This is a genomic window from Paraburkholderia sp. J63 (assembly GCF_905220245.1).
Taxonomy (GTDB): Bacteria; Pseudomonadota; Gammaproteobacteria; order Burkholderiales; family Burkholderiaceae; genus Paraburkholderia.
This window is the reverse complement of sequence record NZ_CAJMZF010000052.1, coordinates 1-52,187: the sequence shown is the minus strand read 5'-3', so window position 1 is coordinate 52,187 and position 52,187 is coordinate 1. Positions and strand designations below refer to the sequence as shown.

Annotated in this window: 50 protein-coding genes; 22 read left to right on the top strand and 28 right to left on the bottom strand. The window is 65.6% G+C overall.

Annotated features, from left to right (window positions below; translation table 11 throughout):
* Positions 1-106: 106 nt before the first annotated feature.
* Entirely contained in the window at positions 107-1,309 is a 1,203-nt protein-coding gene (pcaF, locus tag U5775_RS34170) for a 3-oxoadipyl-CoA thiolase (RefSeq protein ID WP_322062548.1), read from the bottom strand.
* A 426-nt stretch (positions 1,310-1,735) separates the two neighbouring features.
* Here pcaF and U5775_RS34165 point away from each other — a divergent pair, with 426 nt between their 5' ends.
* From U5775_RS34165 to U5775_RS34150, 4 genes are all read left to right on the top strand, one after another.
* Positions 1,736-2,557: an integrase family protein gene (locus U5775_RS34165; RefSeq protein ID WP_322062547.1), complete on the top strand. Its 822-nt coding sequence runs from the start codon at positions 1,736-1,738 to the stop codon at positions 2,555-2,557.
* Positions 2,558-2,741: 184 nt separating this feature from the next.
* A complete protein-coding gene (locus tag U5775_RS34160; RefSeq protein WP_322062546.1) occupies positions 2,742-3,227 on the top strand; it encodes an Hcp family type VI secretion system effector in 486 nt (161 codons plus the stop codon).
* A 2-nt stretch (positions 3,228-3,229) separates the two neighbouring features.
* Positions 3,230-3,748, top strand: a complete 519-nt coding sequence (locus U5775_RS34155; RefSeq protein ID WP_322062545.1) for a DUF2778 domain-containing protein — start codon at positions 3,230-3,232, stop codon at positions 3,746-3,748.
* A 73-nt stretch (positions 3,749-3,821) separates the two neighbouring features.
* The gene (locus tag U5775_RS34150) at positions 3,822-4,007 is read left to right on the top strand and encodes a hypothetical protein (protein ID WP_322062544.1); all 186 of its coding nucleotides are present in this window, start codon (positions 3,822-3,824) and stop codon (positions 4,005-4,007) included.
* Positions 4,008-4,612: 605 nt separating this feature from the next.
* On the opposite strand, the gene cyoD is transcribed toward U5775_RS34150, so the two are convergent.
* Genes cyoD through cyoA form a run of 4 tightly spaced genes read right to left on the bottom strand, consistent with a single transcriptional unit; the run spans position 4,613 to position 8,451 of the window.
* Positions 4,613-4,933: a cytochrome o ubiquinol oxidase subunit IV gene (cyoD, locus tag U5775_RS34145; protein ID WP_322062543.1), complete on the bottom strand. Its 321-nt coding sequence runs from the start codon at positions 4,931-4,933 to the stop codon at positions 4,613-4,615.
* Complete coding sequence (gene cyoC, locus U5775_RS34140; protein WP_322062542.1) at positions 4,934-5,545, bottom strand: cytochrome o ubiquinol oxidase subunit III; 612 nt, start codon at positions 5,543-5,545, stop codon at positions 4,934-4,936.
* Between the two features lie 3 nt (positions 5,546-5,548).
* Positions 5,549-7,552, bottom strand: coding sequence for a cytochrome o ubiquinol oxidase subunit I (gene cyoB, locus U5775_RS34135; RefSeq protein WP_322062541.1), 2,004 nt, complete (start codon positions 7,550-7,552; stop codon positions 5,549-5,551).
* A 5-nt stretch (positions 7,553-7,557) separates the two neighbouring features.
* Positions 7,558-8,451 (bottom strand): ubiquinol oxidase subunit II, encoded by an 894-nt coding sequence (gene cyoA, locus U5775_RS34130; protein ID WP_322062540.1) that lies wholly within the window; start codon positions 8,449-8,451, stop codon positions 7,558-7,560.
* A gap of 607 nt (positions 8,452-9,058) precedes the next feature.
* On the opposite strand from cyoA, the gene U5775_RS34125 reads away from it, so the two are divergent.
* Positions 9,059-9,883 (top strand): IclR family transcriptional regulator, encoded by an 825-nt coding sequence (locus U5775_RS34125; protein ID WP_415913718.1) that lies wholly within the window; start codon positions 9,059-9,061, stop codon positions 9,881-9,883.
* Positions 9,884-9,943: 60 nt separating this feature from the next.
* Here the strand turns inward: U5775_RS34125 and U5775_RS34120 are convergent, their stop codons facing one another.
* The 4 genes from U5775_RS34120 to phnF form a co-directional block, all read right to left on the bottom strand.
* Positions 9,944-10,837: a LysR family transcriptional regulator gene (locus U5775_RS34120; RefSeq protein WP_322062538.1), complete on the bottom strand. Its 894-nt coding sequence runs from the start codon at positions 10,835-10,837 to the stop codon at positions 9,944-9,946.
* Positions 10,838-10,996: 159 nt separating this feature from the next.
* Complete coding sequence (gene phnN / locus U5775_RS34115) at positions 10,997-11,548, bottom strand: phosphonate metabolism protein/1,5-bisphosphokinase (PRPP-forming) PhnN (protein ID WP_322062537.1); 552 nt, start codon at positions 11,546-11,548, stop codon at positions 10,997-10,999.
* On the bottom strand, positions 11,545-12,309 hold the full coding sequence (locus tag U5775_RS34110) for a DUF1045 domain-containing protein (protein WP_322062536.1): 765 nt from the start codon (positions 12,307-12,309) through the stop codon (positions 11,545-11,547). The genes phnN and U5775_RS34110 overlap by 4 nt, the downstream gene beginning before the upstream one ends.
* The gene (phnF, locus tag U5775_RS34105) at positions 12,306-13,061 is read right to left on the bottom strand and encodes a phosphonate metabolism transcriptional regulator PhnF (protein ID WP_322062535.1); all 756 of its coding nucleotides are present in this window, start codon (positions 13,059-13,061) and stop codon (positions 12,306-12,308) included. The genes U5775_RS34110 and phnF overlap by 4 nt, the downstream gene beginning before the upstream one ends.
* A gap of 182 nt (positions 13,062-13,243) precedes the next feature.
* Here phnF and phnG point away from each other — a divergent pair, with 182 nt between their 5' ends.
* From phnG to U5775_RS34050, 11 genes are all read left to right on the top strand, one after another.
* Entirely contained in the window at positions 13,244-13,747 is a 504-nt protein-coding gene (gene phnG / locus U5775_RS34100; RefSeq protein WP_322062534.1) for a phosphonate C-P lyase system protein PhnG, read from the top strand.
* Positions 13,744-14,418: a phosphonate C-P lyase system protein PhnH gene (gene phnH / locus U5775_RS34095; protein WP_322062533.1), complete on the top strand. Its 675-nt coding sequence runs from the start codon at positions 13,744-13,746 to the stop codon at positions 14,416-14,418. Before phnG ends, phnH begins: the two co-directional genes overlap by 4 nt.
* Complete coding sequence (locus U5775_RS34090) at positions 14,418-15,542, top strand: carbon-phosphorus lyase complex subunit PhnI (RefSeq protein WP_322062532.1); 1,125 nt, start codon at positions 14,418-14,420, stop codon at positions 15,540-15,542. Before phnH ends, U5775_RS34090 begins: the two co-directional genes overlap by 1 nt.
* On the top strand, positions 15,539-16,468 hold the full coding sequence (locus tag U5775_RS34085) for an alpha-D-ribose 1-methylphosphonate 5-phosphate C-P-lyase PhnJ (RefSeq protein WP_322062531.1): 930 nt from the start codon (positions 15,539-15,541) through the stop codon (positions 16,466-16,468). Before U5775_RS34090 ends, U5775_RS34085 begins: the two co-directional genes overlap by 4 nt.
* The gene (phnK, locus tag U5775_RS34080) at positions 16,465-17,247 is read left to right on the top strand and encodes a phosphonate C-P lyase system protein PhnK (protein ID WP_322062530.1); all 783 of its coding nucleotides are present in this window, start codon (positions 16,465-16,467) and stop codon (positions 17,245-17,247) included. The genes U5775_RS34085 and phnK overlap by 4 nt, the downstream gene beginning before the upstream one ends.
* Positions 17,248-17,255: 8 nt before the next feature.
* Positions 17,256-18,035, top strand: a complete 780-nt coding sequence (gene phnL / locus U5775_RS34075; protein ID WP_322062529.1) for a phosphonate C-P lyase system protein PhnL — start codon at positions 17,256-17,258, stop codon at positions 18,033-18,035.
* 117 nt (positions 18,036-18,152) lie between these two features.
* Positions 18,153-19,286 (top strand): alpha-D-ribose 1-methylphosphonate 5-triphosphate diphosphatase, encoded by a 1,134-nt coding sequence (locus U5775_RS34070; protein ID WP_322062528.1) that lies wholly within the window; start codon positions 18,153-18,155, stop codon positions 19,284-19,286.
* A gap of 498 nt (positions 19,287-19,784) precedes the next feature.
* Positions 19,785-20,552: an ABC transporter substrate-binding protein gene (locus U5775_RS34065; RefSeq protein ID WP_322062527.1), complete on the top strand. Its 768-nt coding sequence runs from the start codon at positions 19,785-19,787 to the stop codon at positions 20,550-20,552.
* A 254-nt stretch (positions 20,553-20,806) separates the two neighbouring features.
* Positions 20,807-21,934: a succinylglutamate desuccinylase/aspartoacylase family protein gene (locus U5775_RS34060; RefSeq protein ID WP_322062526.1), complete on the top strand. Its 1,128-nt coding sequence runs from the start codon at positions 20,807-20,809 to the stop codon at positions 21,932-21,934.
* 409 nt (positions 21,935-22,343) lie between these two features.
* Positions 22,344-23,513, top strand: coding sequence for a porin (locus U5775_RS34055; protein ID WP_322062525.1), 1,170 nt, complete (start codon positions 22,344-22,346; stop codon positions 23,511-23,513).
* Positions 23,514-23,614: 101 nt separating this feature from the next.
* Positions 23,615-24,022, top strand: coding sequence for a DUF6232 family protein (locus U5775_RS34050; protein WP_322062524.1), 408 nt, complete (start codon positions 23,615-23,617; stop codon positions 24,020-24,022).
* Positions 24,023-24,100: 78 nt separating this feature from the next.
* Here U5775_RS34050 and U5775_RS34045 read toward each other — a convergent pair whose 3' ends face one another.
* Positions 24,101-26,557, bottom strand: a complete 2,457-nt coding sequence (locus U5775_RS34045; RefSeq protein WP_322062523.1) for a glycogen/starch/alpha-glucan phosphorylase — start codon at positions 26,555-26,557, stop codon at positions 24,101-24,103.
* 452 nt (positions 26,558-27,009) lie between these two features.
* On the opposite strand from U5775_RS34045, the gene U5775_RS34040 reads away from it, so the two are divergent.
* Positions 27,010-28,359, top strand: coding sequence for an MFS transporter (locus U5775_RS34040; protein ID WP_322062549.1), 1,350 nt, complete (start codon positions 27,010-27,012; stop codon positions 28,357-28,359).
* A gap of 49 nt (positions 28,360-28,408) precedes the next feature.
* Here U5775_RS34040 and ltaE read toward each other — a convergent pair whose 3' ends face one another.
* The gene (gene ltaE / locus U5775_RS34035; protein ID WP_322062522.1) at positions 28,409-29,413 is read right to left on the bottom strand and encodes a low-specificity L-threonine aldolase; all 1,005 of its coding nucleotides are present in this window, start codon (positions 29,411-29,413) and stop codon (positions 28,409-28,411) included.
* A gap of 262 nt (positions 29,414-29,675) precedes the next feature.
* A complete protein-coding gene (locus tag U5775_RS34030) occupies positions 29,676-30,425 on the bottom strand; it encodes a peptidoglycan DD-metalloendopeptidase family protein (RefSeq protein ID WP_322062521.1) in 750 nt (249 codons plus the stop codon).
* A gap of 353 nt (positions 30,426-30,778) precedes the next feature.
* Between U5775_RS34030 and U5775_RS34025 the strand changes: the two genes are divergently transcribed.
* Positions 30,779-31,099 carry a hypothetical protein gene (locus tag U5775_RS34025; RefSeq protein WP_322062520.1) on the top strand — a complete coding sequence of 107 codons (321 nt, stop codon included), beginning with the start codon at positions 30,779-30,781 and terminating at the stop codon, positions 31,097-31,099.
* A 145-nt stretch (positions 31,100-31,244) separates the two neighbouring features.
* Positions 31,245-32,039: a DUF2968 domain-containing protein gene (locus U5775_RS34020; protein ID WP_322062519.1), complete on the top strand. Its 795-nt coding sequence runs from the start codon at positions 31,245-31,247 to the stop codon at positions 32,037-32,039.
* Positions 32,040-32,586: 547 nt separating this feature from the next.
* Here U5775_RS34020 and U5775_RS34015 read toward each other — a convergent pair.
* From U5775_RS34015 to U5775_RS33975, 9 genes are all read right to left on the bottom strand, one after another.
* Complete coding sequence (locus tag U5775_RS34015; RefSeq protein WP_322062518.1) at positions 32,587-32,916, bottom strand: DUF4148 domain-containing protein; 330 nt, start codon at positions 32,914-32,916, stop codon at positions 32,587-32,589.
* Between the two features lie 247 nt (positions 32,917-33,163).
* Positions 33,164-34,573: an NADP-dependent phosphogluconate dehydrogenase gene (gene gndA / locus U5775_RS34010; protein WP_322062517.1), complete on the bottom strand. Its 1,410-nt coding sequence runs from the start codon at positions 34,571-34,573 to the stop codon at positions 33,164-33,166.
* Positions 34,574-34,811: 238 nt separating this feature from the next.
* Positions 34,812-35,450 carry a DUF938 domain-containing protein gene (locus U5775_RS34005; protein WP_322062516.1) on the bottom strand — a complete coding sequence of 213 codons (639 nt, stop codon included), beginning with the start codon at positions 35,448-35,450 and terminating at the stop codon, positions 34,812-34,814.
* A gap of 37 nt (positions 35,451-35,487) precedes the next feature.
* Positions 35,488-36,105, bottom strand: a complete 618-nt coding sequence (locus U5775_RS34000) for a pyridoxamine 5'-phosphate oxidase family protein (protein ID WP_322062515.1) — start codon at positions 36,103-36,105, stop codon at positions 35,488-35,490.
* A gap of 125 nt (positions 36,106-36,230) precedes the next feature.
* A complete protein-coding gene (locus U5775_RS33995) occupies positions 36,231-37,097 on the bottom strand; it encodes an NAD-dependent protein deacetylase (RefSeq protein ID WP_322062514.1) in 867 nt (288 codons plus the stop codon).
* A 96-nt stretch (positions 37,098-37,193) separates the two neighbouring features.
* Positions 37,194-37,487 (bottom strand): oxidoreductase-like domain-containing protein, encoded by a 294-nt coding sequence (locus U5775_RS33990; RefSeq protein ID WP_322062513.1) that lies wholly within the window; start codon positions 37,485-37,487, stop codon positions 37,194-37,196.
* Between the two features lie 100 nt (positions 37,488-37,587).
* Complete coding sequence (locus U5775_RS33985; protein WP_322062512.1) at positions 37,588-38,415, bottom strand: SDR family oxidoreductase; 828 nt, start codon at positions 38,413-38,415, stop codon at positions 37,588-37,590.
* Positions 38,416-38,470: 55 nt separating this feature from the next.
* Positions 38,471-39,355 (bottom strand): LysR family transcriptional regulator, encoded by an 885-nt coding sequence (locus tag U5775_RS33980; RefSeq protein ID WP_322062511.1) that lies wholly within the window; start codon positions 39,353-39,355, stop codon positions 38,471-38,473.
* 182 nt (positions 39,356-39,537) lie between these two features.
* Entirely contained in the window at positions 39,538-41,010 is a 1,473-nt protein-coding gene (locus tag U5775_RS33975; RefSeq protein WP_322062510.1) for a DUF2252 domain-containing protein, read from the bottom strand.
* 262 nt (positions 41,011-41,272) lie between these two features.
* Between U5775_RS33975 and U5775_RS33970 the strand changes: the two genes are divergently transcribed.
* Positions 41,273-41,890 (top strand): LysE family translocator, encoded by a 618-nt coding sequence (locus U5775_RS33970; protein WP_322062509.1) that lies wholly within the window; start codon positions 41,273-41,275, stop codon positions 41,888-41,890.
* 213 nt (positions 41,891-42,103) lie between these two features.
* The gene (locus U5775_RS33965; RefSeq protein ID WP_322062508.1) at positions 42,104-43,081 is read left to right on the top strand and encodes a 2-dehydropantoate 2-reductase; all 978 of its coding nucleotides are present in this window, start codon (positions 42,104-42,106) and stop codon (positions 43,079-43,081) included.
* Positions 43,082-43,171: 90 nt separating this feature from the next.
* Here the strand turns inward: U5775_RS33965 and U5775_RS33960 are convergent, their stop codons facing one another.
* Both U5775_RS33960 and oxlT read right to left on the bottom strand, forming a co-directional pair.
* The gene (locus tag U5775_RS33960; RefSeq protein ID WP_322062507.1) at positions 43,172-44,206 is read right to left on the bottom strand and encodes a LysR family transcriptional regulator; all 1,035 of its coding nucleotides are present in this window, start codon (positions 44,204-44,206) and stop codon (positions 43,172-43,174) included.
* A gap of 26 nt (positions 44,207-44,232) precedes the next feature.
* Positions 44,233-45,561 (bottom strand): oxalate/formate MFS antiporter, encoded by a 1,329-nt coding sequence (gene oxlT, locus U5775_RS33955; RefSeq protein WP_322062506.1) that lies wholly within the window; start codon positions 45,559-45,561, stop codon positions 44,233-44,235.
* 358 nt (positions 45,562-45,919) lie between these two features.
* On the opposite strand from oxlT, the gene U5775_RS33950 reads away from it, so the two are divergent.
* A complete protein-coding gene (locus tag U5775_RS33950) occupies positions 45,920-46,864 on the top strand; it encodes a LysR family transcriptional regulator (RefSeq protein WP_322062505.1) in 945 nt (314 codons plus the stop codon).
* 128 nt (positions 46,865-46,992) lie between these two features.
* On the opposite strand, the gene U5775_RS33945 is transcribed toward U5775_RS33950, so the two are convergent.
* From U5775_RS33945 to U5775_RS33925, 5 genes are all read right to left on the bottom strand, one after another.
* Entirely contained in the window at positions 46,993-48,006 is a 1,014-nt protein-coding gene (locus U5775_RS33945) for a hypothetical protein (protein WP_322062504.1), read from the bottom strand.
* Positions 48,007-48,181: 175 nt separating this feature from the next.
* On the bottom strand, positions 48,182-49,003 hold the full coding sequence (locus U5775_RS33940) for a fumarylacetoacetate hydrolase family protein (RefSeq protein WP_322062503.1): 822 nt from the start codon (positions 49,001-49,003) through the stop codon (positions 48,182-48,184).
* 168 nt (positions 49,004-49,171) lie between these two features.
* Complete coding sequence (gene frc / locus U5775_RS33935) at positions 49,172-50,419, bottom strand: formyl-CoA transferase (RefSeq protein WP_322062502.1); 1,248 nt, start codon at positions 50,417-50,419, stop codon at positions 49,172-49,174.
* 446 nt (positions 50,420-50,865) lie between these two features.
* Complete coding sequence (locus U5775_RS33930) at positions 50,866-51,594, bottom strand: GntR family transcriptional regulator (RefSeq protein WP_322062501.1); 729 nt, start codon at positions 51,592-51,594, stop codon at positions 50,866-50,868.
* A complete protein-coding gene (locus tag U5775_RS33925; RefSeq protein WP_415913719.1) occupies positions 51,575-51,805 on the bottom strand; it encodes a hypothetical protein in 231 nt (76 codons plus the stop codon). The genes U5775_RS33930 and U5775_RS33925 overlap by 20 nt, the downstream gene beginning before the upstream one ends.
* Between the last annotated feature and the right edge of the window lie 382 nt (positions 51,806-52,187).

Sequence of the window (52,187 nt, the reverse complement as noted above, 5' to 3'; positions counted from 1 at the left end):
CAAAGAAAAAGCCGCGAATCTTTCGACTCGCGGCTTCTGCACTACACGGTGGCAGCCATGGCGGCCGAGGCGAACCTCGGGACGCCTGAACAGCATCTAAACAGAATCAAACGCGCTCGATGGCGATAGCGATGCCCTGGCCCACGCCGATGCACATCGTGCACAGCGCATAGCGGCCCTGCGTGCGGTGCAACTGATACATGGCCGTGGTCACGAGACGCGCGCCGCTCATGCCGAGCGGATGACCCAGCGCGATTGCGCCGCCGTTCGGGTTGACGCGCGAATCGTCGTCGGCCACGCCGAGCATACGCAGCACGGCAAGGCCCTGCGAGGCGAAGGCTTCGTTGAGTTCGATCACGTCGAACTGGTCGATCGTCATGTTCAGGCGCGCGAGCAGCTTCTGCGTGGCGGGCGCCGGTCCGATGCCCATCACGCGCGGCGCCACGCCGGCCGTCGCGATGCCGAGCACGCGTGCACGCGGCGTGAGGCCGAAGCGCTTCGCGTTTTCCTCGTTGGCGAGCAGCAGCGCGCACGCACCGTCGTTCACGCCCGACGCGTTACCGGCCGTGACCGAACCTTCCGGGCTCACGACGCCCTTGAGCTTCGCCAGCGTCTCGAGGCTCGTCTCGCGCGGATGCTCGTCGCGCGACACCACGAGCGGATCGCCCTTCTTCTGCGCGATCGTCACCGCGACGATCTCCTGCGCGAGCGTGCCGTCGGCCAGCGCGCGCGCCGCCTTCTGCTGGCTGCGCAGCGCGAACGCGTCCTGATCGGCGCGGCTCACACCGTAATCGACCGCGACGTTCTCGGCGGTCTCCGGCATCGAGTCCACGCCGTACTGCTGCTTCATCAGCTTGTTGACGAAACGCCAGCCAATGGTCGTGTCGTAGATCGCGGCATCGCGAGCGAAGGCGCTCGCGGACTTGCCCATCACGAACGGCGCGCGGCTCATGCTCTCCACGCCGCCCGCGATCATCAGCCCCGCTTCGCCCGACTTGAGCGCGCGCGCGGCGATGCCCACGGCGTCCATGCCCGAGCCGCACAGCCGGTTCACCGTCGAGCCCGGCACGGCCTGCGGCAGGCCCGCCAGCAGCGACGACATGCGCGCGACGTTGCGGTTGTCTTCGCCGGCCTGGTTCGCGCAACCGTAGATCACGTCGTCGATGGCGGCCCAGTCCACGTCCTTGTTGCGCTCCATGAGCGCCTTGAGCGGCACGGCGCCGAGGTCGTCGGCGCGAACCTGCGCAAGGGCGCCCGCGTAGCGGCCGATCGGCGTGCGAATCGCGTCGCAGATGAATGCTTCCGTCATGAGAGTCTCCAGTTCCAGTCGCACGTGGTGCGATCCGATGCAAGGCTGATTGAGATTGACGGACTGCGCGGGCGATGAAACGTGACAGGACTCGAGCGCGCATGTCCAGAAGCGATTTGTTCGTTATTCGAACACATGATCGTTTAACGAACAATTGGCGCCCATGATAGGCGTCGCAGCGCGCGAGTGTCAAGCCAGCGTCCACCCTGGCGACCGGGCAAATTCCGTCAGACGAAACGAAACGGCCGCACAGAATACCTCTCTGTGCAGCCGTTGGCCTGTGCGGACCGGCATTCCGGAAGTTCCTGCCGGAATGCCGGTCAGAACCAGTGGATTATCGTGACATTATGGTCCTGGTCGAATCAGAATGAATCACGAATGCGCCTAAACCATTGATTTTCATGGGGTTGATTGTCACATGGGATCATGAAAAATCACACAGGCAAGCCTCTGGATGGTGGGTGGACTGGTAGCTGGAACGCGAAACATAATCCGCCTGCCAACACTTCACACATACTGCAATGGCTCGCAAACACCACGCCCTTAAAGAGTCCCAGCTCCGCCGCTGGCTTTGCTGCGGGTAGCCCCATAGCCCGCTCAGATGGCGACGGCCTCACCTTCACCCTGACCGACAACAGCACCGCCACGTGGGTACTGCGCTACGGCCGCGGCAGTCGTCGTCGCGAACTGACGCTTGGCAGCTACCTGGAACCGGCGCTCTCGGAGGCGCGCAAGAAAACGCGCATGTACCGTGTGCGCATCGACGCCGGTGAAAATCCAGCGGCAGACCAATTGGCGGCAGTGCTACCCGGCCTGGACGACAAGCTGGGCCGGCGCGATGGCCTGATGTTCCGCATCCTGCTCGCGACCTGTGTCCGCCAGGCCGAGCTCGTGCAATCAAGCCGGGCGCAGTGTTCTGCAGCACGCGCAATCCGGGGCGCATTCGAGCGCAACGCGTTCGACATGCGGCGCTTCACGCCGCACGATACACGGAGCACGGCGAAGGGCCATCTTCGCAATCTGGGCTTCAGCCGCGAAATCAGTGAGATCGCACTCAACCACAAGCTGCAGGGTACCGAGGGCATCTATGACGTGCGCGAGGAAATCCCCGAGCGCAGGGAGGCGATGGAAGCATGGGCGCGGTTCATCGAGCGCTGCTGCATTGAGACGCCGCCCCAAAATCAAGAGCGTCCCGACGACGTATTGCAGTCGAGCGTTACTCCGTTTCGGCAGCGAAGCGCCGCATAAGCAGCCGGTATTCCCGCCAGCGCATTTCAGCTGCAATGCACTGGGCATATGCGCGAATCATCCTGCGCGCCGTCAAATAGCCGGCGCAGTTTCTGACAACTCTTTGACAGTCCGTCGACCGATACCGTGTTTGTATACCCGCCGGTGCTCGCAAACAACCATTCATCACAGGACGCAAACCAACATGCCCATTCCCGCATACATGTGGCTCAAGGACGACGGTGGTGCAGATATCAAAGGCTTCGTCACGGTTCAGGGACGCGAAGGAAGTATCGAGGTAATCGGATTCGGCCACGGCGTGAATCTGCCGGTCGACAACAAGACCGGCGATATTACCGGTTCGCGCACCCATGCTCCAATGCACCTGGAAAAGGAGTTCGACGCAGCCAGTCCCTACCTCTACAAAGCCGTCTCCAAAGGACAAACGCTGAAGTCGGCGGAACTGAAGTGGTATCGCATCAACGACGCGGGCCAGGAGGAGGTGTACTTCATTATGCTCATGGAAGGCGTGAAGGTCGCCGGCGTCAATCCCGGAATGGCAAACACCAAACTTGCGGGCATGTCCCAGCTCAACCATGTCGAGTCGGTGTCGTTGTTGTATGACCGCATTACGTGGCACTACACCGACGGCAACATCAAGTTCACGGATAGCTGGAATGAGCGCTCCTGATCATGGCTCTACAGGGAAAATTCCTGGTCAACAACCAGCACTTCTCGCCTCTCGCCATCTTTGGCGTCGGGACGTTTCAGGCGTATTCGGGAAATGATGTCTACCGCAATCGCGGTGGATGCACCGCCGTTCCCGACAATGGCCCTATCCCAGCTGGAAAGTATTGGGTGGTAGATCGGCCTGCTGGGGGCATCGGATCGCAAGCGTGGGCATTGACCAAAGATACCTGGAATGGCGTGTGGGGAACACCGACTCATCATAATGAGTGGTTTGCGCTGTATCGCGACGATGGCGCTATTGACGACTACACATGGATCAACGGAGTCAAGCGCGGCAATTTCCGTTTGCATCCCGCTGGAGGGCGTGGCCTTTCGCTCGGCTGCATCACGTTGCCAAGCTATTCTGATTTTGAGTCTATCCGGCGAGCGTTCCTGCATACGGGCACAACATCTGCAGGCAATTCACGGTTAAAGGCATATGGCTGGATTGAGGTAATTACCTATGGCAACACTTGTCCGTAGGATTTTTAAGTGCCTTCTATTTATTGGCCTTCTTATGTTGTCGGTAAGGTATGTTCACACGTACCCTCAACCGATGAGTGAGAGTCAATTGCATTGGCTGCTCATCATTTGCCAAAAATTGGGGGTTCACGATCCGGATAATCTTTACATTCCGGCAATGATGGCTCTTGAAGTCATCATTGCAGTGATTGCCTATGCGTTAATCATCAAGTTCTGGAAGCTCATTGGCGCGAAACACAAAGACGGGGCTATCTCGTAGGAACTTCGCCCAGGAACGGGACGGGTCACGCGTCATACTGCTCAGGTCAGCGCCTGAATCACCCGCTCGATCGGATGGTCCTCGCCGCCCGACACGGGCGGGTGCGGTCTCAGCGGGCCAGGCTGCTGCCACGGATGAATCAGCGGAGGCGGCAGGAGCGGAACGATATCGCCGTTGACCGTCGAAAAGGCCGGCGTCGCATTGAGCAGCGTCGCGAACGGCGCAAATCGCGGGCTGGACGATGTTGCACGCCGCGCGCACTGCGTTCTAGAACGTCGTCGCGGCCTGCTGCGCGGTCGCGAGTGCCGTTGTGGTCGCTGGGGCGGCGGCCGCGGTGAACGAGGCGCCAGGCGACGCGCAGCCGGCGAATAAGACAGGCGCGGCAAGGCATGCCGCGAGCAGCATATTTTTCTTCATAGATCGTTCTTGAGTTGTGCCGCGGGAGCGGCCGGTTGCTCAGCCAACTCCACCAGCATGCATCTGCGACTTTATCGCGACGCACGCGGCTGGTGGGGAATGGTAGCCAGGCTGGTAGCTGGTGGGAAAACAGCAGAGGGAAAAGGCCGGAAAGCCTTATGTAGAAAGGCTCTCCGGCTACGATACGCTTATCGAGACATCATGTTCATGCCGACATTGTGCATGACCCAGATCGTCCCGAAGATCAGGAACGCAGCAGCCAGCACAGTATAGGCGAGCGAGAGCACGTTCCAGCCCTGCCCCGACGACGTGTTCAGATGGAGGAAGAACACGAGATGCACGATCACCTGCACGAAAGCGAGTACGGCGAGCGCGACCATGGCGACGTTCGGCGTCAGCGCGCCATGCATGACGATGCCGAACGCACCGGCGGTCAACAGCACCGCGAGAATGAAACCCGCAACATAGCTGCCGAGGCTGCCATGGGCTTCGCTATGAGAATGCGCCATTTAGATCACGCTCCCGAGATAGACAAAGGTAAACACGCAGATCCACACCACGTCCAGGAAGTGCCAGAAAAGGCTCAGGCACGTGAGGCGGCGCACTTCCCGCTCATCGAGTTGCGGACGGCGGATGACCTGCATCATCAGCACGGCCATCCAGACGAGGCCGAAGAAGACGTGCACGCCGTGCGTGCTGACCAGCACGAAGAACGACGAGAGGAACGCGCTGCGCTGCGGACCTGCGCCATCGGCGATCAGGTGCGAGAACTCGCGCAGTTCCAGCACGAGAAAGAGCGCGCCCAGGACGAAGGTCACCGCGAGCCAGCCGAGTACCGCGCCGCTCTTGCGCTGCTGCGCGCCGAGCATCGCGAAACCGTAGGTGATGCTGGAAACCAGCAGCACGGCGGTTTCGAGCGCCACGTCGCTGAGATGGAACAGGTCCTTGCCCGTGGGGCCGCCCGCGAACTGATGCCCGAGCACGCCGAACGTCGCGAACAGCGCCGCGAACAGGACGCAGTCCGTCATCAGGTAGACCCAGAAGCCGAATACCGATTGCGACGGCGGATGATCGTGATGATCGAAATCGGCAAGCGTTGCCGTATTGGTTTTCTGTAACATCGATTAGGCCTCCACAGCTTCCATCTTGCGCTCGGCGGCAACCGCCGCGCGATGGCGCTTCTCTTCGATCTCGCGAACCTTCGCGGCCGGAATGTAGTACCCGTCGTCGTCGCCGAAGCTACGCGCGGCGATGGTCACGACGATGGCGATGAAAGCGAGCACGCCGAGCCACGTGATGTGCCAGACGCCCGCAAAACCCAGCACCAGGCTGAACATGCCGACGAAGAAGCCCGCCGACGTATTCGACGGCATATGGATGTCGCTGTACTTCGCGGCGAGACCCATGCCGCGGCCCGTTTCCTTCATGTGGGCAAAGGCGTCGATGTCCTGCACCTGCGGAATGACCGCGAAGTTATAGACTGCCGGCGGCGACGAGGTCGCCCATTCGAGCGTGCGGCCATCCCACGGATCGCCGTTGACGTCCTGGCATTCCGGCTTGTTGCGGTTCACGAACGCCATCACCCACAGGAGCACCTGGCACACCACGCCGAGCGCGATGATCGCCACGCCAATGGCGGCCACGACGAAATACGGATGCCAGGCGGGGTTGTCATAGTGGTTCAGGCGGCGTGTCGCGCCCATGAAGCCGAGCACGTAGATGGGCACGAAGGCCACGTAGAAGCCCACGAACCAGCACCAGAACGACGCCTTGCCGAGCTTTTCGCTGGGCTTGAGGCCGAACACCTTCGGGAACCAGTAATGCAGGCCCGCGAGATAGCCGAACACCACGCCGCCGATAATGGCGTTATGGAAGTGCGCGACGAGGAACAGCGAGTTGTGCAGCACGAAGTCCGCGCCCGGGATGGCCATCATCACGCCGGTCATGCCGCCGATCGAGAACGTGACCATGAAGCCGATCGTCCAGAGCACCGGCGCCGTGAAATGGACGCGCCCGCGGTACATCGTGAACAGCCAGTTGAAGATCTTCACGCCCGTGGGGATCGCGATGATCATGGTGGCGATGCCGAAGAACGCGTTGACGTCCGCGCCCGAGCCCATCGTGAAGAAGTGGTGCGCCCACACGAGGAACGCGAGAATCATGATCGCGCACGATGCATAGACCATCGTCTTGTAGCCGAACAGCGGCTTCTTGCAGAACGTGGCCATGACTTCCGAATAGATGCCGAACGCGGGCAGCACGAGGATGTACACCTCGGGGTGGCCCCACGCCCAGATCAGGTTCAGATACAGCATCATGTTGCCGCCGCCGTCGTTCGTGAAGAAGTGCATCCCGAGGTAGCGGTCGAAGCCCAGCAGCGCAACGGCGATCGTGAGGATCGGGAACGTGGCCATGATGAGCACGTTCGAGCACAGCGCCGTCCACGTGAACACCGGCATCTTCATGAGGCTCATGCCCGGCGCGCGCATCTTGATGATGGTCACGAAGAAGTTGACGCCGGTAATGAGCGTGCCCACGCCGGAAAGCTGCACCGCCCATATGTAATAGTCGACCCCGACGCCCGGACTGTACGCAAGCTCCGAGAGCGGCGGATAGGCGAGCCAGCCCACCTGCGCGAACTCGCCGATCACGAGCGAGAGGTTGATGAGGATGGCGGCGATGGCCGTCATCCAGAACGAGAGCGAATTCAGGAACGGGAACGCCACGTCGCGCGCGCCGATCTGCAGCGGCACCACGAGATTGAACAGGCCGACCATGAGCGCCATCGCCATGAAGAAGATCATGATGACGCCGTGCGCCGTGAAGATCTGGTCGTAGTGATGTGGCGGCAGGTAGCCCGGCGCGTCGAACGCCAGGGCCTGCTGGATGCGCATCATGACCGCGTCGGCAAAGCCGCGCACGAGCATGAGCACGGCCACGATCATGTACATCACGCCAATGCGCTTGTGGTCCACGCTCGTGATCCACTCGCTCCAGATGGTCTTCCACTTGCCGGTCACGGTGACGAGACCGAGCACGCCGAGCACGATCAGCGCCATGAATGCCGCGGCGCCCATGATGATCGGCTGATCGAACGGAATTGCCTCTAATGTAAGTTTGCCGAACATGCCGCTTACCCCTTGGTCACGCACGACGGGTCGGTGAAATCCGTGACGTGGCCGTTGTTGTACTTCGCAATGATGTTGTTGAAGAGCTTCGGGTCGACGGTCGAGAAGTACTCAACCGGCGCCTTCTCGCTCGGCTCCGAAACCTTCGCGTACTGGTCCATCGAAAGCGGCGTCTGGGCCGCCTTCACCTTCTGGACCCACGCGTCGAAATCCTGCTGGCTCGTGGCGAGCGTGCGGAACTTCATATCCGAGAAGCCCTTGCCGCTGTAGTTGGCGGAAATGCCCGCGTAGTCGCCCGCTTCGTCGGCGATCAGGTGCAGGCGCGTCTGCATGCCCGCCATCGCGTAGACCTGGGTGCCCAGCTGCGGGATGAAGAACGAGTTCATCACCGAGTCCGACGTGATGCGGAAATTGACCGGCGTGCCCACCGGCACGGCCAGCTGGTTCACCGTGGCAATGCCGAGGTCCGGGTAAATGAAGAGCCACTTCCAGTCGAGCGCGACGACTTCGACGTTGATGGGCTTGGTGCTCGATTCGAGCGGCTTGTAAGGATCGAGCTCGTGCGAGGTCTTCCAGGTGAGGATGGCGAGGAACAGGATGATGACGGCCGGAATGCTCCAGACCACCACTTCGATCGCCGTGGAATGCGCCCATTTGGGTGCGTAGGTGGCGTTGCGGTTGGACGCCCGGTAGCGCCAGGCGAAAAACAGCGTGAGCAGGATCACCGGCACCACCACCAGCAGCATGGCCCACGTGGCCGTGGCGATGAGGTGCTTTTCGGCCAGGCCGACGCTACCCTTGGGATCGAGCACGGTCAGCTCGCCGCTGCATCCCGCGAGGGAGGCGACAAGGCCGCTGCCGAGGGGGATTAACCACCTTTTGAAGGCTTTTCTCTTCATGTTTGCCTGTTCTTCCGTTTAACCACCTGGACGCTTTCATGCATTCACATCGCAAAAAAGCCATGCAAAATGCACCCGTAACGTGTTTGGCGAAATTCTACGGAAAGGCCTTATCCGGAAATTTGATCTCGGCTAAGGTTTTAGCCTGCGACAGATCTCGTTCGGGCAAGCGCGACGGAAAGACGCAAATAACTTTCGAATATCTTTCAGTCACGCGCGCAGCCCGGTGTGGCGGGCAATTCACGCGCGACGAGCGTGCCGGTGACGTGAAAGAGGGAAAGCCTGCGGGATGTCGAAAGCGGCAAGCGATGAGTCAGGCATCAGGTCTGACATTAATAATCGACTGGTCTCATAGAAAATAATTTGATAGGGAGATTCAGCCTGTTTTTATTCGACCTATAGTTTCAATAGAATTAAATCAAGCTCAATAGCGAGCATTTGCATTGTTGCAAGTCAAATACAGGCACAATAAAGCCCGCGGACGCCGTGATTTTTCGTCCCGAGCCGAGCCGCCGGCCGCGCACCGGTTGGCGAATCAATCCGCTTGCGCTATCGTCATGGGTTCCTTACGCGCCGCCTCCAGCCCTTGATCCGACGCCACGCCGCCATGAACCCCGCCAATCGCGCTTCGCCCGCCCCATCCGACGAACAGCCGGAGATGTCCGAAAAGCCGGGCGACTCCTACGTCCAGTCGTTCGCGCGCGGGCTTTCCGTGATCCGCGCGTTCAACGCCGAGCATCCCGAGCAAACGCTCACCGACGTCGCCGCCGCCACCGGCCTCACGCGCGCCGGGGCGCGCCGCATCCTGCTCACGCTGCAGACGCTCGGCTACGTGGAGGCCGAGGGGCGCCTGTTCCGGCTCACGCCGAGGATCCTCGACCTCGGCTTCGCGTATCTCACGTCGATGCCGTTCTGGAATCTGGCCGAGCCCGTCATGGAGGCGCTCTCGGCCGAAGTGCACGAAAGCTGCTCGGCCGCCGTGCTCGACCGCACCGAGATCGTCTATGTGCTGCGCGTGCCCACGCACAAGATCATGACGATCAATCTCTCGATCGGCAGCCGCCTGCCCGCCTATTGCACGTCGATGGGGCGCGTGCTGCTCGCGGCGCTCGACGAGCCGGCGCTCGACGCCACGCTCGGCGCCACGCCGCTCTACGCGCACACGCCGCGCACCGTCACCGACAAGGACGAGCTCAAGCAGATCATCACGCAGGTGCGGCAGCAGGGCTGGGCCATCGTCGACCAGGAGCTCGAAGGCGGGCTCATCTCGATTTCCGCGCCCATCCGCAACCGTCAGGGCCGCGTGATCGCCGCCATGAACATCAGCGGCAACGCCCAGCGCACCTCGGCCAAACAGATGGTCAAGGCGTTCCTCGAACCGCTCCAGCAGGCCGCCCAGCGCGTCTCGGAGATGGTGGCGCTGCGCACCTGAACCGGATTCTCCCGCTCACCGCCCCGGCGCGTGGCGAGCGGGCGCCCTTGCCCTCTTGCGTCATGTAACGTCCGCGAACACCTGGACGAGCCAGTCCGCGAAGGCGCGCACGCGCAGCGAAAGCTGCCGGTTCTGCGGAAATAGCACGGACACCGGCATGGGCGGCGGAGGCTCGCCCGCCAGCACCACGCACAGCTCGCCGTTGGCGAGTTGCTCGCGCACGCGGTAGCGCGGCACCTGCACGAGCCCGAGGCCCGCGACGGCGCCAGCCGTGTAGAGCTCCGCGCCGTTCACCGCGACCGGCCCCGGCAATGTGAGCGTGCGCACGCCCTCGGGCGTCGCGAATTCGAGCGGATGCGCGCGGCCCGTGGCCGGCGAGAGATAGTTGACGGCGCGATGGCCCGACGCGAGCGCATCGATCGACGCCGGGTCACCGTACCGTTCGAGATACGCGGGACTCGCCACCGTGACCTGCTCGAGCAGCGCGACGCGCCGCGCGATCATCGACGAATCGGCGAGTTCGCCCGCGCGCAGCACGCAGTCGATGCCCTCGCTCACGAGGTCGACGAATTGATCGCCCGAGCCGATGAAGAGCTCGACGCGCGGATAGCGCGCGAGAAACTGCGGCAGGCGCGGCATCACGAAATACTGCGCGAGCGTGCCCTGCATGTTCACGCGCAGACGCCCCTGCGGATCGGCGTCGCGAAAGGCTTCCTCGGTTTCCTCGAGATCGGCGAGCAGGCGCGTGCAGCGCTGGTAGTAGGCTTCGCCGTCGAGCGTGGGCAAGACCCGCCGCGTGGTGCGCTCCAGCAGCCGCACGCCAAGGCGCGTCTCCAGGCGCTTGATCGAATTGGTGACGGTGGCGCGCGGCAGGTTCAGGTCTTCGGCCGCCTGCGTGAAGCTGCGGCGGTCGACGATGCGCGTGAAAATCTGCATCTCCTGGAAACGGTCCAAGGGCACTCTCGAATGGGTTCACGGGGTCGCATGCATCTTCGCATGCCACCTGGCCGCCGCCAAAAATACCCGGCATTCGTGCGTGCCCTTTTGCCCGCATCAGAGCGAGCGGGACGCATCGAGCGCGCCAGGCCCCGGCACCTCGCGCGCACGATGCGCTCAGCCCGCCGCCACCCGCTGCACCGCCTCGACGAAGGCCATGCCCGCGTCCTCCAGCCGCCCCGAGTTGTCGATGTGCGTGAGCGATGCGCCCGCGGGCACCTCGAACGGCGCGCGCCGCGCGAGACGCGCGGCCACCTGCTCCGGCGTCTCCCGTGCGCGCGAGGCGAGCCGCGCGGCCAGCACATGCTGCGCGGCGTTCACGTGCACGAGCGTCATGCGCGGATAGCGCGCCAGCGCCTCGCTCACATAGGCGCGCGAGCCGTTCACCACCACGGTGCAGCCGAGCTTGAGCCATTGGTCGATCTCCACGCCGATGCCATAGCGCAGCGCGTGGCTGCGCCATTGCAGCGCGAAGAGGCCGAGGCGCGAGCGCGCTTCGAATTCGGTGTCGGTGAGGGCGATGTGGTTCTCGCCGCCGCCCGCCTCGCGCGTGATGTAGCGATGCGCGAACAGCACGCCGACGGCGGCGAGCCGCTCACGCGCAAAGCCGAGCAGCGAGTCCTTGCCCGCGCCCGAGGGACCCATCACGTAGATCAGGCGGGACGTCATGCGCGTTCCCCAGCCTGCCGAACGGGAACGGGAAAGGCAACGGAATCCGCGGGAAAATCCACGCGCCGCCACAACGCGAACGGCTCGCCCGGCTGCGGCTCGACGTAGAGCGCGACGCCCTCCACGGGCAGCGCGCCCGCGTCGCGCATCTGCGCATTCCAGGCGTGCGCGAGCGAAGTGCGCAGCGCTTCGTCGTCGAGCGAATCGGAGAGCGTCATGTGAAAGCGGAATTCGTCGAACACGTACGGGTAGCCCCATGCTTCGACATAGGCGCGCTGGCGCGGCGTGAGCGGCGCGTCAAGACGCTTCGCGAGCTCGTCGGCGGTTTGCGCGGCGCGCAGGTGGCCGAGCGTGCGCAGGGCGTCGGCGGCGAGTTCGCGCAGCGCGTGCGCGCCGCTTTCATCGGCGGCCCGCAGCGCGACGAAGCGCCCGAGCGTGGCCGCCTCCACGGCGAGCTCGAAGCGCGCGCGCCCCGCGGCCCAGGCCTGCGCGGCGGCAAGCAGCGTTTGCGGTTGCACGCCCGCGGCCAGCCGGAACGGCGGCACGAGCGTGCCGTGCCAGCCGTAGCGGCGCGGCGCGGCGGTGAGCGCATCGAGCGGCTGCGCGAGCCCGGCGGCCCGCGGCGGCGCGAGGGTCTCGCCGCTTTCCGGGTCGCGGCCGAGCCACGCGCAGCCGGCCCGCCACCATTGCGACGCGCGCGGCGGCGCGTAATAGAGCGCGAAGCGCGTGGCCTCGCTCCAGCTTTCGGGCGCCGCGCTCATACGTCGTGCTCCACCATCAACTGCACGCGGTCCGCCGCGAAATGCGTGATGCCGTATTTGATCGGCACGCCGTCGAGATCGACGTCGACGTTCTCGACCCACAGCACCGGCTGCTGACGGTTGATGTTCAGGCGCCGTGCCACTTCGGGCTCGGGCAGCACGCTGCCGATGCGGCTCCACTTGCGCAGGTAATCGGTCACGCCGAATTCGGCGAGCGCCTTCGAGGTGCTGTCCACGCGCTCCATGACCGCGGGCAGATCGGCGAAGCGCGCGGCCGGATACCAGCTGCGCGCATAGGTAAGCGGCACGCCTTCGGACTCGTGCAGCGTCTCCAGCCGATAGACCAGCGCGCCGGCGCGCAAGCCCAGCGCCTTCGCGACGCTCGGGTCGGCTTTCGCGCGCGACGAGGCGAGCAGCCGGCCCACCGCCGAGTGCTGATGGCGCTTCAGGTTCTCGGTGAAGCGCGTGCGCTTGCCGATGGTGTAGTCGATCGCACCGGGCTGCACGAAAGTGCCGCGGCCCTGCTCCACGCTCACGAGGCCGAGCGCGGCGAGTCCCAGCATGGCGCGGCGCACCGTGTGGCGGTTCACGTCGAAGCGCCGCGCGAGCTCGCCTTCGCTCGGCAGGCGGCCGTCCTCGCCGAAACCCTTTGCCGCGATCTCGGCCGCGAGGATCTGCTCGATCTGCCGCCACACCGCCACGCCTGCGCCGCGCTCGAGCGTGCTCTGCGGGGCGTCGTCGTTCAATGTCATGGTGCTGTCATTCCTCCGGGGTTCAATATGCGGTGTAGCTTGCGCATTGTAGTGCGCGAGGCGTGATGGAAATATGAAAACGTTCCCCTTGCGCCAGAGATCTTGATGTCACTCTAAACATCTAGACGTTTAGATGAGTAGATGCTTGAATATATGTCTTCGTTCACGACACAGGAACCCCGATGAACGCATCTCCCGTCCCGCCCACCGCGGCGTCCGACGCACGCCGCGCCTGGATGGCGGTTCTCGCGCGCACCCCGCGCGCCGAGCTGGAAGCGGCCTTCGCCGCGGCGCTCGGCAGCGAACGTGCGCCCGCTTTCGACTGGCTGCGCCCACCCCAGACCGGGCTCGCGATGGTGCGAGGGCGCGTCGGCGGCACCGGCAACGCCTTCAATCTCGGCGAAGCCACCGTTACGCGCGCCACGCTGCGGCTGCGTGCGCAGGCTGACACCGGCGGCAGCGGCGCCACCATCGGCGTGGCGTGCCATCTGGGCCGCGACAAGCGCCGCGCCGAACTGGCCGCGCTCGCCGACGCGCTCCTGCAACAGCCCGAGCGCCACGCCCGGCTCCACGCGCAATTGATCGAGCCGCTCGCGGCGCGCCTCGCGGCGCAACGCGCGGCGCGCCGCGACGCGACCGCCAGCACGAAGGTCGAGTTCTTCACGATGGTTCGAGGCGACGCATGAACGACCAATCCCGTATGTCCAACACGTCCGCCCTGCACGAGACGCTCGAAACGCTCGCGCCCGGTTTCACCAATCCCGTGCACGACACGCAGGCCGTCTTCCGCACGCTGCTCGGCGCGCTCTCGCGCCCCGGCACGATCGCCACGATCGAGACGCCGCTGCCCGCCGCGACGAGCGAGCCCCGGGCATCATCGGGCACGTCATCGGACGCCCCGCGCGCAGGCCTCGCGGTCTTTGCCGCGCTGCTCACGCTCTGCGACTACGCCACGCCCGTGTGGCTCGCGCAGCCCGACGCCGCGCTCGCATCCGCGCTGCGCTTTCACGCCGATGCCCCGCTCGTGGCCACGCCGCGCGAAGCCGCGTTCGCCTATGTGCACGACGCCGCCGCGCTGCCGCCGCTCGACGCCTTCGCATGCGGCACGCCCGAATCGCCCGAGCAATCGGCCACGGTATTCGTGCGCGTCGATTCGTTGACTGATGGCCCGTCGCTCACGCTGCGCGGTCCCGGCATCGAATCGACGCACACCGCCGCGCCCACCGGCCTGCCCGCACGCTTCTGGGAGGAGCGCGCGGCGCTCGCGCCGCTCTTTCCGTGCGGCATCGACTTCTACTTCGTCTGCGGCGCCCAAATCATGGGCCTGCCGCGCACAACCCGCGTGGAGGTGAACTGATGTACGTCGCCGTCAAAGGAGGAGAGCGCGCGATCGAAGCGTCGTGGCGCCTGCTCGACCAGGCTCGCCGCGGCGATACGCACGTGCCCGAACTCTCCGTCGCGCAGATCCGCGAACAGATGCGCCTCGCCGTGGCGCGCGTGATGGCCGAAGGCTCGGTCTACGACGAGGAGCTCGCCGCGCTCGCGATCAAGCAGGCCGCGGGCGATCTCGTGGAAGCGATCTTTCTGCTGCGCGCGTATCGGACGACGCTGCCGCGCTTCGGCTACACGCTGCCCGTGGAAACGGAGCAGATGGCCGTGCAGCGCCGCATCTCGGCCACCTTCAAGGACGTGCCCGGCGGCCAGGTGCTGGGGGCGACCTACGATTACACGCAACGTCTGCTCGATTTCGCCCTGCTGGCCGAAGGCGGCAATGATTCGGATATCGAATCATTTATGCTGGCGCACGCGCAACGCAGCGCATCGAACGAACCCGAGCCGATGCCGCGCGTGGTCACGCTGCTCGACAAGGAAGGCCTGATCGAGCAGGAAGCGCCGTCGAGCGACGCCCGCGAGCCCGGCGATCTCTCGCGCGACCCGCTCGCGTTCCCGGCCGACCGCTCCGTTCGCCTGCAGAACCTCGCGCGCGGCGACGAAGGCTTCCTGCTCGCGATGGGCTACGCCACGCAGCGCGGCTATGCGCATTCGCATCCGTTCGCGGGCGAGATCCGCTTTGGTTCGGTCTGCGTAGAAATGGTGCTCGACGAACTGGGCGAAGCGGTCGAGATCGGCGAGATCGAATTGACCGAGTGCCAGATGATCAACCAGTTCGCGGGCAGCAAGGACGTGCCGCCCGCCTTCACGCAAGGCTATGGTCTCGCATTCGGCCACGCGGAACGCAAGGCGATGGCGATGGCGCTCGTCGACCGCGCGCTGCGCGCCGAAGAGCTGGGCGAGACGCTGGCCTCGCCGACCCAGGACATCGAATTCATGCTCTCGCATAGCGACAACGTGGAGGCTTCGGGCTTCGTGCAGCACCTGAAGCTGCCGCATTACGTGGATTTCCAGGCCGAGCTCGAACTCGTGCGCCGCCTGCGCGCACAGCACGAAAACGGCGAACTGTCATCCGGGGAGGCCGCATGAACGCGCCCGATACCTTCGAGGCCACGCTCGCCTCGCACGAAACCCAGGCCGCCGAAGGCTACAACTTCGCGTATCTCGACGAGCAGACCAAGCGCATGATCCGCCGCGCGCTGCTCAAGGCGGTGGCCGTGCCCGGCTACCAGGTGCCGTTCGCCTCGCGCGAAATGCCGCTGCCGTATGGCTGGGGCACGGGCGGCATCCAGGTGACGGCGGCCATCATCGGCGCGAACGATACGCTCAAGGTGATCGACCAGGGCTCGGACGACACCACGAACGCCGTCAACATTCGCCGCTTCTTCGCGCGCACGACGGGCGTGGCCACCACGCGCCGCACGAGCGAGGCGACGATCGTGCAGACGCGTCACCGCATCCCGGAAACGCCGCTCACCGAGAAACAGATCCTCGTCTACCAGGTGCCGATGCCCGAGCCGCTATTCCGTCTGGAGCCGCGCGTGGCCGAGTGCAAGAAGCTCCACGCGCTCGCCGACTACGGGCTCATCAGCGTGAAGCTCTACGAGGACATCGTGCAGCACGGCAGCATTGCCACGACCTACGACTATCCCGTGACGGTAAACGGCCGCTATCTCACGTCGCCCTCGCCGATCCCGAAGTTCGACAACCCCAAGCTCCACATGAATGCCGCGCTGCAATTGTTCGGCGCGGGCCGCGAGCGCCGCATCTACGCGATCCCGCCTTATACGCCGGTGAAAAGCCTCGACTTCGACGATCATCCGTTCGACGTGCAGCGCTGGGACCACGCATGCGCGCTGTGCGGCTCGCGCGAGAGCTTCCTCGACGAAATGATCGTCGACGATGCGGGCAAGCGCATGTTCGTCTGCTCGGACAGCGACTATTGCCACGAGCGACGGAACACTGAGGATAACCAGGCAAGTGCGCAAGCGCTTGCATCGGGAGAACATGCATGACGCCGGGTTTCACGCCACTCCTTCGCGCCCGCCAGCTCACGAAGCAATACGGCGGCCGCAACGGCTGCCGCGACGTGAGCTTCGATCTCTATCCCGGCGAGGTGCTGTGCATCGTCGGCGAATCGGGCTCGGGCAAGACCACGCTGCTCAACACGCTCGCACTGCGCACCGGGGCCGATTCGGGCGCGCTCGAATACGTGAACGCGAACGGCGAAACGCTCGACCTGCTCACGCTTTCCGAGCCGCGCCGGCGCCTGCTCGCACGCACCGAATGGGGCTTCGTGCAGCAGAATCCGCGCGACGGGCTGCGTGCCGGCGTCTCGGCGGGCGCCAATATCGGCGAGCCGCTCATGGCCGTGGGCGCGCGCCACTACGGGCGCATCCGGCAGACCGCGCAGCAGTGGATGCAGCGCGTCGAGCTCGACGCCACGCGCATCGACGAATTGCCCGCCGCGTTCTCGGGCGGCATGCAGCAGCGCCTGCAGATCGCGCGCAATCTGGTCACGGGACCGCGCCTCGTGTTCATGGACGAGCCCACGGCCGGACTCGACGTTTCAGTGCAGGCGCGCCTGCTCGATCTGCTGCGCACGCTCACCACGACGCTGCACCTCTCGGTGCTGGTCGTCACGCACGACATCGGCGTCGCGCGCCTGCTCGCGCACCGGCTGATGGTGATGCAAGGCGGCACCGTGGTTGAAGCGGGCCTGACCGACCAGGTGCTCGACGATCCTCAGCATCCCTACACACAAACTCTGGTGGCCTCCGTGCTGCCGGTATAGGACGAGCCATGACACCGGATTCATCGATCGCGCGCGCGTTCGCCGAGCGCCCCGCACTCATGCTGCGCGCCGAAAACGTGCGCAAGACCTTCACGCTGCACGGCCAGGGCGGCATCGGCATCGAAGCGCTCGCGGGCGTCTCGCTCGACGTCGAGCGCGGCGAATGCGTCGTGCTGGTCGGGCCCTCGGGCGCGGGCAAAAGCACGTTCCTGCGCTGCCTCTACGGCAACTATCTCGCGAGCGGCGGCTCAATCGCGATTCGCGACGAAGCCGCGCCCGGGCAGCATCTGGAGATCGCCGGCGCCGAGCCCCACGACGTGCTGCGCCTGCGCCGCAACGTGGTGGGCTACGTGAGCCAGTTCCTGCGCGTGATTCCGCGCGTGAGCGCGCTCGATATCGTCGCCGCGCCGCTCGTCTCGCGCGGCGTGGAGCAAGACGAAGCGCGCGAACAAGCCGCCGCGCTGCTCGCGCGCCTGAACGTGCCGCGGCGCCTCTGGCCGCTCGCGCCCGCGACCTTCTCGGGCGGCGAGCAGCAGCGCGTGAACATCGCGCGCGGTCTGATCGCGCAGCATCGCGTGCTGCTGCTCGACGAGCCCACGGCCTCGCTCGACGCCGAAAACCGCGAAGTGGTCGCGGGCCTGATCGTGGAAGCGCGCGAGCGCGGCGCGGCGATCGTCGGCGTCTTTCACGACGAGGACACGCGCGTGCGCGTGGCCACGCGCGTGCTGGCGCTCGCTGCACCGCAGGCGCCCGCGCCCGCGCCCGCGACCGCGACGGAAATGGCCTGAAAGTGCCCTGAAAAACCACGGCCTGTCATTTGCGGCAGGCACAATCCCCTTTGAATCCGCGCCTGCACTGGCGCTCGAATGGCATCAAGAATGCGACCCGATTTCCGGAGCCCGACGATGTTGATCAAGAACGCTCGCATCGTGACGCGAGACGAAGTTTTCACCGGCACGCTACGTGTCGAAGACGGCACGATCCGTGAGATCTCGCGCGGCACGACGGCCGCGCCCGATGCGCAGGACTGGGAAGGCGACTTCCTGCTGCCGGGGCTCGTCGAGCTGCACACCGACAACCTCGAAAAGCACCTCGCGCCGCGCCCCGGCGTGCACTGGAACACCGACGCCGCGTTCGTGATCCACGACGCGCAGATCGCCGCCGCTGGCATCACCACGGTGTTCGATGCGCTCGCCATCGGCACGCGCGCCGCCGTGAGCGTGCGCGGCCGCGAGGTGCAGCTCGCGAGCGCCGCCGCGCTCACGCGCTTTTCGGAGCGCCAGTTGCTGCGCGCCGACCACTTTCTGCACCTGCGCTGCGAGATCGCGACCGAAGACGTGATCGAGCTATTCGACACGCTGAGCGAGCACCCGCTCTTGCGCCTCGCCTCGGTGATGGACCACACGCCGGGCCAGCGCCAGTGGCACGACCGCAGCCAATGGCGGCGCTTCCAGGAGCGCCACGGCAAATGGACCGACGAAGAGGCCGAGACCCTGCTCGCCGAGATGGCCACCGAGCAGGAGCGCTATGCCGAAGCCCATCGCCGCGAGATCGTCGAGCGCTGCCGCGCGCGCGGGATCCCGCTCGCGAGCCATGACGACACGCTCGTCGAGCACGTCGAGCAGGCGGCCGAGGAAGGCATCGTGCTCGCCGAATTTCCGACCACGCGCGTGGCCGCCGAGGAAGCCAGGAAGCGCGGCATCGCGACGATCATGGGCGCGCCCAATGTGGTGCGCGGCGGCTCGCATTCGGGCAACGTCTCGGCGCTCGAACTGGCGCAGGCGGGCCTGCTCGACATCCTCTCGTCGGACTACGTGCCCTCGAGCCTCCTGACCGCCGCGTTCGACCTCGTGACCAGGGCCGACTGGACGCTGCCGCGCGCGCTCGCCACGGTCTCGTGGAAGCCAGCGCACAAGGCTGGCCTTACCGACCGCGGCGCGATCGAGCCCGGCCTGCGCGCGGACTTCGTGCGCGTGACGATGCTCGACGCGCTGCCCGTGCCGCGCGCGACGTATCGCGCGGGCGTGCGCGTGGTCTGAGCGAAGCCGAAGCGCGCCTCCGTGCGCGCGCTTCATGCTGCATTCACACGCGCCTTCCGCGATGAATCACGGTGCTGCATCGCAACGAAAACAGGGCACGCCGACGGTCTGCCTGACACCGAAGCCAACGGCGCGCCATCGTTTTGTTTTCAACTCCCCTTCATATGCATGCCGCATTGTTCAGACTGTTGCGGCGGAGCATCGCAATTCCCCTCGCGGGCACCGCCCACGGCGCCCGGCCCGAACTCCGTGTGCCTTGTCCCACAAGGCTTTGCGCCCAGGCGCAGCGCTCTGCGAACGAACGTTCACGCACTTTTGATCCCGCCATCCGGTATTACACTAGCGACGCAGCAATTTTGACCAGGTAAGCTTTGCGCCGCCGCTCGCTCCCAAGCCAGCGAGCCCAACGAAAGTTCCGGCGCGAGCCGCGCCGGAACAATGCGCGGCGGCGGCACACCGCACGCTGCGCGCCCTGAACCATACCGAGGAGTACACATAGTGAAAAAACTGCTTGCCACCCTGTCGGTTGCCCTGCTCGCCGTCTCGGCCGGCGTCGCCCACGCGAAGGACTGGACCACCGTGCGCTTCGGCGTCGACGCGAGCTACGCGCCGTTCGAATCCAAGGCACCCGATGGCAAGCTCGTCGGCTTCGACATCGACCTCGGCAACGAGATCTGCAAGCGCCTGAACGCGAAGTGCGTCTGGGTCGAGCAGGACTTCGACGGCATGATCCCGGGCCTGAAGGCGAAGAAGTTCGACGGCGTGCTTTCCTCGATGACGATCACCCCGCAGCGCGAAGAGCAGATTGCCTTCTCGGCGAAGCTGTTCAACACGCCGACGCGTCTGGTCGCCAAGAAGGGCTCGAGCCTTCAGCCGACGGCCGACTCGCTCAAGGGCAAGTCGGTGGGCGTCGAGCAGGGCACGATCCAGGAAACCTATGCGAAGGAAAACTGGGCGCCCAAGGGCGTGAACGTGGTGCCTTACCAGAACCAGGACCAGGTCTATGCCGACTTGCTCTCGGGCCGTCTGGACGCTGCGCTGCAGGATGAAGTGCAGGCCGACCTCGGCTTCCTGAAGACGCCGCGCGGCGCGGGCTTCCAGTTCGCGGGCAAGGAAATCCCGACGGGCGCGGCGGCCATCGGCCTGCGCAAGGAAGACACCGACCTGAAGACGAAGATCGACAAGGCCATCGCCGACATGATCAAGGACGGCACGTACAAGAAGATCGAGTCGAAGTACTTCGACTTCGACGTGTACGGCAGCTAAGCATCGCCCGAGCACCGGCGCCGCGTGAAGACGCGGAGCCGGTTTGACGAGGGAAGAAAGCCCAGACCCATCCGGTCTGGGCTTTCTGCTTTCTGGCCGTGGAATGTTCCTGTTCGCGCCCCGGGGAAGCGGGCGCCCCGCTTTCGGCCCGCTGTCCATATCGGCTAAGATCATGTGCACCGGCCCGCCCGCGGGCCATCCCTACCCCTCACTCTGAACGCGCCGTGCGCCTGCGCGCGCCGCGCGAGCCCATCATGCAAACCCACCACCATCCGTTGATAGCGCCTGCACTCGGCACCGTGCGCCAGATCACGAGCTTCCATTACGGCCCAACCAGCGGTCAATCCGGCGGCAAGAAGGTGTACGTGCAATCGTCCCTGCACGCCGACGAGCTGCCCGGCATGCTCACCGCCTGGGCGCTGCGGCGCAAGCTTGCCGCGCTCGAAGCCGCGGGCCGCTTGCTCGGCGAGATCGTGATCGTGCCGGTGGCGAACCCCATCGGCCTGAACCAGCATTGGCTCGGCCATCTGATCGGCCGCTTCGAGTCGAACACCGCGCAGAACTTCAATCGCAACTTCTACGATCTCACGGCGCTCGTGCTGCCGCAGATCGAGGCGCGCCTCGGCCCCGACGCCGACGCGAACCGCCGCGCCATTCGCGCCGCGATGGGCGAGGCGCTCGCGGCGCAAAAGCCGAAGACCGAAATCGAGTCGCAGCGCCTCGCGCTGCAGCGCCTGTCCTATGACGCCGATATCGTGCTCGACCTGCATTGCGACTGGGAAGCCGCGCTGCACATCTACACGAATCCCGAGCTCTGGCCCGAGGTCGAACCGCTCGCGCGCTATCTGGACGCCAAGGCGTCGCTGCTCGCGCTCAATTCGATCGGCAATCCGTTCGACGAAATTCACAGCTTCTGCTGGTCGGAGCTGCGCGAGCGCTTCGGCCAGCGCTTCCCGATTCCGCACAGCTCGATTTCGGTGACCGTGGAGCTGCGCAGCCAGCGCGACGTCTCGCACGAATTCGCCGAGCACGATGCGCAAGCCATCGTCGATTATCTGATTGGCTATGGCGTGATCGAGGGCACGGCGGCCCCGCTGCCGCCGCTCGCGCATCCAGCCACGCCGCTCGCGGGCACGGAACCCATCACGGCGCCGGCAAGCGGCGTGATCGTGTTCCGCGCCGAATGCGGCGCGTGGATCGAAGCCGGCGCACCGGTCGCCGACATCGTGGACCCGCTCACCGACGAATTGACCACGCTGTATGCGAGTGTGAGCGGCGTGATGTACGCGCGGCATAGCGCGCGCTTCGCGACGGCCGGCATGGAGATCGCGCGCATTGCGGGCGACAGGCCGATCCGCACGGGTTCGCTGCTTTCGCTTTGATGTTTTGCTGATGCTTTCCCGGGCGCAGGGGCTCGTGTCCTGATACGAACGAGCCCGTGCGCCTCACCGGCAAAACTCCCCTTCCAGTTAATTCGGATTGCCAATCAAATCGGCGATCCATATACGAATCTGGATGATTTAAAGCAGAAAATTTTATAACCCGCATTTCTCTGCTTCCCGCGCCGCATTCGCCCCCTTCCCATTCCCGCCGACCCAATCCCGGCGCGGCTCGTGGCCAGCTTGCGCCACTCGCAAGCCCCTTGTGGCATCCGCACCACACCAGGGCGACATTCAGCCTGCATATCCTTACTGTCACATTGCTTTCGTGATCGACCCTTAAATTGCAGCGCGTCGCACCAACCGGCTCCCAAGAAGCCCGGCACAGACTTTCCTTCATCCGGAGAAACAGTTGAAAAACAAGATTTTGACCACCGCTATTCTGACCACGTTTGCGGGCGCCGCTCACGCGCAAAGCAGCGTGACCCTGTACGGCCTGATCGATGCGGGCGTGAACTACATCAACCACGTTCAGGACGCGTCCAAGGGCAGCTCGAAGGCCTTCACGTTCGGCGACGGCGTCGCGCAAGGCAGCCGTTGGGGCCTGCGCGGCTCGGAAGACCTGGGCGGCGGCCTGAAGGCGATCTTCGTGCTCGAAAACGGCTTCAACGTCGGTAACGGCACGGCCGGCCAGGGCGGCGCGATGTTCGGCCGTCAGGCCTATGTCGGCCTCACGAAGGACAACATCGGCTCGCTCACGTTCGGCCGTCAATACTCGTTCAGCACGGACGTGCTCGGCGGGCAGTACTCGACGGGCGGCAACACGGTCTCGGGCAACTGGGCCTACCACGTCAACGACGTCGACCAGCTCACGTCGAGCCGCATCAACAACGCCGTCAAGTTCCAGAGCGTGAACTTCTCGGGCTTCACATTCGGCGGCCTCTATGGCTTCTCGAACACGACCTCGTTCGCGGGCTCGCCGGCCGGCACCGCGACGGCCTCTTCGCGCGCGTACAGCTTCGGCGCGAACTACGCATACGGTCCGTTCAGCCTCGGCGGCGCGTACACGGACATCACCTATCCGGCCGCGGCATCGCCGACGACGTTCTCGACCTCGCTCGCCAACGTCAACACGACCGGCAGCAGCACGGGCGTGATCCGCGATCTGCGCTCGTTCGGTTTCGGCGGCCGCTACGTGTTCGGCCCGGCGACGATGTGGCTGCTCTGGACCAACACGCGCTTCGCGCCGGTCACGGGTTCGTCGACGCTCTACAACGCCTATGAAGCGGGCGCCAAGTACGCGTTCACGCCGGCCTTCACGGCCGCGGTGGGCTACACGTACTCGCGCGCTTCGGGCCTGTTCACGGCGCACTGGAACCAGGTCAACGCGTCGGCCGACTATGCGCTCAGCAAGCGCACGGACGTCTACGCGCTCGTGGCTTACGAAGACGCATCGGGCACCTACAAGGGCGCGCCGGTCCAGGCGCAGATCGGCGATTCGTCATCGAGCATCTTCGCCCCGTCGGGCAGCGGCTCGCAGAACCAGGTCGCGCTGCGCGTGGGCATCCGCCACAAGTTCTAAGCTTGTGCCACACGGCGCCGCTGGCTGCGGCGCCGTGCGAGCTGCCGCTTCGCGCGCGCTTCTGGTACGCTGCGCCCTTTCCCCTCGCAGCGATCGAATCGATGGAACTCCCTTTCAACGAAGCCGGCGTCTCGGTCACGCGCACCGCGCTCTCCGCCGCGGGCCAGGTCTTCCCGTTGCGCGACATCGACGACTTGCGCATCGTCGCCGGGCAGCGCAAGCGCACGGTGCCCATCGCGCTCTCGCTGATCGGCGTGGCGCTCGCCGCGGCAGGCGGCGCATACGGCTCGGGCGCCGGACTCGCATGCGGCGTGATGATGGTGGTCGTGGGCTGGCTCGCGTGGATCTGGCAGGAAGCCCGGCACCAGCTCTTCGTCGTGACGGGCGGCGAATCGCGCGAAGCGGTCTGGAGCGCCGACCTTGCCTTCCTCGAGCGCGTCGAGCAGGCCGTGCGCGCGGCCAAGGCCGCCAGCACCGAGGCGAGCGCGGCGCGCCCCGCCGCGCAGTAAGTCCGCGAGCGACCACAGTACGGACGTCAACTCGACCTCAACCCGCCGCGCATCACTAGCAATCACTACCGGCGCGCATCAGCGCGCCGTATCGATCGGCAAGGTATGCCAGATCTCGCGCGCGTACTCCGCAATCGCGCGGTCCGACGAGAACATGCCCATGCCCGCCACGTTCTCGATCGCGCTCGCGGTCCAGCCAGGCACGTCGACGAAGCGCCGGTCCGCCGCCTCCTGCGCCTGCACGAACGCGGCGTAGTCGGCGAGCACCATGTAGTGATCGCCCCAGTCCACGAGCGTGTGGAAGATTTCCGCGTAACGCGCCGGATCTTCAGGCGAGAAAAAGCCCTTGCGAATCTGGTCGAGCACCATGCGCAGCTCGGCATTCTCTTCGTAGATCTGACGCGGCCGGTAGCCCGCGCAACGCAGCGCATCGACCTGGTCGGACGTATTGCCGAAGATGAAGATGTTGTCCGCGCCCACGGCCTCGCCGATCTCGATGTTCGCGCCGTCCAGCGTGCCCATCGTCAGCGCGCCGTTGAGCGCGAGCTTCATGTTGCCGGTGCCCGACGCCTCGGTGCCCGCCGTCGAGATCTGCTCGGAAAGGTCGGCTGCGGGAATCAGCACTTCGGCCACGCTCACGCCGTAGTTCGGCACGAACACCACCTTGAGGCGGTCGCCCACGACGGGGTCCTGATTCACCTTGTCGGCCACGTCGTTGATGAGGCGAATGATGGTCTTGGCCATGCGGTAAGCCGAGGCCGCCTTGCCCGCGAACAGCACCACGCGCGGCACCCAGTCTCGTTCGGGCTCCTGCACGATGCGGTTGTAGCGCGTGATCACGTGCAGCACGTTGAGCAGTTGCCGCTTGTATTCGTGGATGCGCTTGACCTGCATGTCGAACAGCGCGTCGGGATTGAACGCGAGGCCGGTTCGCGCGGTCATCTTGCGGATGAGGCGCACCTTGTTCTCGCGCTTGGCCGCGCGGAACGCCTCTTCGAACGCCGCGTCGCCGGCGAGCTTGCGCAGCGCGCCGAGCTCGAACAGATCGGTGCGCCAATGCGTGCCGATGGTCTCGTCCACGAGCCGCGCGAGCGGCGGGCTCGCCTGGGCGAGCCAGCGCCGCGGCGTGATGCCGTTGGTCACATTGGTGAAGCGCTCGGGAAACAGCCGCGCGAAGTCGGCGAAGATATCGCGCGTCATCAGTTGCGAGTGCAGCTTCGAGACGCCATTGACCTTGTGGCTCGCGACGATCGCGAGATAGGCCATGCGCACGCGCCGCTGGCCGTATTCGTCCACGAGCGAAATGCGGCGGATGAAGTCGAGATCGTGCGTGCCCTTCTCGCTCGCCTCGCGCAGGAACGCGGCGTTGATGTCGAAGATAATCTCGAGATGGCGCGGCAGCAGGCGCGCCAATAGTTCGACGTCCCAGGTTTCCAGCGCTTCGGGCATCAGCGTGTGATTCGTGTACGAGAATACGCGCTTGACGTGGCCCATCGCCTCGTTCCAGGGCATGTGATGGACGTCCACGAGCAGGCGGATCAGCTCGGGGATCGCCAGCACCGGGTGCGTATCGTTCAGATGTACCGCGACCTTGTCGGAGAAGCGGCCGAACGTGCTGTGCGTGCGCAGGTGGCGGCGGATCAGATCCTGCATCGTCGCCGAGACGAAGAAGTATTCCTGGCGCAGGCGCAATTCGCGGCCCGCCATGGTCGAATCGTCGGGATAGAGCAGGCGCGAGACGTTCTCGGATATGTTGCGCGCTTCCACCGCGCGCTGATACTCGCCCTGATTGAACGCCAGGAGATTGAGCTCCTCGGCGGCGCGCGCGGACCACAGGCGCAGCGTGTTGGTCGCGCTCGTCGCGTAGCCGGGAATGATGGTGTCGTAGGCCATCGCGTTCACGTGCTGCGTCTCGATCCACTCGACGGCGCCGTTGCGCTGCACGGTGCGTCCGCCGAAATGCACCGGATACTGGACCTCGGGGCGCGGAAATTCCCATGGGTTGCCCGAGCTCAGCCAGTAGTCGGGCTCCTCCACCTGCTCGCCGTTAATGATCTGCTGGCGAAACATGCCGTAGTCGTAGCGGATGCCGTAGCCGAAGCCCGGAATGCCGAGCGTGGCCATCGAGTCGAGAAAGCACGCGGCGAGGCGCCCGAGGCCGCCGTTGCCGAGCGCGGCGTCGGGCTCGAGGTCGATCAGCGCTTCCATGTCGACGCCGAGGCCCGCGAGCGCCTCTTTCATCGGCTCGTAGATGCCGAGCGCGAGCAGCGCATTGGAGAAGGTGCGGCCGATGAGGAATTCCATCGACAGGTAATAGACGCGCTTGGCGTCCTGGTCGTACTGGCGGCGCGTGGTCACCATCCAGCGCTCGACGAGACGGTCGCGCACGGCAAGCGCGGCGGCGTGCAGCCAGTCCTGCGGACGCGCCGTCACGGCGTCCTTGCCGACGCCATACATCATGCGGTTCGACACGGAACGGCGCAGGGCGTCGGCACTGCTCTTCAACTGGTCGAATTCAAGACCCACTGCTGTCATCGAATGTCTCCCGAAAAAACGGCGCGCTGCGGACAGCGGACGCGGCAAATGCGGCCGCCGGGCAGCGCGGATCAGTTTGCAGAGTAGGACATTTTCGGGTGGCGTGCGGCGCCGCGCCATGCCCGTGGCGCATGGCTTTCCGCGTGGATGCGCGGCGCACTGGCGGCTCGCGGGAATTGGGCGCTCTTGGCGGTTAGTTGCGTTTGAAGCGCATTGGCGAACGGTTTTTCCGCGCTCGTGCCTGCGTTTGTGGCCCACGCCCGCGCCACCTTACAGGCGGCTCACGCTTTGAAACGGCCGCTGCAGAATCGGGCCGCCTCTGCAACAATCGCGAGATGCGCGCCCGCGCCTGCCGGGTTCGCGCGTAAGCGCCCCCCGCTTCGAATCAGCCGAGATCCGCCGTGTCCGAAACCCGCACCGCGCAAAGCGTCACCGAGCGCGCCGACGCGCCCATGTCGCCCAAAAACCGCCGCGCGATGGCCGCGATCATGCTCGCCGTCGCGCTGGCGACGCTCGACACGGCCATCGCCAACACCGCCCTGCCCGCCATCGCCGCCGATCTGCACGCGGCGCCCGCCGCCTCGGTCTGGATCATCAACGCGTACCAGCTCGCGATGGTGGCGACGCTGCTGCCGCTCGCCGCGCTAGGCGACATCGTCGGGCACCGGCGCATCTATATCAGCGGGCTCGCGATCTTCACGGTGGCGTCGCTGGCCTGCTCGCTCGCGCCCACGCTCACGGCGCTCGCCGGCGCGCGCGTGCTGCAGGGACTCGGCGCGAGCGCGATCATGAGCGTCAACACGGCGCTGATCCGTTTTCTCTACCCGCCGCACCGGCTCGGACGCGGGCTGGGCATGAACGCGCTGATCGTGGGCGTCTCGTTCGCCGTGGGGCCGACCATCGCCTCGATCATTCTCTCGGCGGGCACCTGGCCCTGGCTCTTCGGGATCAACGTGCCGCTCGGGCTGGTCGCGCTCGTGTTCGCGCTGCCCGCGCTGCCGCACACGGAGCGCGGCAAGCACGCCTTCGACCCGCTCGCCGCGCTGCTCAACCTCGTGACCTTCGCCGCGCTGATCTTCGCGCTCGGCGAGGCGGCGCAGCGCGCGCCGGGCAAGGAAGTGGCCGTGGCCGCGGTCACGGCGCTCGTGTTCGGCGCGCTGCTGATCCGCCGCGAGGCTGGGCATCCCGCGCCGATGCTGCCCGTCGACCTGTTCAAGCGGCCCGTATTCGCGCTCTCTTCATTGACGGCCATGTGCTCGTTCGCGGCCCAGGGTCTCGCGTTCGTCTCGCTGCCGTTCTATTTCGAAACCGTGCTGATGCGCAGCCAGGTGGAAACGGGCTTCCTGATGACGCCTTGGTCCGTGGTCGTGGCCGCCGCCGCGCCCATTGCGGGACGGCTCTCCGACCGCTATCCGCCGGGCCTGCTCGGCGGGATCGGCCTTGCGATCCTCGCGGCCGGCATGGCGTCGCTCGCACTGCTGCCCGCGCATCCGGGCCTGCCCGATATCGTGATCCGCATGTCGATCTGCGGCGCGGGCTTCGGCTTCTTCCAGTCGCCGAACCTGAAGGCGATCATGTCGTCGGCGCCGCCCGAGCGCAGTGGCGGCGCGAGCGGCACCATCGCGGTCTCGCGCCTGCTCGGACAGACCACGGGCGCGGCGCTCGTGGCGCTGTGCTTCGGGATTGCGGGCGCGCATGGGCCCACGCTGGCGCTGGGTCTGGGCGCCGCCTTTGCGGCGGCGGCGAGCGTGGCGAGCGGCTTGCGGCTGTTCGCGCCGTCGCATCGCGCCGTAAAGAAGTGAGCGATGGGTGCGCCGCCAGGCCGGCGCGCACCACAACCCGCATCGCCGATTAACGCTTGAAGTACCCCTTCACCGCCGCGACGAAAGTATCGATATCGGCGGCGCTCACGTCGAGGTGCGTCACGAAGCGCGACGCATAGAGCATCTGCGTGAGGATGCCGCGCTCCTTGAGCCACGCCTCCAGCGGCGCGCAATCGGCCTGCGGGAACTGCGCGAACACCATGTTGGTGGCCAGCGACGCCACCTTCACCTCGTCGATCTGCGCGAGCCCGGCGGCGAGACGTTCCGCATTCGCGTGATCGTCGGCGAGACGCGTGACGTTGTGATCGAGCGCGTAGAGGCAAGCCGCCGCGAGCACGCCCGACTGGCGCATGCCGCCGCCGAGCACCTTGCGCCAGCGGTGCGCCACGTCGATCAGCGCCTTGCTGCCCACGAGCACCGAGCCGACCGGCGCGCCCAGGCCCTTCGAGAAGCAGATCGACACGGAGTCGAAGCCCTCGGCCAGGGCCTTGAGCGGCTGGTTCGACGCAACGACCGCATTGAATACGCGTGCGCCGTCGAGATGGGTGGCGAGACCGCGGCCATGCGCGAACTGCGTGGCCTCGGCGACATAGGCGGCCGGCAGCACCTTCCCGCCGATGGTGTTCTCGAGCGCGAACAGGCGCGTGCGCGCGAAGTGGTCGTCGATCGGCTTGATCGCGGCGGCGACGCGTTCGAGCGCGATCGTGCCGTCCTCGGCGTTTTCGAGCGGCTGCGGCTGGATGCTGCCGAGCACCGCCGCACCGCCGCCTTCGTATTTGTACGTGTGGGCCGCCTGGCCGACGAGGTATTCGTCGCCGCGGCCGCAATGCGCCATCAATGCGGCGAGGTTGCTCTGGGTGCCGCTCGGGAAAAACAGCCCCGCCTCCTTGCCGGCCTCCTCGGCCACGCGCGCCTGCAGGCGCAGCACGGTGGGATCGTCGCCCCAGACGTCGTCGCCGGTTTCGGCCTGGGTCATGGCGGCGAGCATGGCGAGGCTCGGACGGGTAACGGTGTCGCTGCGCAGATCGATCATGCGGATGGCATCCTCGTAATGGCCGTGCGCGCACGGCGCGTTCCGCCGCGTGGCGCGGCGTGGAAACCATCGAGTGTATTTTCAAACGGCCTGGAAAGGGAAGCCTGGGCTAGTGCGCCAACCGCCTGGACACGCTGGAGGCGGGGGCGCCCGGCGCGTGACGGGTACAAGAACAGTGCATGACCGGCGCATGACCGGCACATGCAGCGCGCGCACGTAGCGCCGGTGGCACCGATAGCGCCGCGGCGTACGTGCCCGGTGCTCAACGCGGAAGCAGTTGCAGCGGATCGACCGGCTTGCCGTCGCTGCGCACTTCGAACACCACGCCGGGGATGCCGTTGTTGTCGACGCCCATTTCGGCGATCGGCTGGCCTTGCGAGACGGCGTCGTCTTCCTTCACGAGCAGCTTGCTGTTGTGCCCATAGGCGGTCACGGTCTGGTCGTCGTGCTTGATGATGACGAGCGGCCCGTAGGCCTCGATGCCGGTGCCCGCATAGACCACGCGGCCCGCGGCGGCGGCCTTGACCGGCTCACCCTGGGTGCCGCCGATCACGATGCCGTTGGACTTGCCCGGCGCGAAGCGCTGCAGGATCGGGCCGCGCACGGGCCACGCGAGCGTGACGCCGACCGGCGCGGGCGCGGAGACGCCGGCGGCCGCGGGCGCCGCGTTGGTATAGGCGGGCGGCTGCGGCGCCGGATTGGCGTTACTCGTCGCGTAGTTCGGCGGCGGCGCCACGCGCAGCACCTGGCCGGGCAGCACCTGCGCGTTCGGCGGCAACTGGTTCCAGCTCGCGAGGTCCTGCGGGCGCTGGCCATAGGCGCCGGCGATGCGCGAAAGCGTGTCGCCTGGATTGACGCGGTAGTAGCCGGCGGGCACGCCGTTGGACGTCGGGGCGGGCGCCGAAATCGTACCGCCCTCCCAAGGTGGCATGAGCGTGCTGCAGGCGCTGCAGGCGAGCGTGAGTGCGGCCAATGCCGCGTATGCGCCCGGGTTTCGCCGTTGTCGATTCATCTTGCTGTACCTCGCTGGTTCCTCGCTACGTACGACGGGGATACGTATTGTGATGCGCGTGGGGCCGCTGGCGTTCGCCTGCGATACCCTGATTAAGCCGGAATTGGCGAACGGCCCCCATTATATCGTCCCATGCGTGACGAGCTTTTTTCGCGCGCCGCTTCGGTCGCCACTCCGGGCGCCGCGATCGCTCGCCCCGGAGCCCGCGGATCGCCCGCCAGCGTCCTGCGCACGCCGGGCCCACCCGCCTGTGCGCTCGCCTATACTGGGTCCTGCGGCTCTCATCAGATAATCAGACGAAATCCAGACGAAAGGCCTCTCGCTGTGGTGCAACGTCCGTGAGGAATCCGAGGATGAACAAAGCCACTTTCCTTTCCGTGCAGCTCAACGTCGAAGATGTCGCGGCATCGCCTGGCCTCGTCGAACTGCTGAACAACCATCTCGTGTTTGCCGCCGACGTCGCGGAAGCCGCCGACGAACTGGTCCAGCACGCCAGTATCGCGCGGTTGACCGGAGGCCTGGAAGCGACGGTCGAAATCCCGGCCATCGTGCTCGAGCGCCTGCGCGACGCGCTCGACACCCTGAGCGGCTATGACGAAACCTGGTGGTTCGCGCTCGAGCCCGGCCACGCGCTGTTCGACGATATTGCCCGCCGTCGGCGCCTGCTGCACTGAGCATCGGCACGCCACAAGCCATGCAGGCGCGGACGGCTGCGTCTACCCGCAGCGCCCCACCTCGACCGCATGCCAGCCGCCTGCGCCCGCCGCCTTCAGGCCCGGGCCATCGCGACTTCCGGCATGACATTTTGGGGGAACCGCCGTGAAATCGTTCCTGAATCGCCGTAGCGCCGTGCTTTCCAACGGCGCGTCGCACCTCGTCGCCGTCAAGCACGAGGCGCCGCATGAAACAACGCCCACCGAAGCAAGCGCAATCGAGCGCGATGAACCCGTCGCACGACCCGCCAGCGGCGGTGCCAGTGCGCCCGGCAGCGCCGAGGCGCTCGGCCCGAACATGCCCGATGCCGCCACCGCGCCGCGCCCGGTCTCCACGCTGCACGCGGTGCCGGCCATGCCCTCGCATCTGAGCAACCGGCCCGTGCAGCTCGCTGATGGCGCCTCGTTCGAAGCGCTCGTTGCCGCGAACGAGCTCACGACCTTCCGCGTATTCCGCAGCTTCGACTACACCGTGACGCTGCTGTTCCATGGCCAGACGCTCTCCTATTTCGTGACGCTGCATCAGGACAACACGCTCTGGCACGCCTTGCGGGCCACCGATCCCGATTCGGCCGGCGCGGCGTTTCATCATCTCGAAGAGCAAGCAATGCGCCTCGCCGAAGGCGAAACGCGGCTCGCCCAGTTGGCCGCGCAAAACGCGATGCTCACGAAGCAGATCGAACAGTCGGAGGCGCAGGCCGAGCGTCTGCGCGTCGACCTGCAGCGCCACGCCGAGCAGGAACACCGCGTGAGCGCGCACCAGCATCAAGTGCGCAAGGACGTGGCGCAGCTCGAAGCGCAGCGCATCGCCGCGCAGGCGCAGTTGAACAAGGCGCATCGGACGATCCATCAACTGAGCGTGACGAGCAACGAGGGCGTACCGCATTTGCCGGGTCGCTGATGAGCCGCGCACCGTTGCGGCATCTGGAGTTCTGTTAAGCGTTGCTATGGCATGGAGCGTTGCGTCGAACGCCCATAAAAGAAAAGCGCGGGCCGGTTTGTACCGGGCCGCGCCAGACTGCATGCTGCTACTGCGTACTGCAACTTCAACTGCTTACCGCCATTGCTTGCTACGTACTGCAACTGCTAATGCAACCTCTTTGCTTACTTCGGTATGCTACTGATTACTCCACTTCTACTGCGGACTGCATAAAACCACTTCTACTACGACATCTACTGCAAACTGCCAACTACACCTCTTTGCTTGACTGCACCTTCTACTACTGACTGCGCACTACTACTGCCTACTGCGTAAAGTAACTTCCACTGCTACATCTACCGCGAACTGCTTGCTCCAACTACACCTCTTTGCTAACTGCACCTTCAACTGCTTGCTGCGACTTCTGCTAAAGCCTATTACGTGAAGCAACAACCACAACAACCACCAGCCGCCTCAACCGCGAAGTCCCTCAACGCGACTTCGCATCAACCCGCGGCTACTGCACAACTTAGTGGCCGAAATAAACCGATTGCGACGGAGCCACATGCTGCGGCTGCACCACCGGAGCGCCCGACTGCGACGTACCGACAGCCGGTGCGCCATAACCGCTCGTATCGCCGCTCGCCAGCTTTTCCTGGGTCACGCGGGCCTGTGCGGCCTGGATGTTCTGCGGGTAATTCACCTGATCGCCCGCCGGCTTGTAGCCCGCCTGCTCAAGCTGGACAAGCTCGGCGCGTACTTGAGCGCGGGTCAAACCTTGCTCGCTCGACTGGGCGAACGAAACAGCCGGAATAGCAAGGGCTGCGGCCACGATAACTGCGGGGAAAAGCTTCTTCATGATTCAACCTCCATCTGTTTTGTATTCGCTTCGAACTCGGTGTTCGTTAGCGCTTGATGAAAGTCTAGGCGTTTACCCCGACCAGGGAAAACCCTGATTACGCAATATATCGTTGCAGTTCTGGTAATAAAAAAGGGGAACGCAGCGGTTCCCCTTGAGATTCGGTCTCGATCTGCAACTACAATGCGGTCGAGCGCCGCAGTAAGCACTAACTTCGTACGTCCCTCTTTAGGCGCTGGCTACCTTCTTACGCCCACTCGGCGTGGAAGCTGCCCGGCTTGTCGATGCGCTCGAAGGTATGTGCGCCGAAGAAGTCGCGCTGGGCCTGTACGAGATTCGCGGGCACGCGCTCCGAGCGATAGCCGTCGAAGTACGCGATCGCCGACGAGAACGCCGGCACCGGCACGCCCGCGTTCACGGCCTGGACCACCACTTCGCGCAAGGCCGCCTGATAGTTCGCGGCGATGTCGCGGAAGTAGGGATCGAGCAGCAGGTTGTCGATCTGCGGGTTCTTCGCATAGGCATCGGTGATCTTCTGCAGGAAGCGCGCGCGGATGATGCAGCCCGCGCGGAAGATCTTGGCGATCGTCCCGTATTGCAGATCCCATTTGTACTCGTCCGAGGCCGCACGCAGTTGCGCGAAGCCCTGCGCGTACGAGATCACCTTCGAGAAGTACAGCGCGCGGCGCACCGCTTCGATGAACGCCTTGCGATCGCCCGCGAACGGCTTGGCGTCGGGGCCCGCGAGCACCTTGCTGGCCGCCACGCGCTGCGTCTTGAGCGACGAGAGCACGCGCGCGAACACCGCTTCGGTGATGAGCGGCAGCGGCGCGCCCAGGTCGAGCGCGTTCTGGCTCGTCCATTTGCCGGTGCCCTTTTGCGCGGCGCGGTCGAGAATCACGTCGACGAGATACTTGCCCGTCTCCTCGTCCTTCTTGCGGAAGATCTTCGAGGTGATTTCGATCAGGTAGCTGTCGAGCTCGCCCTGGTTCCATTCGGTGTAGACCTGGCCCAGCTCGTCGTTCGAGAGCCCGAGCACCTGCTTGAGCACCGCGTAGCTTTCGGCGATCAGCTGCATGTCGCCGTATTCGATGCCGTTGTGGACCATCTTCACGTAGTGGCCCGCGCCGTCCGGACCCATGTACGCGACGCACGGCTCGCCATCGGGCGCCTTCGCGGCGATCTCGGTGAGGATCGGCGCAACCAGATCGTAAGCATCGCGCGGGCCGCCCGGCATGATCGAGGGGCCCTTGAGCGCACCTTCCTCGCCGCCCGAGACACCCGTGCCGATGAAGTGCAGGCCCGCCTTCGCGAGCTCCTGATTGCGGCGGATGGTGTCGGTAAAATGCGTGTTGCCCCCGTCGATCAGGATGTCGCCCTGGTCCAGCAGCGGCTTGAGCGCCGCGATGGTGGCGTCGGTGGGCTCGCCCGCCTTGACCATCATCAGGATGCGGCGCGGCTTCTCGAGCGACGCGACGAACTCTTCGAGCGTGTACGTCGGCACGAGCTTGCGTTCGGGGAACTCAGCGATCAGCTCATCGGTTTTCTCGCGGCTGCGGTTGAACACCGACACCGCATGGCCGCGGCTCTCGATGTTGAGCGCGAGATTGCGCCCCATCACGGCGAGACCCACCACGCCGATTGCCTGTTTGCTCATGTTGAATCTCCACTTCAATCGATTGGGGCGACGCCGAGCGGTTTCGCGCGCGGCATCGATCGTGCAAGGATAAGGGAAACCTCCACGCGGCGTGCCGCAGCGTACATTCTGCGCGCACGGCCTGGCGGGCTACGGCGGCAACCGGCGCTCGCCCGCGTGTTCGTCTCCCTGCGCGTTATTGCGCACTGGTGTCTTCCGACTTCGTCTCCCGCTTTTGCCTCCCCCTGCCTGCTCCCGTTTATTCGCCGGCCGCCGCCGGCTGCTTGCGAAACACCACGCTGAAATTGTTGGCCGGCATCGGCACGACCGCCTCGCAGACGAGGCCTTCGGCTTGCGCGAGCGCCTCGACCGCCTCCAGATCGCGCACGCCCCACGACGGGTCGCGCGCGCGCAAATCGGCGTCGAAGGCTTCGTTCGACGGCGCCGTGTGCGCGCCGCCGCGCCGGTACGGCCCGTAGAGCACCAGTGCGTTGCCTGCCGCAATGCGCGCGCCCGCGCCTTTCATCAACGCAACAGCGGCCTCCCAGGGCGCGATGTGAATCATGTTGATGCAGACGATGGCGTCCACGGCATCCACGGGCCAGGGCTCGCGGCGCACGTCGAGATCGAGCGGCTCGCGCAGGTTCGCGAGACCCGTGTGCGCACGCCACGCGGCAATGGAGGCGCGGGCGCGCGGGTCGGCGTCGCTCGGCTGCCATTCGATGCCGGGCAGCGCCGCCGCGAAATGCGCGGCATGCTGGCCGGTGCCGCTCGCGATCTCCAGCACCGTGCCGCGCGCGGGCAGCGCGCCACGCAGCACTTCGAGAATCGGCGCCGCATTGCGCGCGGCCGCGGGCGCCGTGAGGCGGTGAATGTCCTGATCCTGGGGTTCGTTCATCGTGTCGTCGGTGAAGATGGGGGATGGCAGCGGCCGGTCAGTACAGGCTCGTCTTTATGCGCTCGGCAAGACCGGCTTCGTAACCTTGGACGTCGAACGCCTCGCCGTATTGCTCCGCGCTCACGCGCCGCAGCATCTCGCCCGCGCTCGGCAACTGCGAGCGCTCGACGTGGCGCGCCGGGTCCCAGAGGTTCGAGCGCACGATCGCCTTCGAGCAATGGAAGTACACGCTTTGCACCTCGACCAGCAGCACCGAGCGCGGCGGCTTGCCGTCGACGGCAAAGCTCGCGAGCAGTTCGGGATCGACGCTCACGCGCGCGCGGCCGTTCACGCGCAGTGTCTCGCCGACGCCGGGCACCATGAACAACAGGCCGATCTGCGGCGCGGCCACCACGTTGTGCAGGCTGTCGACGCGGTTGTTGCCGGGGCGGTCGGGCAACGCGAGCGTGCGCGAGTCGAGGATGCGCACGAAGCCCGGCGCGTCGCCGCGCGGCGAGCAATCGAGCCCTTCGGGGCCGCCCGTCGCGAGCACCACGAACGGCGAAAGCTCGATGAAGCGGCGGTAGTCCGCGTTCACGTGATCGATTTCCTTGCGCAGCGAGCGCTCGTTCGGCACGCCGTAGTGCGCTTCGAGCTCGGCGGTCGTGTTCGGCATCAGCTTTCCTTGTGGCTACGTTATTGCGTAGTTGTCGTTGCGTTACTGCTTCGTTATTGCGTTGTTCTCGATGACCAAGTGGGTTGCCCGAAAGGGTTGCCCGAAATCGTGGCACCTGCGCAGCATCATGCCGAAAGGCGCGTGGCCAGTGCTTCGAGCGTGGCCGCACATGGCGCCGCTACTTTGAGCGCGAGCAGCGGATCGGCGCGCGTCTTGCCGAGATTGATCGCCGCCACAGGCTTGCCGCGCTGCTGCGCCCAGGCGCAGAAGCGATAGCCCGAGTACACCATCAGCGACGAGCCGACTACCAGCACCGCATCCGCTTCGTCGAGCGCCGCCGAGGCCGCGGCCACGCGCTCGCGCGGCACGTTCTCGCCGAAGAACACCACCGACGGCTTGAGCGTGCCGCCGCACGCCTCGCAGGCTGGAATCTCGAAGGCCTGCTCGCCGTCGAAGTCGAGGTGCGCGTCGCCGTCGGCGGCAGGCTCGGCGTTCGCGCCCGCGAGTGCAGGATTGCCCGCTTCGAGACGCGGCTGCAGCGACGCGCGGGTGTATTGCGCGCCGCAGTCGAGGCAGTGCACGTGGCCGATGCTGCCGTGCAGCTCGATGACATCGGGGCTGCCGGCACGCTGATGCAGACCGTCCACGTTTTGCGTGACGAGCGCGCCCACGCGCTGCGCGGCGCCGAGCTGCGCGAGCGCGCGATGCGCGCCGTTGGGCTGCGCGAGGCCGACCGTCGGCCAGCCGATCATGCTGCGCGCCCAGTAGCGCCGCCGCGCGCTTTCGGATCCGAGGAATTCCTGCAGCGTGATGGGCGGCGAACGCTTCCAGGCGCCGTTTTCGTCGCGGTAGCCGGGAATGCCCGAGTCCGTGCTGATGCCTGCGCCGGTCAGCACGAACAGGCGTGGATGCCGTTCGGCGAATGCGTGCAGCGCGTCGAGTGCGGCGGAATCGGGCGGGCTGGCCGCGAGGGGCAAAACGGGATCGGACATGACGGTCTGGTGGGAATCCGGGGTAGATGACGATGATGGGGTTCGTCGGTGCCGGCGATATCCACGATATCGCACGACAGCGCACGATATTGCGCGCTATCCGGGCGATTCAGGCGCACGCTTCGAGGAAGCTCCACCGTGCGCTTTCGCCTTCGCGGAACCAGCCGATCCGTGCGCCTTCGTCTTCACTTTTGCGGGTGCGCTCGCCGCGGCCAGACGCGCGGCTTCGCGCGCCTCCCACGCCGCCAGTGCGGCGCGCCAGCGGCCCACCTCTTCGTCGTAGAGATCGAAGATGCAGGGACTGCAGCCGCTCTGGCAGCAGTCGTCGTTACTGGGCCGCTCGGGCGGCAAGGGACGCGGATCGTCCTCGGAATGCGGGGGCAAAGGCATGGGGCGCGCACGGCGTGGCGGTTCGGCACGCCCAGTATACGGGAGCATGCGAACGTGCGTGCGGCGCCTCGCGCCGGAGCAAGCGGAGACCAGGCCCGGGTCAGCCGCGCCCCACGAACGGCATCTTGGTCGCCATGATCGTCATGAACTGCACGTTCGCGGCGAGCGGCAATTGCGCCATGTGCAGCACCGCATCGGCGACGAGCTCGACGTCCATCAGCGGCTCCACGGCCATCTCGCCGTTCGCCTGCGGCACGCCGTGCGCCATGCGCTCGGCCATCTCGGTGGCCGCGTTGCCGATGTCGATCTGACCGCACGCGATGTCGTAGCGCCGCCCGTCGAGCGACACCGACTTCGTGAGGCCCGTGATGGCGTGCTTGGTGGCCGTGTACGCGATGCTGAACGGCCTCGGCGCGTGCGCCGAGATCGAGCCGTTGTTGATGATGCGGCCGCCGCGCGGGCTCTGGCGCTTCATCAGCGCGAACGCCGCGCGCGTGCACAGGAACACGCCGGTGAGGTTGGTCTCGACCACGGCGCGCCAGTCGTCGACGGAAAGCTCGTCGATGTCGACCGCCTTCGCGTTGCGCCCCGCGTTGTTGAACAGCAGGTCCAGACGCCCATAGTGCGTGCGCACGCGCTCGAAGAGCGCCTCCACGGCGGCAGCATCGGTCACGTCGCACGGCACGGCCAGCGCCTCCTGACCGGCCGCGCACGCCTCGGCCGCCAGCGTTTCGAGCGGCTCGGCGCGGCGGCCCGTGAGCACGACGGCATAGCCGTTCGCGAGCAGCTTGCGCGCGCAGGCGCGCCCGATGCCGCTACCCGCGCCGGTAACGAGCGCCACTTTGCGCGCGGGACGCGCGGCCGGATCCGTCACGGCATCCGTTGCTGCACCCGTCGCCGCGCCTTCGTTTCGATTCGCTTCAGTCATGGTCCTTGCCTCTATCGTTTCAATCGTTGCCGCTGCACTGAGCGGTAAAGCCCGCTCAACGCGCCGCGAGCATCCCGCGCAACACGTCCACGAACGCGTTGCCCGCCTGCGAATCCATGCCGCCGTCGCGCCACACCGCGAACACGCCCACGCTGAATTCCGGCTCCACGCGGCGGATCGCGACCGGCTCGCCCGCGCTCTTCGCCGTGATCTCGTCGAGCAGCACGCGGCCGATGCCGCGCGCCGCCAGCGAGCGCGCCACATACCAGGTCTGCGCCTCGACGGCGGCGAGCCGCCCGTCCACGCCCTGAGTCTCGAGCAGATGGCCGATGGTCTCGCCAAGCGGATCGACGTTGCCGATGCTGATCCAGTCGCCGTCGACGAATTCCTGCAGCGCGAGCGGCACGCCGGGCGGCGTGGGATCGTCGGGCGGCGCCACGCATACCACGGCCGTGCGGCCGAGTTCGAGCGCTTCGATGCCGGGCCGCGCGGGCGGATTGAGCGCGACGCCCACGTCCAGCTCGCGCGTGAGCAAGGCGTTGAGCAGCTCGGCGGTATGACGCGTCTGGACCTTGAGCGACACGGCGGGATAGCTCGCGCGAAACGCCTGGAGCGCCTGCGGAATGAGGCTCAGCCCGAGGCTCGGCAGGCAGCCGATGCGCAGCAGTCCTTGCGGATGCAGCGCGAGATTGCGCGCGAGGTCGCGAATGCTGTCAAGGCTCGACTGGAGCTTCTGCGTTTCGGCGAACAGCAATTCGGCTTCGCGCGTGGGCTGCAGGCGGCCGTGCGCGCGTGCGAACAGCTTCAGGCCCGCGCTGCGCTCGGCATGCGCGAGCACCTTGCTCACGGCGGGCTGCGAGACGCACAGGAGCTCGGCGGCCTTCGAGAGCGAGCCCGTGCGCATGATCGCGTGGAAGACTTCGATGTGACGTAGACGCATGAGACGCGAACCGCACGGCGCGGCGCGCGTGCGGCGGAGCAAAAGCGCAAGGATAGCGCGTTCGCGCGAGTGGCAGCCGCGCGCGCCGCATGCCTGAACGCGCGGGCGGCGAAGCGCGCCCCGCAACGCACGCCTCAATGCCGATGCCGATACGACCGCAATCGCCGAAGCAAGCGCAACAATCAGATGCGGAAGTCGGCGGCCATGTCCTCGTCGCTGCGCGCCACGATCGCGCCACTGCGCGCGGCCTTGATGAACGCTTCGTAATCGCGCTCCACCTGGTCCGCGTAGCTGGCCGCATAGCCCACGAGCGCTTCGGCGAACTGGTCGCCGCGCCCGATATACGAGGCGATCTCGATGGCCGCGTTGCCCGACTTCGCATGCGCGCGCGCCATCGCCCAGCCGCACAGGCGCGCATAGCCCGTGAGCAACGTGCTGTCGAGCATGTCGATGTCGACCGAGAGCTTCATGTCGCGCAACTGGCGGAAGTAGAAGTGACGCCCCGAGGGCCCGGTGGACCAGCCGAGGAAGAGATCGCTCGCCGCCTGCAGCAGGCGCTGCCCCTGCACCACACGCGCGCCCTCGTGCTTGAACGCGGGCGCCTTGAAATACTGGGAAATGACCGATTGGCGCGCCTCCTTCACCTGGAGGAAGAGCGGCTTGCCATGATGGTCGACGAGCAGCAGCACGAGGCAGCGCGTGCCCACGCTGCCCACGCCCACCACCTTGAAGACGAGATCCTGGATCTCGAAGTGCTCGAGCAATTCGCGGCGATCGGGGACCAGCGTCTTCAGGTAAGCCTCGTAGGTCGGCTTGATCAGCGTGCGCCAGTCGCCTTGCGTCAGCCAGTTGTCCTCGGACTCGTAAAGCGAGTTCGGGCCGTGAACGTGAAAGAGCACGGGCGGGGCGTCGCGGATCGTCCAGTATGTGCCGGCCTGACCGTCGCGATTGTCCCGGTTGTCCCGCCCGTCATGCACTTCGCGCCCGTCACGATCGCTGCGATAAGCGAGCTTTTCCAGCATGCTTTCGTGCGTACGGCCCGCGGCCTTTTCCATGCCGCGGCGAATGAGGCGGCGGCCCTCGGGCGTGAGCGCGGTCTCCACCATGCGGTCGAACGTGATCTTGTCGTACCAGAGCTCCAGCGCGCCGAAATCCGCGTACTCGCGCATGCGGTCGCGATAGGTGGTCACGGCCGCCATCACGAGTTCTTCGGCCACGCCGCGCGAATAGCGCATGTGGCGCGCGGCCACCACGAGGCTCGCGACGAGCCGCTTGAGGTCCCACTCCCAGGGGCCCGGCGCCACTTCGTCGAAGTCGTTGAGATCGAACACGAGCTGGCGCTCGGGTGTGGCGAAGCCGCCGAAATTGAGCAGATGGCCGTCGCCGCAGATCTGCATGACCATGCCCGTGTTCGGCACCCGGGCGAGATCGTGCGCCTGCAGGATCGCGCTGCCGCGAAAGAACGTGAACGGCGAGACGATCATGCGCCCGTAGCGCAGCGGCACGAGGCTGGGCACGCGCCCCTCGCTGCTCTTTTCGAGCAGCGCGACCGGATCGCGGTGCAGCTCGCCCACCTGCCTGTGGCTCGAACGTTTCGCGTGCTCGCGCGCGGCGCGGCCGGCCGCCTCGCGTTCAGCAACGGTCTTTCCATTCATGAACGACTCCCTTTCCCGAGGATGTTCGTGGATGCCCGTGATGCACTCCGCATCGGCCTGTCAGTAAGCCAGGACGCGTCCGTCCTATTTAAGCGTGCGGCCCTTTTTTGTGCAAGCGGACTCACGCGTTTGCGGCGAGCGTTCGTAAGCGGGCAGCCGGCAGCGATTCTTCGCGCTAGAATCGCCCGGTGCGCCGCCGGCCGCATCAGCACTCTCAGCACCATCGGCACACCTTGCTGGCCCATTGCGTCAAGCTTCGCTCATGTCCCTTACCGCCTGGCTCTTTTTCCTGCCCGCCTGCTTCGCGCTGAATATGGCGCCGGGTCCGAACAACCTGCTGTCGATCAACGTGGCCGCGCGCCACGGCTTCCTGCGCGCGCTGCTCGGCGGCACGGGCCGGCTGCTCGCCTTCGCGGCAATGATCGCGCTCGCGGCCACCGGCCTCGCCTTCGTGCTGCGCGCCTCGGAGGCCGTGTTCTTCGCCATCAAGCTCGCGGGCGCGGCCTATCTCGTGTGGCTTGCCGTGCAGCTCTGGCGCAGCGACGCCGCGCCGATCGGCATGATCGACCACGACGCAACCCTCGCGCGCATCGCGCGGCGCGAATGCCTCGTGGCGGCGGGCAACCCGAAAGCGATTCTCGTGTTCACCGCGTTCCTGCCGCAATTCGTCAACGTCGCCAAGCCGATGCTCCCGCAATTCGCCGTGCTCGGCGCGAGCTTCCTCGTGCTCGAATGCGTGGCCATCGCGCTCTATTCGCTCGCGGGCATGTATCTGGGCCGCTGGCTCACGCGCGAGAACGTGCGCCGCCGCTTCAACCGCCTGTGCGGCGCGTTTCTGGGTGCCATCGGCGTGAGCTTTCTGCTCGTGCGCCGCGCCTGATCCAGGCTCTCCGCCGTTTCGCACGACATCGGGAAAACGCGCAGTTCATAACGTATTCCTGATGATTGCGCCGAGAAACTTTAACTGTCGTTAATCGACGGCAGCCCCTATGCTCGAACCATCGTCTGCGCGTGCAGCGAGTGGCCGGATTGACGCCCGCCGCTCGCATGGCGCTCGCGGACACGCGGTTTTCAACGTCATTGGGGAATCCATATGAAGATCTGCATCTTTGGAGCGGGCGCCATCGGCGGCATGATGGGCGTGCAACTCGCGCGCGCGGGCGCCGACGTGAGCTTCATCGCACGCGGCCCGCATCTGGCCGCCATGCGCGAGCGCGGCGCGCGCCTCTTGATGGACGGCGAGGAATATGTCGCTAAAGTCCGTTGTACGAACGATCCGCGTGAGCTCGGCGTGCAGGACGTGGTCATCATCACGCTCAAGGCGCATTCGGTGGCGGGCGTGATCGATTCGATGCAGCCGCTGATCGGCAAGCACACCGCCATCGTGACGGGCACCAACGGCATTCCCTACTGGTACTTCTATCGCCACGGCGGCAAGTTCGAGGGCTCGCGGCTCGAAAGCATCGACCCGGACGGCTCGCAATGGACGCGTCTCGGGCCCGAGCGCGCGATCGGCTGCGTTCTGTACCCCGCCGCCGAGATCGACGAACCGGGCGTGATCCGCCACGTGTACGGCAAGAAGTTCCCCATCGGCGAGCCCTCGGGCGAGCGCACTCCGCGCATCGTTCAGCTGCACGAAGCAATGACGGCAGCCGGCTTCGATGCGCCGATCCGCGAGAACATCCGCGACGAAATCTGGCTCAAGCTCTGGGGCAATCTCTGCTTCAATCCGATCAGCGCGCTCACGCACGGCACGCTCGACGTCATCACGCAGGACCCGGCCACGCGCGCCGTCGCGCGCACGATGATGCTTGAGGCACAGCGCATTGCCGAGCAGTTCGGCGTGCATTTCCGCGTGGACGTGGAGCGGCGCATCGACGGCGCGGGCGCGGTGGGCGCGCACAAGACCTCGATGCTCGTCGATCTGGAGCAGCGCAGGCCGATGGAGATCGATCCGCTCCTGACCGTCGTGCAGGAGATGGGGCAGTTCGTGGGCGAGGCTACGCCCACCATCGACGCCGTGCTCGCGCTCGTGAAGCAGCGCGAACGTATGGCGCAACTGGCCGCCTGACAATATCCTGCAAGAGTTTGAACGGGCCGCGCCAAAAGCGCGGCCCGTTTTGCGTTTACCGCTGGAAGTGAACTCTGGAGTGAAAAACGCTTAGCCGATGCGCGCGAGCGCGGCGGCAGCGCGTTCGAAGTGGTCTGCGGCGTGCGCGTCGTGGTTCGCCGAACCATCGTCTATCGGAGTCCTGACGATGCTGTGGTCGTCCGCGGTGAACTGGGACCACGCCGCCTGAACGCAAGGACGCAACGAGCGATTGCGCCGCCGCACGAGCATCGTGCTCACCATCACGACGGGATGCAGCATGCGCGCGACGAGCGGCCCCGCCGGCACGGGCCAATGACAGGCCGCGCCCGCCGCATCGCCATGCGTCGCGCGCGCGCCATCGCTGCTGATAGGCAGGATGCCGATGCCCATGCCCAACTGCGCCATGCGCGCGACGCCCTCGATGTGCGCGAGCTCCTGCACGGGACGCCCTTCGGGCCGCAGCCCCTGGAGCGCGCGCATCACCACGCCACGGCAGCCCGACTCGCGATTGAGCGTGACGAGCGGCTCGTGCGCGAGCTCGTCCCAGCGCAGCGCGCCCTGCAGTGCAAGCGGATGATGCGAGGGCAGCACGGCGCACAAGGGCGCGGCGGCAAGCGGCTGCACTTCGAGGTTGGCGCTCGCGAACGGCATGGCTTCCGCGATCACGCCGAAATCGGCTTCGCCCTGCTCGACGGCCTGCAAGACCGCCGCTTGCGGTAAGTCGCGCAATTGCAGCGCGAGCGAAGGAAACGCCGCGGCACAGCGTGCGAACGCGGCGGGAATCCAGCCTGACGAAAGCGCCGGATTGCTCGCCACGACCACGACGCCGCTGTGCTCCTGATGCGCGTCGCGGCCTTCGTTCAGCGCCATGTCGATTTCGTCAAGGAGGCGCCCGATGCGCCGCTCGAAGCCGCTGCCCGCGAGCGTGAGCTCGACCTGGCGCGTTGTGCGATCGAAGAGCTTCAGATCGATGGCCTCTTCGAGATCGCGTACACAGCGGCTGACCGCCGACTGCGTGAGCCCGAATTCGCGCGCGGCGCGCGTGAAGCTGCGCTCGCGCGCCACCGCGACGAACACCTTGAGTTGCTGGAGCGAAACGTTCATCGACAGGGTCCGCCCTCGAGCGCCGCTCATTCGCCCGTCTGGTTGGGCCAGTGCTGCAGGCCGGCCGGATTCGCCGCGAGCGTGGTGGAATGCTCGTCGCTGCGCTCGATCAGCCGGTGGCGCATGGGCGCGAGGATGAACTTGGCGCTCACGCCCGCCGCGATCGTGATGACCGCCGCCGCGATGAACACGGCGCTCCAGCCGCCCGTGGCCGAGAGCACCGAGGCCACCGGCACGAGCAGCGCGGCCGTGCCCTTCGCGGTATAGAGCGTGCCCGCGTTGGCGGCCGCGTACTTGCTGCCGAAGGTGTCGGCGCAGATCGCGGGGAAGATCGAGAAGATCTCGCCCCAGAAGAGGAAGATGAGCGCGGCGAACGTGATGAACGCATAGGGGTTCGTGCCGTACTGCATCATGCCGAGCAGCGCGAGGCCTTCACCCACGAAGATGAAGAACATGGCGTTCTCGCGGCCGATCTTGTCGGAGATGAAGCCGCACAGCGGCCGCGTGAAGCCGTTGCAAATGTTGTCGATCGAAAGCGTGAGCGTGAGCAGCGGCAGCGTGGCGCCGAACACCGTCATCGGCAGGCGCGCGAGGCCCCAGTCCTTCGCGATCGGGCCGATCTGCGCGGTCGCCATCAGACCGCCCGCCGCAACGGCGACGAACGCCACATAGATGACCCAGAACACCGGCTGCTTGACCATCTGCCCCGGCGTGTAGTCGATACGCGTGACGAGACGGCGGCCCGCCCCCATCGCGGCGCGCGGCACAGGCTTCACGAGCAGCAGCGCGAGCAGGAGAATCGCCACGCCCTGGAGGATGCCGAAGAAAAAGAACGTATGCTCGTAGCCCGTGCGCGTGATCATGTTCGCAATCGGAATCACAGTGACGGCGGCGCCCGCGCCAAAGCCCGCTGCCGTGAGACCCGCAGCAAGGCCGCGACGGTCCGGGAACCACTTGAGCGCGTTGCCCACGCAGGTGCCATACACGCCGCCCGCACCCACGCCCGCGAGCACCGACCCCGCGTAGAGCATCGGCAGTGTCGTGGCATACGAGTAGAGCACCCATGCGAGCCCCGCACATACGGCGCCGCCCATGACGACCGGGCGCGGGCCGAACTTGTCGACGAGCCAGCCCTCGATCGGCACGAGCCAGGTTTCAGTCAGGATGAAGATCGAGAAGGCCAGCTGGATGGAGGCTTCGCCCCAGTGATGGCGTGCGTTCATGGGCGCGACGAACAGCGTCCACGCGTACTGCAGATTGGCAACGAGCGCCATGCATAGCATGCCCACCACCAGTTGACCCCAGCGATTCGTCCAGAACGGACCGCCCTCGCTCCTCTGACTGACTGAATTCATCTCGGTTGTCTCCACTATCTATTCACGGATTGCAGCCGCTTTGCCGGCTTGCATAGATATCGACTTATGGTATTGAGTCCGCCCTCTTTTACTGCTCATTCTTATTCGAAACGGCACATGAAAATTCGAATGGAAATTCGTAATTCCCCTTTCACCCGATCAATTCTTGAAGTGCCTGAGGAGCCTTTTTAAAGCCTTCCAGTACGGGTTTTCCCGCTGAAAGGTGCCTTTCCTGGCGTTAACCCGCACACCAATGCATGGCATTCGGACTCCTTTCAACTCATGCTAGGGGGATTACTCGATTACGAATAATTAAAGTTTGTTATTATGTTGATTCAGTATCCTTTATGGATCGGCCATGACCATGCGGAACGCCACGCTGCGCCAGCTAAAAGTCTTCGAGACCGTGGCGCGTCACCTCAGTTTTTCGCGTGCTGCCGAGGAGCTTCATCTCACGCAGCCGGCCGTCTCCACTCAGGTCCGGCAGCTCGAAGATCACGCCGGGCTCCCCCTCTTCGAACAACTCGGCAAGAAGATCTATCTCACGCCAGCCGGCACGGAGATGCTGCACTACAGCCGCGCGATCATTCAGCAGTTCCATGAAGTCGACGAGGCCATGAGCCAGCTAAAGGGCGTCTCCGGCGGCAAGCTCAACGTGGCCGTGATCAGCGCCGGCGACTACTTCTTTCCGCGCCTGCTCGCCGAATTCACGCGCCGCTACAAGGGCGTGCAGCTCAATCTCTCCGTGCACAACCGCGAACAATTGCTGCAGCAGCTCGCGACCAACCAGACCGATCTCGCGGTCATGGTGCGTCCGCCTCACGCGACCGACGCCATCAACGAAGCCTTCGCCCCCCACCCCTACGTGATCGTGGCGGCGCCCTCGCACCCGCTTGCGCACAAGCGCGGTATCAAGCTCAGCACGCTCGCGAACGAAGCGTTCATCGTGCGCGAGCGCGGCTCGGACACGTGGAATTCGATGGAGGAAGGGTTCGCAGGCAAGATCACGAACCTGAAGATCGCCATGGAGATCCAGAGCACCGAGACCATCAAGCAGGCCGTGATCGCGGGCATGGGCATCGCGTTTCTCTCGGCGCACACGATCAGCCTCGAATTGCAGGTCGGGCACCTCACCGTGCTCGATGTCGAAGGCTTTCCGGTCATGCTCAACTGGTATCTCGTGCACCGCAAGAACAAGCGCCTGCCGCCCGTTGCGCTCGCGTTCAAGCGCTTCCTGCTCGAAGAAGGCGAGCAGCTCATCGAAAACATTACACGTGTCTCACAGGCCTCGTTCCATAAGTAAGGTTTAATGGAGCGACGCAAAATCATCAGGCGTGATGGATCATTCGCGCCCTTCGGCGGCAAACGCCGACGCGAAGGGGTACGAATCGATGCAGCGTCCTTCCCCGAATCGTTGAATGCGTCGTTACCTCAATGCGGCCCCTGGCGCTGCCTGAGCGCGCCATGGCGGCTGCGATTGCGTTTTCGGCGCGGCAGATCCTGCGAGACATGATGCGATGCGCGCGGCGCTTCGCCGGGCGGCTCGCAATCCGCCAGCCATGCGTCGAAGGCCGCCGGCTCGAGCGCGCGGCTGCCGCACGGCGCGAAGAGCCAGTCGCGCGGGACGCCCGCGAAATGCGTTTGCGCGGGCGGTTTTGCTGTGGCGATTAGTGAAGGCGCGTTGGCCTGTGTATCGGCCAACGCGCGCACGACGGAGCCCGGACGCGGCGCGGCAGGGCGGCGCGCGCCGCCCATGAGACGCACGCCGAGCGCGGCGGCAAGCACGCAAGCGGCCACGAGCACCGAGAGCCCGAATTCGGCCGACGCCAGGATGCGCACCGCCGCAAAGCCATAGCCCAGTATCGCGAACAGCGCGAACGCAATGGCCTGGACCACACAATCGCTCTGCCGCAACGGCAAGCGGCGACGCTCGTTCATGCGTGCTCCGCATAAGAGCGCGTTCGCAGCGGCTCCGGTGAGCACCGCGCCGAGCGTCGCCGCCACGTAGAGCGCCGCACGCCCGGATGCGGGCAGTGCGGGCAGCAACAGAAAACTGGTGACAGTGACGCAGATGGACGCCACGCCCACCATACAACCCGCAGCGGCCGTCGCGCGCGCGTGCTTCGCGAGATCGTGCCGCGTGCCCAGCCATAAGCCGGCGAGCGCGCCGCATTCCGCAGCGCCAGCCGCCTCCGGCAGATGGACGACGAGCACCGCCAGCAAGCCCGGCGGCACAGTCAATAGCAGTGCGAACGAGATGGCGAGCGCGGTGCGCGCTCGTGGCGTCACCTCGCGCGCATGCTTGCAGCGCGGCTTCGCTCGCGCCGGCGCAAGGCGCGCCCACGCAGGCGCGAGCGCCGACACTTGTGCAAGTGCACAGACGAGCCACGCGAACAGCAGGCCGCCACCGAGCCACGCCACGTCGCCAGCCAGTTGCTCCGGCATCTCTCCTCCCCTCGCACGCGGCGTTCATGCCGCGCACGTCTATCAGTTCGAGCTTCGAATGCCTGCCGCGGCGCATTTCGCATTTGCGCCTTCGATCGTCTCGGGGCGCGATGCACGCTGTACGTATGCCGTGCATCGCGCCCCGTCTTCCTGCTGTTTTCCTGCTGCTTTCCTGCTATGCAACCGTGGCCGACTGGCGCTCGCTGCCCGCGTCTTCCGCGCCCCGCGTATCGACGCCCAGCGTATTCACCAGCGTGCCGATGCCTTCGATGGTGACCTCGACCGTCGCGCCCTCGCCAATCGAGCCCACACCGAGCGACGTCCCGCACGCGATCACGTCACCGGGCTCGAGCGTGAGGTCCTGCGAAATCAGGCTCACTTGCTGCGCCGGCGTGAACACCATGTCGTCGAGCGGATAGTTCTGCCGCTCCACGCCATCGAGCCGCGTCACCACGCGCGCGCTGCGCCAGTCGAAGCCCGAAACGATGGCCGGCCCCAGACAACAGAAGGTATCGAAACCTTTGGCGCGGCACCATTGCGGGAAGTGCGGATTTTCGGCGAGCAGGCCCGCAGCAGTCACGTCGTTGACGATCGTGTAGCCGAAGATCGCGTCCTCGGCCTCGGCAAGACTCGCGTTGCGGCAACGCTTGCCGATCACGATGCCCAGTTCCCCTTCGAAGACGATTTTTCCCGCATAGTGGGCAGGACGCCGAATCGGCACGCCCGAACCGATCACCGACTCCGCCGGCTTGATCAGAAAGAGCGGATGCTCGGGCACCGGCTTTTCGAGCTTTAACGCGAGCGCGTGGAAGTTATTCCAGAGCGCGACGACTTTTCCCGGCGCGCACGGCGCAAGCGGCGAGAGCGCGCGCAGCGAAAGCACCGCGCCCGTAGGCACCGGTTGATCGAGCCCTTCGTATTCGTGCAGATAGCCGTTTTCCGCGCGGCCGAACACGATACTGCCGTCGTTCGCCATCAGGCGCATCCATGTGTCCATGCTTCGCTCCATCGTTGCGTGGCGCGCGGCACGCCTGTGCCGCGCGGTCCATCGGTTCAAAGATTCAGTCGTTCATGGGCACGGGCGCTTCGTTGCGCCCGCATCGAACTTCGCCGGCCGATTTGCATAGCACTTTGCATAGTCATGCGCGACGACCCGCGGCTCCGTTCAGATCGCGCCCGAGGCACGCAGCGAATGGATATCCATGGCGCTATAGCCGAATTCGGCGAGCACTTCGTCGGTGTGCTCGCCCAGCAGCGGCGAGCGCGTGACCTCGGTGGGACTGTCCGAGAGCTTGATCGGATTGCCGACCGTGAGGTACTTGCCGCGCACGGGATGATCGACCTCGACGATGGTGCCGGTCGCGCGCAGCGATTCGTCGGCGGCAATCTCCTTCATCGAGAGAATCGGACCGCATGGAATGTGCTGGCGATTGAGCACGGCCATCACCTCGAACTTGGTGCGATGCATGGTCCAGTGCTCGATCTCGGCGAAGATCTCCTTGAGGTGCGGCAAGCGTGCATTGGGCGTGGCGTAGAGCGGATCGTCGATCCATTCCTCGCGGCCGATCAGCTTGCAGATGCGATCCCACACGGGCGCCTGGGCGATGAAATAGATGTAGGCGTTGGGATCGGTCTCCCAGCCCTTGCACTTGAGAATCCAGCCCGGCTGGCCGCCGCCCGACGCGTTGCCCGCGCGCGGCACGGCATCGCCGAAACCGTCGTTCGGGTATTGCGGATATTCCTTCATGACGCCGGTGCGATCGAGCCGCTGCTGGTCGCGCAACTTCACGCGGCACAGGTTGAGCACGCCGTCCTGCATGGCGGCCAGCACCTTCTGGCCGCGCCCCGTGTGGGTGCGCTGATACAGCGCCGTGACGATGCCGAGCGCGAGATGCAGGCCCGTACCGCTGTCGCCGATCTGCGCACCGGAGACGACCGGCGGACCATCGTCGAAGCCCGTGGTGGAGGCCGCGCCGCCCACGCATTGCGCAACGTTCTCGTAGACCTTGCAGTCCTCGTAGGGCCCGGGGCCGAAGCCCTTCACCGAAGCGACGATCATGCGCGGATTGAGCGCCTGGATGTGCTCCCAACTAAAGCCCATGCGTTCCAGCGCGCCGGGCGCGAAGTTCTCGACCAGCACATCGCAGTCGCGAATCATGCGCTCGAGCACGCGCTTGCCCTGCGGATTCTTCGTATCGAGCGTGAGCGAGCGCTTGTTGCCGTTGAGCATCGTGAAGTACAGGCTGTCCGCGTCGGGGACGTCACGCAGCTGCTCGCGCGTGATGTCCCCGGCGCCGGCGCGCTCCACCTTGATGACGTCGGCGCCAAACCATGCAAGCAACTGCGTGCAGGTCGGACCCGACTGCACATGCGTGAAATCGAGAATGCGCACCCCATCCAGTGCCTTGCCCATGTCATGTCTCCCTTGGTTAGTCGTGGCCGGGCGAGTTTCGAAAATCGGTGGACTGCGGGAGCGCCGGGGGCGTCCGCGGGTTACTGCGTTGCTGCGTCCTTGTTCAATACAGTATGTGATATATCACAATGAAGCAAGAGGGGATTTACCGCGTCCAAGTGCGGGCCCAGCGGGCTGAAAGCCTTATCGGATATAGCTTTGAGGGAATTTATGTGTTTCTGCTGCACCAGCGGGAAGGGAAAACCCCGAGTCGCCGAGGAGAAGATATTTCAGATTCGGTGTGCGGGATGCCGCCGTCAGACTTGATGCGCATAAAGTTGCGCCGGGCCTCGCGATTGCCGCGGCCGCCGATTTTGCCAGGCTCAAAGATCATCGAGCCCGAAATGAAAAAGGCGGAAGACCCAAAGGTTCCCGCCTGTCTCAACAGCGTGACTGCCCTGCCGCGCTCAGTCGAGGAAGTCGCAATGCTTCTCGACGTACGCGGCGAGATCGAGCGAATGCTGACGCACGAGCCGCTCGGCGAGTTCGGTATCGCGCTTTTCAAGCGCTTCGATAATGCGCAGGTGATCGACGATCGAGCGCGAGGCGCGGTCGCTCTGCGAGATCGTCATGCGACGGATCGCACGCACGTGCACGAAGATGTTCTTGATCGTATCGAGGATCAGCTGCGACTTCGAAAGCTCGACGATCGCCTGATGAAACGCGATATTGGCGTCCGAATATTCGGCGATATGCTCGGCCGGCGTGCTGTCGCGAAAGTCGTCGAACATGTGGCGCAGCTTCGCGATTTCCTCGTCCGTTGCGTGGATCGTCGCGAGGCGCGCGGCCATGCTTTCGAGCGCGGCCCACATCTGGATCATCTCGACGATCTCGCGCTTGCTCTTACGCACGATATAGATGCCACGGCGCGGCACCATGCGCAGGAAGCCTTCCTGCTCCAGCAGCGTCATGGCCTCGCGCACCGGCGTGCGGCTCACGCCGAGCGTTTCGCTCAGCACGCGCTCGTCCAGCCGGATTTCTTCGCGTGTCTGATAGATATCGGCGTCGGCGATAGCCTGGCGCAACATCGCATAAGCCTGATCTCGCAGGCTCAGGGTGGCGTTGATGGGCTGCAGCGCCAGCTTGAGCGGCGCGGCGTCCCGGGTGGCGACTGCTTCAGTGTGTTCTGACGACATTCATTGCCTCTTTAACAACCTGCACGCCGACTTGCGGGCGGCGCTGCATGGCCGGCTTCGCGCGGGGCGCCTCGCCGAGACCGACATAGCGGCCGTGTTCCGCCGCCTGTTCGATGGCCGACTGCGGCAGCCATCTGGCGATCATAACCGTAGCCGCGGCGCCCAAGCCGACAACTGCCAAACCGAAGAGTGCGAGAGAGACCAAATCCATTTTGAAGCTCCGCAAAATTGAATCATCGAATGACTCAATCATATGCTGCGTCGCGACAAAAATCAATATTCTGTATGTGATATATCAGATACAGATGGTCGTATCGTTGCATTCTTGCGACACATGGGCTTCGAGCCGGGATTCGAAAGCCGGGGCAGCGGGCGAACGCATCTCGCACTACGCGCCCGGCTGCAGGAACCTGAAGCCGGCCAAAATCGTACCGCATGGGAAAGAATCCTGGAGGAAACAGGCGCGCGCGGCAAGGGACGGGATGGCCGCCAAGAGGTAAACGACCCGGGACGGTAAGGCGGTCGCCACCGTACGTGTCCCGCCGTCGCCGCGACTCGTCCTGCAAATCTTGTTGACAGCGCACACCGCGGGC

Excerpts from the sequence above, each read along its gene's own strand:
- pcaF (WP_322062548.1), bottom strand. The coding sequence starts at position 1,309 with ATGACGGAAGCATTCATCTGCGACGCGATTCGCACGCCGATCGGCCGC.
- U5775_RS34165 (WP_322062547.1), top strand. The coding sequence starts at position 1,736 with ATGAAAAATCACACAGGCAAGCCTCTGGATGGTGGGTGGACTGGTAGC.
- U5775_RS34160 (WP_322062546.1), top strand. The coding sequence starts at position 2,742 with ATGCCCATTCCCGCATACATGTGGCTCAAGGACGACGGTGGTGCAGAT.
- U5775_RS34155 (WP_322062545.1), top strand. The coding sequence starts at position 3,230 with ATGGCTCTACAGGGAAAATTCCTGGTCAACAACCAGCACTTCTCGCCT.
- U5775_RS34150 (WP_322062544.1), top strand. The coding sequence starts at position 3,822 with ATGAGTGAGAGTCAATTGCATTGGCTGCTCATCATTTGCCAAAAATTG.
- cyoD (WP_322062543.1), bottom strand. The coding sequence starts at position 4,933 with ATGGCGCATTCTCATAGCGAAGCCCATGGCAGCCTCGGCAGCTATGTT.
- cyoC (WP_322062542.1), bottom strand. The coding sequence starts at position 5,545 with ATGTTACAGAAAACCAATACGGCAACGCTTGCCGATTTCGATCATCAC.
- cyoB (WP_322062541.1), bottom strand. The coding sequence starts at position 7,552 with ATGTTCGGCAAACTTACATTAGAGGCAATTCCGTTCGATCAGCCGATC.
- cyoA (WP_322062540.1), bottom strand. The coding sequence starts at position 8,451 with ATGAAGAGAAAAGCCTTCAAAAGGTGGTTAATCCCCCTCGGCAGCGGC.
- U5775_RS34125 (WP_415913718.1), top strand. The coding sequence starts at position 9,059 with ATGAACCCCGCCAATCGCGCTTCGCCCGCCCCATCCGACGAACAGCCG.
- phnN (WP_322062537.1), bottom strand. The coding sequence starts at position 11,548 with ATGACGTCCCGCCTGATCTACGTGATGGGTCCCTCGGGCGCGGGCAAG.
- U5775_RS34110 (WP_322062536.1), bottom strand. The coding sequence starts at position 12,309 with ATGAGCGCGGCGCCCGAAAGCTGGAGCGAGGCCACGCGCTTCGCGCTC.
- phnF (WP_322062535.1), bottom strand. The coding sequence starts at position 13,061 with ATGACATTGAACGACGACGCCCCGCAGAGCACGCTCGAGCGCGGCGCA.
- phnG (WP_322062534.1), top strand. The coding sequence starts at position 13,244 with ATGAACGCATCTCCCGTCCCGCCCACCGCGGCGTCCGACGCACGCCGC.
- phnH (WP_322062533.1), top strand. The coding sequence starts at position 13,744 with ATGAACGACCAATCCCGTATGTCCAACACGTCCGCCCTGCACGAGACG.
- U5775_RS34090 (WP_322062532.1), top strand. The coding sequence starts at position 14,418 with ATGTACGTCGCCGTCAAAGGAGGAGAGCGCGCGATCGAAGCGTCGTGG.
- U5775_RS34085 (WP_322062531.1), top strand. The coding sequence starts at position 15,539 with ATGAACGCGCCCGATACCTTCGAGGCCACGCTCGCCTCGCACGAAACC.
- phnK (WP_322062530.1), top strand. The coding sequence starts at position 16,465 with ATGACGCCGGGTTTCACGCCACTCCTTCGCGCCCGCCAGCTCACGAAG.
- phnL (WP_322062529.1), top strand. The coding sequence starts at position 17,256 with ATGACACCGGATTCATCGATCGCGCGCGCGTTCGCCGAGCGCCCCGCA.
- U5775_RS34070 (WP_322062528.1), top strand. The coding sequence starts at position 18,153 with ATGTTGATCAAGAACGCTCGCATCGTGACGCGAGACGAAGTTTTCACC.
- U5775_RS34060 (WP_322062526.1), top strand. The coding sequence starts at position 20,807 with ATGCAAACCCACCACCATCCGTTGATAGCGCCTGCACTCGGCACCGTG.
- U5775_RS34050 (WP_322062524.1), top strand. The coding sequence starts at position 23,615 with ATGGAACTCCCTTTCAACGAAGCCGGCGTCTCGGTCACGCGCACCGCG.
- U5775_RS34045 (WP_322062523.1), bottom strand. The coding sequence starts at position 26,557 with ATGACAGCAGTGGGTCTTGAATTCGACCAGTTGAAGAGCAGTGCCGAC.
- U5775_RS34040 (WP_322062549.1), top strand. The coding sequence starts at position 27,010 with ATGTCGCCCAAAAACCGCCGCGCGATGGCCGCGATCATGCTCGCCGTC.
- ltaE (WP_322062522.1), bottom strand. The coding sequence starts at position 29,413 with ATGATCGATCTGCGCAGCGACACCGTTACCCGTCCGAGCCTCGCCATG.
- U5775_RS34030 (WP_322062521.1), bottom strand. The coding sequence starts at position 30,425 with ATGAATCGACAACGGCGAAACCCGGGCGCATACGCGGCATTGGCCGCA.
- U5775_RS34025 (WP_322062520.1), top strand. The coding sequence starts at position 30,779 with ATGAACAAAGCCACTTTCCTTTCCGTGCAGCTCAACGTCGAAGATGTC.
- U5775_RS34015 (WP_322062518.1), bottom strand. The coding sequence starts at position 32,916 with ATGAAGAAGCTTTTCCCCGCAGTTATCGTGGCCGCAGCCCTTGCTATT.
- gndA (WP_322062517.1), bottom strand. The coding sequence starts at position 34,573 with ATGAGCAAACAGGCAATCGGCGTGGTGGGTCTCGCCGTGATGGGGCGC.
- U5775_RS34005 (WP_322062516.1), bottom strand. The coding sequence starts at position 35,450 with ATGAACGAACCCCAGGATCAGGACATTCACCGCCTCACGGCGCCCGCG.
- U5775_RS34000 (WP_322062515.1), bottom strand. The coding sequence starts at position 36,105 with ATGCCGAACACGACCGCCGAGCTCGAAGCGCACTACGGCGTGCCGAAC.
- U5775_RS33995 (WP_322062514.1), bottom strand. The coding sequence starts at position 37,097 with ATGTCCGATCCCGTTTTGCCCCTCGCGGCCAGCCCGCCCGATTCCGCC.
- U5775_RS33990 (WP_322062513.1), bottom strand. The coding sequence starts at position 37,487 with ATGCCTTTGCCCCCGCATTCCGAGGACGATCCGCGTCCCTTGCCGCCC.
- U5775_RS33985 (WP_322062512.1), bottom strand. The coding sequence starts at position 38,415 with ATGACTGAAGCGAATCGAAACGAAGGCGCGGCGACGGGTGCAGCAACG.
- U5775_RS33980 (WP_322062511.1), bottom strand. The coding sequence starts at position 39,355 with ATGCGTCTACGTCACATCGAAGTCTTCCACGCGATCATGCGCACGGGC.
- U5775_RS33975 (WP_322062510.1), bottom strand. The coding sequence starts at position 41,010 with ATGAATGGAAAGACCGTTGCTGAACGCGAGGCGGCCGGCCGCGCCGCG.
- U5775_RS33970 (WP_322062509.1), top strand. The coding sequence starts at position 41,273 with ATGTCCCTTACCGCCTGGCTCTTTTTCCTGCCCGCCTGCTTCGCGCTG.
- U5775_RS33965 (WP_322062508.1), top strand. The coding sequence starts at position 42,104 with ATGAAGATCTGCATCTTTGGAGCGGGCGCCATCGGCGGCATGATGGGC.
- U5775_RS33960 (WP_322062507.1), bottom strand. The coding sequence starts at position 44,206 with ATGAACGTTTCGCTCCAGCAACTCAAGGTGTTCGTCGCGGTGGCGCGC.
- oxlT (WP_322062506.1), bottom strand. The coding sequence starts at position 45,561 with ATGAATTCAGTCAGTCAGAGGAGCGAGGGCGGTCCGTTCTGGACGAAT.
- U5775_RS33950 (WP_322062505.1), top strand. The coding sequence starts at position 45,920 with ATGACCATGCGGAACGCCACGCTGCGCCAGCTAAAAGTCTTCGAGACC.
- U5775_RS33945 (WP_322062504.1), bottom strand. The coding sequence starts at position 48,006 with ATGCCGGAGCAACTGGCTGGCGACGTGGCGTGGCTCGGTGGCGGCCTG.
- U5775_RS33940 (WP_322062503.1), bottom strand. The coding sequence starts at position 49,003 with ATGGACACATGGATGCGCCTGATGGCGAACGACGGCAGTATCGTGTTC.
- frc (WP_322062502.1), bottom strand. The coding sequence starts at position 50,419 with ATGGGCAAGGCACTGGATGGGGTGCGCATTCTCGATTTCACGCATGTG.
- U5775_RS33930 (WP_322062501.1), bottom strand. The coding sequence starts at position 51,594 with ATGTCGTCAGAACACACTGAAGCAGTCGCCACCCGGGACGCCGCGCCG.
- U5775_RS33925 (WP_415913719.1), bottom strand. The coding sequence starts at position 51,805 with ATGGATTTGGTCTCTCTCGCACTCTTCGGTTTGGCAGTTGTCGGCTTG.